The following is a 57,671-nucleotide window of genomic DNA, read 5'->3' as shown; positions in this document are numbered from 1 at the left end:
CTTCGAAACGCGCAACCATTGAGGCAAGGTTATAACGCAGGTGGTCAGCGGTGGAGTCATCCAGCAGCACGTCTGGCAGCACCACCACAAATGGGTTGTCGCCAATCATTGGACGCGCGCACAGCACAGAGTGGCCCAAGCCTAACGGGTTGGCCTGACGCACGTTCATGATGGTCACGCCCGGCGGACAGATTGACTGCACTTCGCTCAGCAGCTGACGTTTAACGCGCGCTTCAAGCAGCGCTTCCAGCTCGTAAGTGGTATCGAAGTGGTTTTCCACTGCATTTTTGGAAGCATGGGTGACCAGCACAATCTCCTTGATGCCAGCCGCGACGCATTCGTCAACAATGTATTGAATCATTGGTTTGTCGACAATTGGCAGCATCTCTTTCGGAATGGCTTTCGTCGCAGGAAGCATATGCATACCGAGACCCGCAACGGGGATTACTGCTTTAAGCTTGGTCATATTTATTCCATTTCATGAAGTGAATACGTGGGGTCGATTATGCAGGATCGGCCGGTCGAGCAAGTATAATCTTTATCTGAAAAACCGGCACTAACTCTCTGTCACACCATCAAAATTCGCCAATTTGGCCGGTAAAAACGCCGAAATGCCAATGAGGAACCGATGCGCTAAACCGCTGAAAAATCGTGAAAGGATTTGAGATGACGAGACCAGAGATTGACTGAAAGCTGAGTTGATAATGCGCCATAAATGGCGCCGCTACGGACCGTGTAAACATTGAGTCATCTGTAGCGGCGCGATTCATCACGCGGGTTGGATGTTGATGTCTACAGCCAGCCCTCAAACCATTCCGGCATCACGAACAGGTTGAAGTGGTTTACCAGCATCATCAGCGCAACAAACACCACCGACACCGAAACCCACTGACGTGCATACGGCATAAAGCGGATGCCAATCACCGGCTTGATGAAGAACGGATGGGCAAAGGCCGAAATCAGCACCTGCGAGATCGACAGCGTCAGCGCCACATACAGCACGTTCGGCCAGATGTAGGTCGTCGCCAGCACCGCAACCACCACCAGGCTCGCCACAATGTTCCAGTAGAACTCAACATTGGTGCGGCCGTTGGCCTGCGAAATCGCGCCGGTTAAGCCGCCCATCGGACGCAGCATGCCAAACAGCAGCATCAGCGGGATCAGATGGTAAACCTGCTCATGCGAAGCGCCGTACAGCACGCGCACAATGACCGGGGAAAGAATGCCAATCGCCAGATACATCGCGCTACTGAACAGCATGATGACGAAGGTGCCTTTCAGGAACAGCTTTTTCAGCTGCTCTGGATCGTGCTGCTTCTCAGCGAAGCGCGGCAATGCCAGGCGGTTAATCACCGGCGAAACCAGCTTCAGCGGTTGCAGAATGAGCTCTTTTGCCAGCGAGTAAATCCCCAGCATCTCCGCACCCATCACTTTACCGACGATCAGCGCATCGGCCTGGGTACGCAGCTGATTGATGGTCTGCGAACCAAGCTGATACACGCCATAACGTACGGCGCTGACGAAGGTTTTGCCGTCGAACTCCCAGGTCGGTCGCCACGATTTCTCGCCGAAGTAGATCATGCAGAGAATGCGCGTGAAGGCGTTGATGAACAGACCAAGAATCGCCGCCGCCACGGTAAGCGAGGTGTAATACAGCATCGCGACGGTACACAGGAACGCAAACAGCTTGGTGGCCATCTCAATCTTCGCCAGCGTTACCATGCGTTTGGTTTTCACATAGTGCGCCTGATACTGCGACAGATGTCCCAGCACCAGGAAGTTGAGGCTGGTGAGCATGATCAGGCTCACCAGCTCCGGCAAGTGATAGAACCATGCCACCGGATAGGCAATCGCCAGCATAATCAAGCCGGTGCAGAAACTGAGCGACACGTTCACCCAGTAAATAGTGCTCTGCTCGCGGCGATTAATATCCTGGCGATGCACGATATAGCTGCTCATGCCCATATCCTGCAGCACGGTCGCCACCGCCAGAATCGCATTGATGATCGCCAGTAAACCCAGCTCGTGCGTTTCCAGTTTGCGCGCCAGAACGGCGAGCTGTAACACCTGAAGCAATGCGGCAAAACAGGTACTACCAAACAGCCAAACGGCCTGTTTTTTTAATCCGCTCACACCATGCGCTCCAGAATTTTCGCCAGCTCACCGTAAGCGATGTGCTGATTGAACTCAGTTTCGACTTTCTGCCGCGCAGCGGCGACCACCGGTGCCACATCCACGTCGCCACGCGACAGGCGCAGCAACGTCGCTGCCAGCTCGTCAGGATCGTTTTCGGCCACCAGCCATCCGCTGACGTTGTTCTCAATCAGTTCAGGAATGCCGCTGTGATAGGTTGACACCACCGGCAAGCCAACCGCCATCGCTTCCATCAGCGCCACCGGAATGCCTTCCATATCGCCATCTGCGGCGGTTTTAGACGGCAGCAGGAAGATGTCCGCCTCGTTCAGCGCCTGACGAATCTCATCCTGCGGCTTGAAGCCCGGCATGGTGACGTAATCCTGCAATCCAGCGCGCGCGATGTGCTCGCGCATCATGCCATCCTGTTCGCCGTTACCAATGATGGTGAACTGGAACTGGCCGCCGTTATTGCGCAGGATTTCGCTGGCTTTCACCGCCACATCCAACCCTTTCTTCTCGGTCAGACGCGCGACTGAGACGATGCGCAACGGTTGATGGAACGCCTCGCGCGGACGGAAGTTAAACTTCTCCGGCTCGATGCCCATACGCGTGACATGCACCTTGGCACGCGGACAACCCATCTCAATCAGCTTGTTCTCCCACAGGTGGCTGATAGGCAGCATCAGTTCGCTCTGTTTGAACAGGTTGACGTAGTCGAGCTTGTGCTCTTCCAGGATGTGACGACGCGAAATATCCGCGCCGTGGAACACCGTCGCCTGCTTGCCTTTCAGCACGCCGAGTTCGCGCAGCTTGTTAGCCAGTGCGCCGGCATAGCCGAAGTGCACCAGAAACACATCGGCGGTGTAAGGCTGCTTAGTGTTGGCGACAATCGCCGGCAGCAGCAGTTTGCTGGCCTGTGCGCCGTAGCGACGCACATTCAGCGACTTCAGCAGTGCACCTTTGGTGATTTTCGGCAGTATCAACCCGATACGCTGCGTCAGCTTATCGAGGTTGGATACTTTCTCTTCCGGCAGTAAATAGTGGGTTTTCGCTGCCAAATTGTAGTCATCGAACGCGGCGTGGCGATTAATCATATCGCCCGGAAACACGGAGATAATCTCCACGTCGTAGCCTGCATCGATGAAATGCGTCACCTGATTGAGCACAAAGGTCTCAGAGGCAACAGGAAAACGCATGGTGAAAAAGGTCAGCTTCATCACTTCACCCCAGGACGTTGAGAATTTCTGCTGTAATGCGGTTACCAATCTCACGCTCCTGCGCCACCGCGGTATCAACTTTGTGTTTCACGTTGTCGTAGTCGGCCAGCACCGTCTGCACTTTATCGATGAGCGAACCGTCCATCAGGCTCTGCACATCGGTGGCCATCTGCGGCAGGCCAAGCTGTTTCATCACGCCGAGCGACTTGTGCTCGTAGTTGATGGCCACGGCTGGCGTACCAAAGTTCATGGAGATGATGGCGGAGTGCAGGCGGGTACCAATGGTCAGATGACAATGGCTGAGGAGGATGCCGAGTTCGAGGTCGTTGAACTCGTCCATGATGACATGGTAATGCTCGGGATGCTCGACATGATCGCGCAACGTCAGCGCCACCATGCGGTCGTCTTTGGCGTAGCTATCAATACCAGTACAGGTAGAGAAGGCAACCACCTGATAACCTTCGGCAATCATCGCGTTGATCACGCGGCCAAAGGCAGCTTCATACTCTTTCTGTGTTACGCCAAGACGTTTGTCGAACGGCGCCAGTTCACGCACGGTAATCGCAATGGTTTTGCGTACGCTGATAATCGCCTGCCAGTGCAGCAGGTTATGGCTAGGATTGGCCACTTCACGCGCTTCAACCAGGAACGCGGTATCAACGCCCTTCTTCACTTTGCTGGTGGTCACGCCATCCTGCTTCAGGCGGTCGTAGCTCACCTCTTCGCGCAGCACCAGGCTGTCAACGCGGTCGAAGACAAAGTTTGCCAGCGCATTAACGCGCGGGTTCTCGAACGGACCGACCGAGTGACCGACCATATGCAGCGGCTTTTTCGCCATCAGCGCACAAAGCGCGTGGTCGAATTGGGTCACGCCGTAGAGATCGACGAAGAACGAGCCGCCAACCTGAATAATCGCGTCGTACTGCGCAAGGCTTTGGGTGAACGCCGCCAGATGCGGTGGCACCGAGAAGGATTTGTACACGCCGCCTTTGCCAAGGTGCGCCATCATGATGTCCGGCATCAAGCGGTTTGCCACCTTGCGTTTCAGGCTGCCCACTAACCCTTTGCCCGACTTGCTGTTGTGCAGGAACAGGGAATCCTGCTGGATATCCTGCTGCAGTAAATAGCCAGAGCTTGTTGGATAACGGCTGATCACATCGATATCCAAATCCGCGCGCGCGGATTTGAGTGAATCAATCAGCCCACGTAAAATCGCGCCATCCCCACGATTTCCACAGGTATGGTTTCCTACCAATAAAATCTTCATAAAAAAACTCCGGAAAAATTTTTGTAATTTTTACAAGCCGCCAATAGCTGCACTGGCAAAGTGAACTCTGATTCAAAGGACTGCAATGGGAGTAAACCCCAAAAAAGTGGTGCTAATTGCATTTCTATTCAGTACTGCTTACAAACTATGCACATTCCGTTGCGGCGCGATTTATCGCGTGTACCTGAAATTGGCATTGCGCAATACATTGCGCCGCTACGATCGGTGTGCGTTATGACTTCACGGCGAAATACGGCATAGCCACCTGCTCGCCATTGATCACCACCGAGATGAAACCTTTGGGTTCGCGCGTATCCACCTGTTCCGGCTTCAGCGCACGCGAGGCCAGTAGCAGATCGCCCTGCTCGTTGCCGCCGATGCCGGCTTTGCCGTTGTGCAGGCTAAAACGCTGCGGGGCCTGTTGCGCTGCGCTGCCCGGCGCGCCTTTGTCCATCACGGCGTCGACGCGCGCGCAGCGACCGGTCAGGAAGCGATCCTTGGCGGTGCTTTTGATCAGCACAGCGGTGGTCGGCGTCCAGCCCGCTAACTTCACGAACACTTTGGTGTCGGTATCGCTGCGTGGTTCGAAACGTACGTCCACTACCGGCGAGCTACCTTCCGCTGACCAGCTGGCTTCCGCTTTGTTTTTCTTGCGCTGCAGATGAATCACCGCGCGACCGCCGGTGCCTTTACCGTCGATAACATCCATCAGCGGCTGATTGGCGGTGCCGTTATTAAACTGTGACTGACCAAATACCTCGATCTCCCAGCTATCGCCCACCGTTGGCGAGTAGAAGTTGCCGAGTTCAAACCAGGTTTGCTGATCGCTGTTGTTGGTCAGGCGGAAGCGCGAGGTGATGTAGTTGTATTTCAGACTGCCATCGATGGCGACGCCGTAAGATTCGACGCGCGTCGAGCCCATTTCCCAGATGTTCAGCCAGCGTTCGCCTTCCAGCGAGTTATCGATCCAGCTGCCCGACTGCAGATTGGTCTGACGCATATTAAGGCGCGAGTTACGCGCATTGAGCGGGTTCTTGCAATCCTCAATGCTCAGCGCATCAACAATCCACTGGCCGTTCGAGATATCGCCAGGGAAATCGCTGTGCTCAATCCAGCCGTTATGGATGATGGATTGGCTGCAGCGCGGCAGATTCAACACCATGCCGCCTTTACAGTGCTGGGCGTTAAAGTTGGAGAGCTCAATCGCGGTGCTGTGATCCCAGGCACCGGCCTTTTGCCCCGACCAGCTGGCCTTAATCACATCGCCGGTACAGGCGTTGGCGTACCACTGATCGATTTTGCAATCCAGCGTATCCAGCAGGCTGAGCGAGACGCCGCCCACCTGATTGAAGCGCAGGCAGGCGCCACGGAAGAACTGGCCGCCCGGACAGGTATTGCGGAACAAACCCTGTTTGTTCGGACGCTTGTCGGTGTTGCCGTTGAAATTCAGGTTGGAGATTTCCGTCCAGCGCGCATTCACCTGGAACAGGAATTCGGAGCGACCGTCGGAAACCAGCGTGGTCGCCGGGAAGTAACCGAAGTTGACCATCGCGCCGGAAATGCGGAAGAAGCGACGTCCTTCGTCACCGAAATCACATTCAGAGACAAAGAAGGTGCCGGCCGGGAATTGCACGCAAATCTGCTGGCTGGCATCAATCGACCATTGATACATGGCTTTGATCGCCGGTGCAGTGTCAGTTTTGCCGTCGGCAATAGCACCGAAATCAAACAGCGTCAGGCGGTTGAAATCTTCCACCACGCGACGCCAGGTGAAACCCTTGCCGCTGAAATTCACGCCGCCATCATCTTTGCCATCACCGAAGGTGCCGACGAACTCGCCGCCGCCCACTTCCAGCCCTTCGTGCCAGCTTTTCAGCTTGATTTTGGCACCGGCAAACAGCGGACGGGTTTTGCGCAGCTCTTCAACCGATGGGATTTCACCAATCAGTTGGTAACCATTCGGCTGCGCCAGACGCTGGCTGAAGTTGCTTTGATTGGGGCGCGAGACATCGCTAATGGAGAACAGCGTGTGGCCCTGATCGTCCTCCACCACCATTGAGTGCGCGGGATTGGCGATCAACGCCGCATTGTCGTGAATGAACTGGGCGAAGTTGCCCTTGTTCAGCGCAATCGGCTGGCTGATTTGTGACACTTTGCCATTGGCATCGCGCAGAAACACCGGGATCTGGTTGCCGGCCTGGCTGGCATCGCTGCCCGCTTTACCGATCCACAGTTTGCCCTCGAAGTTCTGCCAGAACTGCGGCGGCATGGTATAGACGTTTTCTGGCGTCAGAATCGGCACATCGCCTGCCGGTACGCTGGCGGGATCGACGGATTTTAACGTTGGCTGACCACTTTTTGCGGCGTAGCTGGAAAACGCACTCACTGAGAGCGCAGTAACAATCGAGGAGGCTGCGGCCTGCAAGACTTCTCTTCTTTTCATGCTTCAATTCCCGTGGTTGTGCGGCCAAAAAGGATTCCCGAGGCACGATAATTGTCGCTAAACAAGGGCGAGCCAGCTCTGCTTGATCTGATTACCGTCAAACTTGAGCGCGGTTTCTTTGGTTTTTTCACTCATGGCGTAGAACAGGCCATCATCACTGGCGAGCTGCTCCAGCCGCTTGATAAAGGTGGTTTTGTCATTCATCGGCACCAGGAAGCCATCTTCACCGTGGTTGATGATCTCCTGCGGCCCGGTTGGGCAATCGTACGCCACCACCGGCAGCGACCAGGATTTGGCTTCCAGCAGCACCAGCGGCAAGCCTTCATAGCGCGACGTCATCAGCGCCATGTCGCTTTCGCGGTAGTAATCGTTGATGTTGCTGACTTTGCCGACAAAGTTAACGCTATTAGTGATACCTAACGCCGCAGCCTGATCGTGTAGCTGCTGGCGTAGTTCGCCGTCACCGGCAATCACCAGTTTCCACTCGGGATGTTTCTTGCTGAAGTCGGCCCAGATATCCAGCAGCAGGTCGAAGCCTTTCTGGTTATCAAGACGTCCCACCGCCAGCGCCTGACGGCTGCGCGTTTGACGTTGAAACGCTTTGTACACCACCGGATTGGGGATTTGCTGGCTGGCAATATTCCAGCGGTTAAACACCTGATGATCTTTGTCGGTCAGGACGATCACCTGGTCGTAATAGCGCAGCATCAGCCACTTCAGCAGCTTAATCGGCTTGCTGAACGAGTTAATCGCAATGTGTTCGCAGGCATACGCCTTGAAGCGCTTCTTCTTCAGCGCCATCAGATTCCAGAAGGCGAACATCACGCTCAGGCGGCCCATGCTGATCAGGAATACGCTGTCGAAGCCTTCCTGATGAATGCTGCTAACGGCGCTTTTAATTGGGTTGCTGTGGCCTTCAAAGCTGACAATTTTTTTCACCCGTTCGAACGGATAAAAGGTTTTGCCATGGCCTTCCAGCGAGTAAATGGTGACTTCATGCTGCTCGCCGAGGCATTCAGACATAAAGTTGCAGATGTTTTCCGTGCCCGCATACGAGTAGGCATCTTTAATCACCAAAACGATCTTTTTCATACAATCCTTTCCACCTCAAAAATATATAAGCAGCTAAATCACCGTTGCGCTTAGCGGTGTTTTAAGGCAAAAAGAACCCCGTTCACCATGTACCATGTATAATAGTAATATACTTTTAACGGATTGTTTTTATAGATAATTCTTAATAATTCGAGGTGCCACTTCGCCGCTTTATTTTTGTTGCGCGACAGTGAATCGCCCAACTCGTAATAGTTGACCAGGGTTTTCTGGATCACGCGGGCTTGTTTGTAGCGGAGGAACAACTCATAAAGGAACAGGAAGTCTTCATGGCCTTTACGCTGGAAGAAGATGCCCTGTGGAGGACGGCGGAAACACACCGAGGAGAAGCAAACGCGATATTGCTTCTTCACGAAGTTTTCCTGCTGCAGGTAGGGTTTGCTGTAGTTGATATCGTGGTCAGCGGTTTTGGTTTTGTAGTGATAATGCGTGATCACGAAATCGTCGCCGGCGGCGATCGCGGCCGTCTGTTCGGCCAGTTTTTCGCGGTGCCATTCGTCATCGCTGTCGAGAAACGCGATGATCTCTTCTTTCGCCGCGCGCAGCCCCACGTTACGGGTTTCGGCTGCGCCCTGATTGACCTCGTTGTCGAGAATGGTGATACGCGCGTCCTGACAATGTTCACGCACCAAGGCGAGTGAATCATCGGTGGATTTGTCGTTGATCAGGTAAAGATGCCAGTCGCTGTAGGTCTGGTTGATGATCGACTCAACCGCGCGCAGAACGGTATTTCGCGCGTTATACATCGGCATCACAATACCGACGGTGCCAACATGATTTGTCATTTGTCTACCCGGAGTTTCAGGAACCAAAAAATTGCCCCCGTGTAGGGAGCAAGTGAAAGTGTTTAAAAGTGAATCAGGAGACGGCTCTTCTGCCCGAGAAGCGCGACTTCACCTTATCGAGCAGGCGATTCATGAAGTAGGCGCGATTGTCACGGTTGGTGAGGAAGAAGTAGCGTGCAAAGCTGAGGCTGGCCTGCAGCGATTTACCATCCATCTTGTAGCGCAGCGGCAGCTTGAACGCCTTGTAAGTATGGATGTCACGCGTGGTCAGATGCGGCTTCATGGTATCGAGCCAGAAGAACGAGTATTTGACCGATTCGCCTTTGTGCTTGGAACCAAATTTGGTCACCAGATGGTAGGTTGCCAGCGGTTTGTCGATCATCACGAAGGCGTAACCCATGCGATCGGCGCGGATGCAGAAGTCATAATCCTGATGGCGAATATAGCGCGCATCAAACTGGATCTGCGCCGCATCTTCGCGCTTCAGCACAATGGTGCTGGTTTGAATAAAGCCGTAACAGCCAAACAGATACTCGGCCACGGTTTCGTTTTTGCCGGGCGGTTGCATCGGCATCACCTTGAGGAAGCTGCCATCCTGATGGATGTTCACCTGACTAAAGATGACGTAGCGCGATTTGCCCTGCGCTTCCAGTTTGGCGATGGTTTCACTCGCCACCAATAACTTGTCCGGATGCCACTCATCGTCGGCATCGAGGAAGCTGATAAAGTCGCCGGTTGCCAGCTCAATACCTTTGTTACGGGCGCCAGCGCCGTTGAGTTTGACCTCAGACAGCTCCAGTTTGATAGCCAAATCCTGATAACGTTCGCTGCGTACCACCTGCGCCAGTTCAGCCGCATCGGCCGATTTGTCATCAACAATAATGACTTCAAAATTGCGATAGGTTTGCGCTTTGACGCAATCTAGCGTCGTGACAATCGATTTCGACGCGTTATACGCGGGAATAACAATTGAGAAGCGAATCTCCTGCATTGCCAGCACCTCATTAAAAAAGTTACAAAATCAATGATATAACTTGTGGGCTCAAAAGAATAATGGGTGATGTCCTAATTTGTCGGCGAGGTCTTCATCGCCACTTTCTTCTTGTTGCTACTGCCGATAAACGGTTTCTCGACAAACAGATACGTCAATTTCGCCACATAGAAGGAGGCGACAAAGAACAACGTTGAAAGGAAGGTGTAGAACAGGAACGAATGCGGATAGAGCGTTTCCGGGATCTGCTTGATGAAATAGAGCACCACACCGTGAATCAGATACAGGCTGTAACTCACCTCACCAATCGACATCAGGGTTTTGTTTTCCAGAATGCCAAACACGGCGTTGCCGCTGCTGACAATAAAGAAGATTACCGTCAGGCAGCAGAGGAAAATCAGATACCAGAAGGTGTTGCTGGTGAACGACAGCGAGAACAGCGACAGCACAATCACCGCAAAACCGGCCAGGCTGGAGGTTCTGTAGTGCGCAAACATGTCGCGATACTTATACGCCAGATAACCCATGGCGAAGCCCAGCACCGGACGCGGATCGGTATAGGTTTTGCCCCACAGACGCAGGCCAACCGCCACGCAGAAAATCACGCCGATGGAGCCGAGAATCAGCAGCGTTTTGTATTTACCTTTGGTGGCGCGGTTGAGCACGTAAATCAGCGGAATCGACAGGTACAGCAACCATTCGAGGCGCAGCGTCCATTCCACACCGGCGTTGACATCCGCCGTCAGGAAATCACCCATGCGGTAGCTGCCAATAAACAGCAACCACAGCACAGCATCTTTTACTGCCGTGAGGCTATAAGTGAGATCGCCCTGCACCACGCCTACCGCGATGATGACAAAACCGGAGAACCAGAACATCGGGACGATACGGCGGATACGCGACTTCAGCAGCTTGTGCGTCAGCTGCCCTGGCGTCAGGGTTTCATTATCCAGCCAGCGATAGAACAGGAAGGCGGAGATCATGAAGAACAGCAGTACACCGAATTTACCGGAGTTAACGAAGAAGTTGCCTTCGGAGAACCAGGCAAAATAGTCTTTATCGAACACCCACTGACCATCCAGCGAATAGATGTAGTGCGCGAAGTGTGAGAACGCCACGATGCTGGCCAGCAGCGCGCGCATACCAGAGATACTTTTAATACCGCTACTGTTGTACACGCCTTTGTGGAAGGAGAATACTCGCAGAATGATTAGCGCCAGACAAAATGACAGCACCATGATTAATACATACATGTCAGCTCCTGAATCTGAGTTGGGTTAGCTGCTGTGCCGCGACAAAACGCTATCGAAAGTGCTGCTTAAGACGTTGAAGGTTCTTTCTGCTTTCTGCTTATAAAGCATCTCGTTCGGGTGAATGCAATCAGGCGACATCTCAGATTGCCAGTCACGGTTCTGCTTGATGACGCTGTATTGCTTCACAATTGGCACCTGCTGCTCTTTAGCCACTTCATTTAACTGATAAACATACGGCCAGACGTTCCAGCGCTCGGCTTTGCCACAAATGGGATTCGGTTCCTGTAACACCACCAGCTTGTTATTCGCCTTCGCGCCTTTGACCAGCTCGGTGATAATGCGCTTATACTCTTGCGGCGTTTCAATGCGCTCGCCTTTGTCTTTGAAGAAGTTGATGCGCGCATCGTTGATGGCATAGTTAATCAGAATCATGTTGGCATCGGATTTCGCCATGCGTTCTGACCAATCCATCGGCGTATTGTCTTTGTTGTACACCAGCACCGAAACCTGTGCGCCCGGCATGCCGTGGTTCTTCACCTCAATGTTGTTGCCGTATTTCTCACGCAACATCTGCTGCAAAAAACTCACTTCATTATTTTTACTGAGGATATTGCGATTGCCCGACGCGGTAACGCCGGCGGTGGTGGAGTCACCGTAGGCGGCGATGATAAAGGTGCCGGGATGATCCTCTGCCTGCGCCAGTAGCGGCGCAGAGGTGATCAGAACTGCCAGTAAAGTCTTCCGCATATTTCCTCTCATCGGTTAATGAAACAATTTGAATTCACGAGCAACTTCATAGCCCACAACGGCCTGCTTCAGTGAGATCGTGTTGTAGTAGAGGTAATAAACAAGGAAGAAAGCGAACATCGCAAACATCGCGGGTTTCAGTACGCGTTTTGACTGGAAGATTAGCGATGTCAAAATAATCGGTTCGACCTGCAGCAGATAGTTCGACAGGCGCGCACCCGATGAGTAGTTGTAGAAGAAGATCCTGATGCCGCCGCCAATGGCAAAAGTGAGAATCAACAGGTAGTTCAGCTTCCACACGTCGTACTGTTCACGCTTGAGCTGGTTGCTCAGCATGAAGTAGACGAAGATAAACACCAGCATGATGTTTTTCAGGTTGGAGACTGACACCACGCTGCCGTCACCGGCATTCGAGGCTTCGTTACTGTAGCCTGCGGCCCTCTCGCCCATCGATCCCAGATGTCCGGCGATCAAGGCAATAAAGCCGGTCCCGCCCACCACCGAAAGTGGCACACTGAATATAATGATGGCCACCGGCCACCAGCGCGATTCCCGAATAAACAGGAACGGAATGATGGTCACCACCATTACTGCGGTGTTGTGGCTGAGGAAGGACAGAATAAAGAAGGCAAACGCCCACCAGTATTGCTTGAGGTAGATAGTCCAGATCACGCCAAGGAACAGCGCCGAGCTCAGGCCAAAACGAATCTGGTTTACATCTTTGTTGATAAAGATATGCGCCGAATAAAGCGCCAATGCCAACACCGGATACGGTGACATCTTTTTGAAAAAGATGGCGTTGGTTGAAACTGCCAGAATACTGAACACAAACAGGAACACGCTGGCATTGTGTGAAAACAGGCTGGTGATCCACGCGATAGCAAAAATCAGCGGTTCATAACGGAAGAAGGCGACGGTGTTGGCAAAACCGTTGACCTCAATACGGCGGACGAAGTCGGCAAAGAAGCTGCGATATTGATAGTCGTCCATCCCGGTACCGAGACCGCGAATACCGGCGAAAATAATCAGCGTGACCGTGGCGATGCACAGCAGGTAAGTCAGAATATGGGTGGTGCGTTCGTCTTTCTTCAACAGGATTTCGACCAGCGCAAGCAACAGCAAAAACCCTGATAAATACCAATATGGAGCCATGGTGTGATTCCTTAATTCCACAAGTTCTCGTGCCAGCGGTGGCTTTTAATGGCGTTATAGAGAGAATCACCTGTGTAAATCGTTGCGTGTCGTCATTCAAACGGTGCGATCAAAAGGGGCGGTCAACCCGCCCCTTTCTTCACCGGATTACCCTCATCATTAACTGTGAATGACGGGCAAATTAACTTTTGGTCGGTTTGCCATACTCGTAGTCGTAATAGTCGTAACCGTAACCATAAGAGTTGGCGGCTTTACGCACCACGGCGTTAAGGATCACACCTTTAATCTCAATACCGTTCTGGGCAAAGCGCTTGAAGCTGACATCCAGTTCTTTCGGCGTGTTGGTTTCGAAACGCGCCACCATCAGCGACGTACCGGCCAGCTTACCGATGATAGACGCATCGGTGACCGCCAGAATCGGAGGCGTATCAATCAACACCAGGTCGTAGTTCTTGCTCGCCCAATCCAGCAGCTCACCCATGCGACGATGCATCAGCAGTTCAGATGGGTTTGGTGGCACCTGACCGCGTGGCAGGAAGTCAAAACCGTACGGGCCTTTCTGAATCAGCGCCGGGCTGAACTCGGTTTTGCCTGACAACACGTTAGACAGACCGGATTTGTTATCGGCTGACAGCAGTTCGTGGGTGTAACCGCGACGCATATCACCATCGATGAACAGCACACGTTGGCCCGCTTTGGCGACCAGCGTTGCCAGGTTGGCACAGATAAAGGTTTTACCAATACCTGGGCTGGCGCCGGTGATCATCAGGATGTTGTTTTTCGCTTCCATCATCGCGAAGTGTAGGCTGGTACGCAGGCTACGAATCGCTTCGATTGACAGATCAGTTGGATTGCCCAGCGCCAGCAGCGTTTCGTGGGGATCGGTTTTCACCTTGTTGCCACGACGCGCCAGTGCTTCGGTATCTTTCTTACGTTGCCATTCTGACAGCGGTACGCTGGCATAGACGTTCATGCCCAGCTCTTCCAGCTGCTCTGGATTTTCGATGCCGTGATGCAGCAGCGCTTTCAGCAGCACCAGACCAACAGAAACCATCAGACCCAGAATCACGCTCGCCGCGATGATCAGCAGTTTCTTCGGTGCCACCGGGCTGTTGCCGGTTGCTGCGCCATCGATGATGCGTACATCACCCACGGTGCTGGCTTTACTGATACCCAGCTCTTGCTGACGGTTCAGCAACTGCATGTAGATTTCCTGACCAGACTGCACATCACGCGTCAGACGCAAGATCTCTTGCTGCGTTTGTGGCATCTGAGAAATCTTTTTATTCAGCTGCGCCTGCTCACCTTCCAGCGTTTTGCGTTTTTCCAGCAAGGCGCGGTAGGTTGGGTGATCTTTAGTAAACAGCTGAGACACTTCGGCTTCACGGAAGGTCAGTTCGTTCAACTGGCTCTGCACGCTGACAGAAGAATCCAGCGCCGATTTCGCTTCCAGCGACAGGTCAACCGACTCGTTCTGGCGACGGAAGGTATTCAGCTTGTCTTCGGCATCATCCAGTTTGCCACGCACTTGCGGCAGCTGGTTGCGCAGGAATTCCAGGCTCTTTTCCGCTTGCTCAGATTTACGTTCAACGTTCTGCAGCAGGTAGTTATTGACGATTTGGTTCAGCACTTTACTGATCTGCTCTGGATCTTCACCCAGATACTCCAGACCCAGCACGCCCGTGTCTTTGCCTTTATCCGCAACGGTCAGGTTGGCCAGTACGGAGTTAATCGCCTGCAGCTCGTTCAGTTTGGTAACGCTGAAGCTGGTGCCTTCATCGGCATTGATGCCGCTTACCAGCATGGTCACATCACCGTGCGTTTCCAGCTGACCGACTTTACCTTTGAACAGTTCATCACCGTCCGCTGACACGGTATACGAGTCAGGACCGGTCACTTCCAGTTCAACAGTACGCTTATCGATGGTGCGTGGAATTTCCAGGCGTGAGATGGCGACGGTTGATGGCTTGTTACCCATCAAACGCGACAGACCTTTACCAATCACCGGGAAATAGTTCTGGGTGACAACGGTGTCCAGACCCAGATCGTCAACGGTTTTACCGATAACCATGCGCGATTCCAGAATCTGAATCTCGGTATCGGACGCCGGCGTTGGCGGCAGAATGCTGTCTAACTCATTCAGTACTGAGCTGGCATTCTTCTGTTCAACCTGGACTAACGCATCCGCGCTGTAGATTGGTGTAGCAAACAGTGTGTAGAGCGTGGCTACCAGCATGAAGAAGGCGGTAACGGCAACAATGATCCAGCGATGATCAATCAGCTGTCCCACAAGATGCGCCAGATCCCATCCATTCGAATCTTCCTTTGGCGCGGTCATAACCTTGTTTTTGATATTCATGGATATTCCCAACTATCGGCTTAATACGTTGACCCATTTCTGGGTAGCGTTTTCCAGTAACCCGTAGACCTCTTCAAAGGCCTCGCGACTTTTTTTGTACGGATCCGCAATTTCCTGCTGATTGAGCCAGTGGCCAAGCAGCATGGTCTTTCCGCGTGCGGCTGGATCGATGCGATTCACCTGTTCAATATGGCGCTTTTCCATTACCAGAATCAGGTCATAGTCACGGCACATGCTGGCCGTTAACTGCTGAGCCTGATGCCCTTCCAGCGACACGCCGTGTTCGGCGGCCACAGCCAGGGCTTTCTGGTCCGCCGGATAGCCTTGCAGCGCGCTGAGCCCTGCGGAGGCAATCCGGATGTTTGGTAGCGCGCGTTTGAACAGACGCTCCCCGGTGGGGGAGCGGCAGATATTGCCGACGCAGACGACTAACACGGACTTAATCATGGCGAACCCTTAGTTCGACCAGTTGCGGAAACGAAGGGCCGAGGAGCTGGCATCGTCAATACCTACGATGGTCGGCAGCAGGCCCGAAATCACACGGTTCCAACGGGTGATTGGTGTCGCGGTGACATAGACGATGTCGTACGGCTCCAGTTGGAATTCGGTGCCCATCACCATCGATGCCGCATCTTTGGTATTCAACTGATAGATGTTGGCGATCTTGGTGCGGTTGGCGCCGCGAATCGGACGAATCACGAACACGCCGGTGGCATCAGAGGTGGTCTGATCCATACCCTGCGAGTTGCCCAGTGCTTCGGCCAGCGTCATGCCGCTGCGGTCCATCTTCAGCGTTGACTGCTGCTTCACTTCACCCATCACGAAGACTTTGAGATCGTCGTTACGTGGCACGTAAAGGATGTCGCCCGGATAGAGCAGATGGTTTTGGCTCAGGTCGCCGTTTTGCATCAGCGCCTGCAACGAGAGACGTTGTTCTTTGCCGTTGTGCGTCAGCACCACGTTGCGCCAGTCAGCGTCAGCCGCTAAACCGCCGGCGGCGTTGACGGCATCCAGCACGGTCAGCGGCACGTTAGTGATCGCCTGCTGTCCGGAGGTGGTGACCGAACCGGTCACGTACGCTTTCTGCGAACGGAACGAGGCGACGTTAACGTCAACCTGCGGACTTTCGATGTATTGCGCCAGACGACGCGCCACTTCGCTGCGGATCTCGGTAACCGTTCGGCCTGCTACGCGCACTTTACCGATGTACGGGTAGAAAATGGTGCCATCTGCCTGTACCCAGTTACCGGTGTCGCTGGCGCTACGGTACTGACCGGCAGGTGTGGTCAACTCTGGGTGATCCCAGACGGTGACGTTCAGCACGTCGCCGACACCGATACGGTATTCGTAGCTCTGAATTTCATTTTGCAGCATCGGGTTAGCCTGCGCGACTAGCGGCTTCGGACGCATCTGTTCAACCAGACGCGGCGTCAGCGGGAAGACGTTGACATATTTGTCGATGTCATAGTTGCTATCCTGTTGCTCTATGACATCTTTTCCACTGGTGGAAAGGTGAGAACCCGGCTCAATGGTGCATCCGGAGAGAAAAGTCGCGGATACCAGTAAAGGTATCAATTTAATTTTCATTATCATCTGATTCTTCGCTATCAGTTATTGATTGATAGAGGCGAAATCGCCCGCTGTGTAGCGTCTTACAAAAATGGAATGTGACGGGTTAAACACTGAAACTGTGGGTCATTATTATGCGCTCCCTTGGTTTTATGTTGTCACCGAGTCTAAAGACGACATCAATTAAAATGGTTATACAGACTCAATCAGTGCAGCTGTCTAATAACGACACACCCAGCACCCGCAGTTTTCAACCGGGAAGCTTCATGCCCTCCCCGGCTTCGCTGTCTATCAATAGGCGCCGTCGCGTTTCAGCACTACGCCAACCGTCTTAAACAGAATCGCGATGTCATTCCACAGCGACCAGTTCTTGACATACCACGAGTCGAAATAGACGCGTGTTTCATAGTCAACGTCGTTACGACCGCTAACCTGCCACAATCCCGTCATGCCTGGTTTCGCCATCAGGTAATAATCGACATCACCGGCATAACGGCAGAGCTCATCTTCAATCACCGGGCGCGGCCCCACCAGGCTCATATCGCCACGTACCACGTTCCACAGCTGCGGCAGCTCATCCAGACTGGTTTTACGGATGAAATGGCCGACTTTGGTGATGCGCGGATCGTTCTTCAGTTTGAAATCTTTATCCCACTCGGCGCGGGCAACAGGATCGGTACGCAGTACCTCTTCCAGCACCTCTTTCGAGTTGATCACCATTGAGCGGAATTTCAGGCATTTGAACTTACGGCCGCCTAAGCCCACACGTTCATGACCGTAAATCGGTGGTCCGCCATCGCGGCCAACCATAAATCCAAGGACCAGCAACGCCGGGGACAGCGCGAGGATAATGCTCAGCGCGCCGACGATATCGAATGCACGCTTAAGGAAACGTGACGTGCGCTTCGCCAGATTGTTATTCACACGCAGAATCATCACTTCATGGCTAAAGATGTAAGCCATGTCGGTGCCATACAGCGGTACACCGCGCAGTGTTGGAATAACAGAAACCGAGCGGCAATTGTGCATCGCCAGGGTTTTCAGCCAGTGGTCGCGGTGCTGGCTCTGTTCGAACTCCACCGCCACGATGAATTGGGTTTCGCTGTTGGTCAGCTGCCACAACTCTTGTTCATTGTGCAGCACAGGCACGCCTGAGATGCTGGCCTGTGGGCTGCTCTTATCGACATCGAAGAAGGCGATAACATCGAAGCCCATTACTTCTTCGCTCTGCAGCGCCTGCCAGGCTTCCTGGGCATTGCGGCTGCTGCCGATGATGATGGTTTGCTTCTTCCACATGCCGTAATGATTCAGCACACGCTTAGAGATGGCGCGCGCTAAAGGAATCATAATCAACGCCAGAACCCAGGTCGCTACCCAGACAAAGCGCGACATTTGCCACTGTGAAAGGGCTGAAATTGACAAATCGATGACAGAGAAAATAAGAATGGTACGAAAGATCTCTTTGAGCTCGAACCAGAATGGCTTGCGATAGGTATAATGACGCAGGCGAACCCAGAACCAGCCCACGCAAATAACGGAAAGCGCAATGTGCGTAGCAATTTTTAAATGCAGGTATTTTTCAGATATATCTGCCAGTGGAGAATGGGTAAACGAATTAATCAATGCCATCGCAATAAATAATGCTGCGTTGAAACAAATTAAATCCGAGCACGCCAGTAAAATTTTTGTCAGAAGACTTTTATATGTAATTTCGTTATCGCGCATAGTTAACTCTTTTATATTATTTCTTTAATCCCTAATGCCTCAACGCTGTTTGATAAATGAGCGAAATATTCACTGCATTTGTTGAGGCAATCTGCGGTAAATTCTCTGAGGCCAAATCAATTCTCACAATAGTAAGCAAGAGAATTGTGATTAATACCAACAGATTAGTCCGACTTCCCTTACCACAGTGGCAGACCATTAAACCAAGAGAAAGGCGCTTCAGGCACGCTACCGCCCTTGGCTGTCGCTGCCAATACCGCTTTCATCCTAATTACAACTTGTTTTATGCGGCATTTTTGCGCTAATTACTGGCCGTGGTCCGCGTGCGATCACAGTTCGCAACATTAAGAGGCTAAGGAGCACGCTATAAACAACTTTGGCGCAGACATTTACTAACACGTTGCTATACTAGTTATTACTGGCTTGTTTACAAGTAGGCCCCGTGTTCCCTGCACTATTTTAGGAAAAAGACTACCAGCGATAAGTATTGATGCCAGCCCTTTCAGGCCATTCCCCTGCAAAATTCAGATTAATTCGATACTCAACCACGCAATAGACTGCATTAAAAATGCACGTGGTTATCTGCTGAAAAAAAATAATTGTCTCTTTCATTCAGGTGCAATCTTTATCCATACTTTCATCTTATCGGTGCAAATCGGCAATCAGCGATATTCTTCTCTCGTGGCTGACCCGCCAATTGACCGAGTCAGCGGCTATTTACAGTCTTAACGCCGTTTCACTATCATCAGATTAAGCGCATAACACAGACATTAAGGTGATTAACACATGTTGGAGTGGATCATTGATCCGTCGCTGTGGGCAGGATTAGTAACGCTAATCGTTCTGGAGCTGGTGTTGGGCATTGATAACCTGGTTTTCATTGCCATCCTCGTCGAAAAGCTGCCGCCGAAGGAACGCGACCGTGCGCGCATTATCGGCCTGCTTCTCGCGCTGGTGTCGCGTTTAGCGCTGCTCGCCTCACTTTCCTGGCTGGTAACCCTGACACAACCGCTGTTTACTCTGTTGCACCACGACTTCAGCGCCCGCGATCTGCTGCTGCTGTGCGGCGGCTTCTTTCTTCTTTATAAAGCCACCACCGAGTTAAACAGTCGCCTGGAAGGCGCTGACGAGGAAACCGGTCAAAATAAGAACGGTGCTAAATTCTGGCCGGTGGTGGCGCAAATAGTGGTGCTGGATGCCATCTTCTCGCTGGACTCGGTGATTACCGCCGTTGGCATGGTCAACGAGCTGCCGGTGATGATGGCGGCAGTAACGGTGGCGATTCTGCTGATGCTGCTGGCGAGTAAGCCGCTGACGCGTTTCGTTAACGGCCATCCGACCATCGTGATTCTCTGTCTGAGCTTCCTGCTAATGATCGGCTTCAGCCTTGTGGCCGAGGGGTTAGGCTTCATTATTCCAAAAGGGTACCTCTACGCGGCGATTGGTTTCTCTATCGTCATTGAGATACTCAATCAGTTGGCGATGTTCAATCGTCGCCGCTTTCTCACTGCCGGCCGTCCACTGCGTCAGCGTACGTCAGAAGCCGTTTTGCGCATTCTGCGCGGCGAGGCGCAGCGGGCGGAACTGGACGCCGATACCGCGTCACTGGTCAGCGACAGCGAAGAAGGCGCGCTGTTTAACCGTCAGGAACGGCGCATGATTGCGCGCGTGCTGGGGCTGGGTCAGCGCCAGATTAATAGCATCATGACGTCGCGCCACGACGTCGAGCATATCGACCTCACCGAAGATCCGGCGGAGATTATGGCGAAGCTCGATCGCAATCAACACACGCGTATTCTGGTGACCGAACAGGGCCGCGACCCGCTCGGTGTGGTGCACGTGATTGATCTCCTGCATCAATCGTTGCACAGCAAATCACTGGATTTACGCTCGCTGATTCGCCAGCCATTGATCTTTCCTGAGCGCGTTACCTTGTTGCAGGCGCTGGAGCAGTTCCGCAACGCGCGCACCCACTTCGCCTTTGTGGTGGATGAGTTTGGTTCGGTGGAAGGCGTGGTTACGCTGAGCGATCTGATGGAAACCATCGCCGGCAATCTGCCGAATGAAGGGGAAAAAATCGATGCGCGCTACGATATTCAAGTGCTACCCGACGGCGGTTGGGTGGCGAATGGTCATATGCCGTTAGAGGATTTAGCCGTCTACGTGCAGCTGCCACTCGATGAAAAGCGCAATTACCACACGCTGGCGGGATTACTGATGGACAGCCTGCAACATGTGCCGCAGGAAGGCGAAGAGTTGCAGATCGGTGATTATCTGCTGCGAACGTTGCAGGTAGAAAATCACCGCGTGCAGAAAGTGGAAATAGTGCCGATAGCACCGTAATTAACCCGGTCGCCATAAATGGCGTAATGCTCGTCAGTTAAAACATGAAAACCATAATTATTGAGAGCACACATTGTAGCGGCGCAATTCTTTGCGCGATAAATCGCGCCGCTACGGAATGTGCGGTGATTTGAGACGGCGCTTAACTGAGCGGCATTGCGCCATAAATGGCGCCCCTACGGCTGCTTCGCCGGTTGTTGGCGATCCAGCCACTGATTGAGCCGCGACTTCGCTTCGCTTTGCAGTTGCTGACGCACCACATCATCCACCGGCAACGAGTACTGCAGATTATTCCAGCTACCGTACATGCGCAGCGGAATAGTTTGCTGATTCAGCAGCGCAGCTAATTTATCGTCGCCCTGCCAGCCGCGCAGCATCATATTAATGGTGACGTCGAGCTGCTGTTTAACCATATCGACATTGCCTTTGGTTTGCACCGCCAGACGACTATTGCCGCCCTGCAGATCCGGCAAGCTGAAGATGCCTTGCTTGAGACTCACGCGCCCACTCAACTGCTGAATGCCCTGGTCGTCGGGTTGATCGTTGGTGACACGATTACTGACGCGCGCCACCGCACGGCGCACCATCTGCTGCAGATTCAGCTGCGAAAGCTGCAAATTAGTGGCTTCCAGATCCGCACTGCCCTGCCAGTTACGTTTTGCCTCTTCAATGCTCAATCCAGCGCCGCTCACATCGCCTTGCAGTGAAACCGTGCCTTGCAGCGTTTCTGGTAGTTCTAATGCTTTCAGCAGCGGCGCAATGGCGATGTTATCCAGCTCAGGCTGGAATGCCACTTGCGTCACCGGTTTGCGGATATCCACTGAACCGGGAACGGAGAAATGGCCTTCGCCAAATTTGCCTTGTAGCTTACTCAGCGTCATCAAACCTTGCTGATTGCTGGCATCGATCTGCAAGTTGGTCAGCGTCAGGCCGCGCCACACGCTGCTATCGGCGGTGAGATTGAGCGTCAAATCCAGCTGATTCAGCGGCGAGTTGCTGTTATCACGCATTCGCGGTTCAGCAATCACTGGCGTGCTCACCACATTGGCTCGCTGCGGCGCGCTGCTATCCGTCACCGGTGCATTCGCCATCAACGCGTCGATATCTAAACGGGTGGCGTGCAGCGCCAGATTAAGCTGCTGCGGCAGCGCCAGACGCCCCTCGGCGCTGCCATCCAGTGCGCTGTCATTGGCGGTGAGCTGCATCTTCTGTAGGGAGAAACGCTGATTGTCACCGTTCCATTCGCCCTGCCCGCTCAAGGTGCCTTTGATGCCTTGCGTCGGCAGATTGGCGCCGTCGATGGCGTAATTCAACTCATCCAGCTGTCCGACCAGACGATGTGGGTATTGCGCCACATTCATCTGCCCTTTGAGATTGACGCTAACATTGCGCTGATTACGCGAAATCCGGGTAGCCAGATTGATGCTGGCCTGCTTGCTGGCATCCTGATCGAGGTTGAGATTGAGGTCGCGGAAATTATATTCGTCGCCGCCGGGCTGCTGCCAAATCAGCAGGCTGTCGGCAAGACGCAGTTTGCCAATCGTGAATGACCAGCCGTTATCGCTGCTGCTCACTGGCTCGGCATCACCCGGCCCCACTGGCGCGCCGCTCGGCTTTTGTGCAGCGCTGTCTGGCGTGACGCGGATGATGGCGTTTTTCAGCATCACCTGGCTGACGCTAAGCTGATGCGACAACAGCGGCCAGAGATGGACATCCAGGCGCATATTATCGGCGGTGACCATCGGCTGCGTCGCACCCGGCGCGGTCAGACTCATGCGTCCGGCGAGAATGCTAAGCTGCGGCCAGACGTGCCAGCGCAGATCGCCGCCTACCTGAAGCTGATAACCACTGCGCTGTTCTACCTGCTTTACCATGTAGGTACGAAAGTCGTTGGGATTGACCAGCAACACCAATGCCGTCATGCCCGCCACCACCACCACTAACAGGATGGCCAGCGTTGTTATCACTCTTCTCATCACATCCTCATTGCCTTCATACTTCACGTTGCAGCAGCGTTGGCTGCGCTCGCTCACCCCGGCCACTTACTGATAGTCAGTCTTTGTCGATGCGGCTGGCATCCGCGCCCTGCTGACCACGATATTTGGCATCTTCGCGACGGTTATACGGTCGCGCAGCTGGGCCCGACAGCGGCTCAAAGCTCAATGCACCAATCAACATGCCTGGACGCAGCGCCAGCGGCAGTTTGCCTGAATTATAGAACTCCAGCACGATACGGCCTTGCCAGCCCGGATCGATACGGTGCGCCGTGACGTGCACCATTAAACCCAGGCGTGCCAGCGAAGAGCGGCCATCCAGCCAGCCGACCAGATCGTCAGGAATGGTGACCGATTCCAGCGTTACCGCCAGCGCCAGCTCGCCAGGATGCAGGAAAAAGGCTTCGCCTTCCGGCAGCACAATCTCGTCGCTCATCACACGGTCCAGCGCGGCACTGACTTCATGCTTTGGACCACTCAAATCAATAAACGCCGCCGTATGACCGCTAAAAGTGCGGAACTGATTGCCGAGGCGCACATCCACCGTGGCGCCGTTGATGCGTTCCACTGGCGGGCGCGGCTCAATCGCCAACTTTCCGTTGTCCAGCCAGGCTTCAATATCGCGATCGCATAATCTCATCGCAGGTACTCCATGAATTAAGTGTAGCGAATGGCTACGACAGCGCGTCACGCCGGGGCGGACGCCATGTCGTCAAAGATACTGATTAATCTTGGCCTTGAGGATATCAATGGCGATACGGTTTTTTCCGCCGCGCGGCACAATGATGTCAGCGTACTGCTTGGAAGGTTCAATAAATTGCAGGAACATCGGACGCACGGTCTTCTGATACTGGCTCATCACCGAATCCATAGAGCGACCGCGCTCATTCACATCGCGCTTCATGCGGCGCATCAAACAGATATCCAGCGGCGTATCGACGAAGATAGAGAAATTCATCTCCTGACGCAGGCGCGCATCGGTTAACAGCAAGATGCCTTCGAGAATGATGACTTTTTTCGATTTGAGATGAATACAGTCGCTGGTGCGGGTGTGCTCAACATAGCTGTAAACCGGCAACTCAATTTCCTGACCAGCTTTAAGCGCGCGCAGGTGCTGCAACAACAGATCATGATCCATCGCACTCGGATGGTCATAGTTGGTTTTCACCCTCTCTTCCATGGTGAGGTGGCTCTGATCTTTATAGTAGGCATCTTCGGGGATCACACCGATATGCTCGTCACCGACCTGGTCACGGATTTCACGATAGAGCGTGCTGGCGATAAGACTTTTTCCGGATGCGGATGCACCTGCGATGCCAACGATCACGCACTGATGAGACTTGTCAGTCATACTTTTTTAAGACCTGATAACTGGAGCCTGCCTAAGCCGAAGCTGCAACGGGCCGAATGAGAGGGTTAGTTGGCGGCAATTATAGGTATTTCACCGGGTTGATGCCAGAGAAATGGGCCAACGGCTTTTCAGAATATCCCCTTTTGCAGCCAGACGCTTAATCGATACACTGTTCATCTGCCAACACTGCAGCCGGCGTTGGCACTCCGAATATAGCCGCAAGGAAAAGTATGAGCTGGAAAACCCTGACCTATTTTGGCGACAGCATGTTGCTGATCCCGACCGCGGTGATCATCGCGCTGGTCTTGCCATGGAAAAGCGACAACCGCCAAACCGTCTGGTATTGGGTGCTGGCGTTTGGTCTGGCTGGCCTGGTGGTGAGCGTCTCGAAAATCCTGTTTCTCGGCTTTGGCATTGGTAGCGCCCGATTCAACTTTACCGGCTTCAGCGGCCACAGCGCGATGTCGGCCACGCTCTGGCCGGTGATGATGTGGCTGATCTCCGGCCGCTGGTCGCCGCGCTGGCGCCTGTTTACCATTGGCATCGGCTATCTGATCCCGCTGATGGTTGGCCTGTCGCGCCTGGCAATCCACGCGCACTCCAAAAGCGAAGTGCTGGCGGGCCTGATGCTCGGCTTTACGCTTAGCACCGCATTCCTGCTGACGCAGCGCCGCACTTCACTGAAGGGCTTTAGCCTGCCGCAGATTGGCGTCGCGCTGCTGGTGCCGCTGTTGTTGCTGAGCCACGGCCGCGTCGCCACCACGCAACAGTTCCTCGAACGCTTCTCTGCCAATCTTGCCGGCTTAGAAAAGCCGTTTACCCGCGCCGATCTTTTTCGCTAATCCCGTTTGGCCCTTTGCGCGCAAAGGGCCAATCAATTCAGTGAATAACGACTAAAGTCGAATTCCCCGCAGACATCTCAAACAGATGTGCTAGCATGCAAAATAGTGATTGATTGGCGCATTTTCCATCGTGAATCAGGTGCGCGCTGCTGGATTCTTGCATGACCCTCGAGATACTAACTTCACAGGAAAGGACACAGCGAACCTGGCTCAATGCCTTGCTCATTGGCGGGCTCACTTTTCTACTGACGCTATTTTGCCTGGAACTGATTGTTGTCAGTGGCCGTATTTCGCCGCTTTGGTACTCCACCGCGCTGATGACGGTGATCGTGTTTCGCGCCCACTCCAAACACGTTCCCTTGCTGCTGCTTGCCTGCGTACTGGGTACCGCGTTGGCCAATCTGATCATTATTGGTCCCGCACTCAGTAACATTAAGTTCGCCATCTTAAATATGGTACAGGCGATTCTGGGCGGCGTGATGCTGCGCGCGCTGCTCGATCGCCGCGCCCCGCTCAATTCGTTACTCGACTGGGTGCGCTTTGCCCTGTGCGCCGGCCTGATTGCGCCGCTGTTAGGTGGCGTCGTGGCATTGTGGATGCTGCATGTGGGCAGCAATGCGTCACTGCCCTTCTTCTCGACGTGGGTGATTTCTGAGGTGATCGGCGTGCTGGCGTTTGGCCCGGTGTTATTGCTGTGGCCAAATAAACCGCTGCGCCAGATTTTGACGCCAGGCCGTCAGTTGGAAACCGGCCTGACGCTGCTTGTCACGCTGCTCGCCAGCTATTTGTCGCTGCGTTTTCTGCCGTGGCCCTTCACTTTTATTGTGGTGATTCTTTTTTGGTGCTCGGTGCGGCTACCCAAGTTCGAAGCGTTTCTGCTGTTCTTCCTCAACGCCAGTTTCATCTCGATTCTGCTGGCCTTTAACTGGGTCAACCTGGCGCAAAACGGCATGCTGCTCGGCCAGGTCAGCACATGGCTGCCATTTCTGTTGGTGCTGCTGCCGAGCCACGTGATGGCGCTGGTGATGGATGCCTTCCAGCGCGAGAAGCATCATATCAGCGAGAGTGAAACCCGCTTCCGTAACGCTATGGAATACTCCGCGATTGGCATGGCGCTGGTTTCGCCGAATGGCGGTTGGCAGCAGGTCAATCATTCGCTGTGCCAGACGCTGGGTTTCCCGGCCGATGAGCTGAAAAAGCTCACCTTCCAGCAAATCACCCATCCCGACGATCTCAACAGCGATTTACAGCAGCTGGAGCGATTGGTGGCGGGTGAAATCATGACCTACACCATGGAGAAGCGCTATTTTCGCAAGGATGGCGAAATCGTCTGGGCGCGCCTGACGGTATCGATGGTGCGCGACGCCGCGCAACAGCCGCACTACTTCATCGCGCAGATTATCGATATCTCCGAATTGAAGCAGAGTGAGCAGATTAATCGACGCTTGATGGAGCGCATCACGCTGGCCAATGAAGCTGGCGGCATTGGCGTGTGGGAGTGGAATCTGCTGACCGGCGAGATGTTGTGGGACAAGCGCATGTATGAGCTGTTTGGCTTAAGTCCGCACCAGACGCCCACCTACGATCTGTGGGTGCATCTGCTTGATCCGGCCGAGCGGGAAACCGCCACGCTTGTGGTGCAGCAGGCCATCGAACGCCGCAGCGCTTTCCAGCTGGAATACCGGATTAATTTACCGGAAGGCCCGCGCTACGTGCGCTCTGAGGCCAACCGCATTCTGAGTCAGGATGGTCAGATTGAACGTATGCTCGGCATCTGTCAGGACATCACGCCGCTGCGCGCGCTGAATGAAGCGCTGTTCCAGGAAAAAGAGCGCATGGCGATCACCCTCGATTCCATCGGTGAAGCGGTGATCAGTACCGATGATGAAATGCGCGTCACCTTTATGAATCCGGTTGCCGAAACGCTGAGCGGCTGGCCACAGGAAAAAGCCGCAGGCGTACCCATTACCGAACTGCTTAACATCACGCGCGGCGCGAGCGGCCCGCGCGTCGATAATTTGCTGTTGTGCCAGCTGCCGGACGAAAAAATCTCTCCCGAACTCGATGAAGAGCTGGTGCTGCATACACCAGACGGCACGCGCGTGGAGATCCACTACAGCATCACGCCGCTGAAAACCCTGACTGGCGCCAGCATCGGCGCGGTGATGGTTATTCAGGACGTCAGTGAATCGCGCAAGGTGATGAAGCGCCTGAGCTACAGCGCTTCACACGATATGCTGACGCGCCTGCCAAATCGCCACAGCTTCGAGCAGCGTTTGAAGCAGTTGGTGAACGATGCGGCGGCCAACCACACCCATCACGTCTTGGTATTTATCGATCTGGATAAATTCAAGGCGGTGAACGATACCGCCGGGCATGCCGCCGGGGATGCGCTGCTGCGCGAACTGGCAGAGCTGATGCCGCATCATCTGCGCAGCAGCGATATGCTGGCGCGTTTGGGCGGCGACGAATTTGGCGTGCTAATGCCGAATTGCGAAGTGGATCAGGTGCGCGACGTGGTGCAGCGTATCGTCACCGCCGTGAGCGAATATCGCTTTATGTGGCAGGAGCAGACTTATCACGTCGGCGCGAGTGCCGGCATCACGCAAATTGATCAACGTAACTGCATCAGCAATGTGGTGATGTCACAGGCCGATGTCGCCTGTTACAGCGCAAAACACGCGGGCCGTGGTCAGTATCACGTTTATCAGGAAGTGCAGATGTAATCTGCCACGTCTGCCCATTGCCAGCCCGCGCTGGCTGCGCTAAAGTCGCCCCCTTTTTTCCGGCATGGGGGATAAATATGTTTATCGGATTCGATTACGGCACAGCAAACTGCTCAATTGCGGTCAGCGATAATGGCACGCCGCGCCTGCTGACACTGGAGAATGGTCAGCGCCTGCTTCCCTCCATGATTTGCGCGCCAACGCGTGAAGCGATCAGCGAATGGCTGCATCGCCAACATCAAGTCCCAACGCCGGACAGCGAAGGCATCGCCTTATTGCAGCGTGCGCTGCGCTATAACCGCGAAGAAGATATCGACGTCACGCCAGGCAGCGTGCAGTTCGGTTTGACCGCGCTGCAGCAATATATGGTCGATCCCGAAGAAGTGTGGTTCGTGAAGTCACCGAAATCCTTCCTCGGCGCTAACGGCCTGAAACCGCAGCAGATCGCCTTCTTTGAAGATTTGGTGTGCGCGATGATGCTGCACATTCGTCAGCAAGGCGAAACCCAGCTCGATCGCCCGATTGAGCAAGCGGTGATTGGCCGCCCGATTAACTTCCAGGGTTTAGGCGGCGAAGAGGCTAACCAGCAGGCGCAGGGCATTCTGCTGCGTGCGGCACAGCGCGCCGGTTTTCGTGATGTGGAGTTCCAGTTTGAGCCGGTGGCGGCGGGCCTCGATTTCGAAGCCACGCTGCAGAAAGAGACGCGAGTATTAGTCGTCGATATCGGCGGTGGTACCACCGACTGCTCGATGCTGCTGATGGGGCCGGAATGGCGTCATAAAACCGATCGCCGCGAAAGTTTACTTGGCCACAGCGGATGCCGCGTGGGCGGAAACGATCTCGACATTATGCTGGCGTTTAAAACCCTGATGCCGCTGCTGGGGCTCGGTGGCAATACGCAGAAAGGCACCGCGCTGCCCGCGCTGCCGTGGTGGAATGCGGTGGCGATCAACGACGTTCCGGCACAAAGCGACTTCTATTCCGCGGCCAGCGGCAAACTGCTGCGCGATTTGATTCGCGATGCTGAACACAGCGACAAAGTGGCGCACCTGCTGAAAGTGTGGCAGCAGAAGCTGAGCTATCGTCTGGTGCGTGCGGCGGAAGAGAGCAAGATTGCGCTGTCGGAGGTGAAAGAGACCGATGCCTCGCTGGCGTTTATCGCCGCGCAATTGCAGGCGCAAATTAGTGCTGCGCAGCTGGAAGAAGCGATTAATCAACCGCTGGAACGCATTCTGGAGCAAGTGCATCTGGCGCTCGCCACCTGCGAAACCAAGCCGGAAGTGATTTATCTCACCGGCGGTAGCGCACGTTCTCCGGTGTTGCGCGCGGCGTTACAGCAGGCGCTGCCCGATACGCCTATCGCCAGCGGCGATGACTTCGCCTCGGTGACCGCCGGTCTCGCCCGCTGGGCCGAAGTGATGTTCAGATAATCCCCTCTCCCTGCCCTCTCCCAAAGGGAGAGGGCAAAGCCACAGATTCTGCCAGATTAGAAATTCACGTTCGCACTGATCCCACCCACAAACGCATCTTTCACTTCACTTACCGCCCCCGGCGCCACCACATATTGCAGGTTCGGACGCAATTGCAGCCATTTGGTCAGCTGCGCGTTGTAGTAGATCTCATAGTTGTACTCTGAGCCATCCTGAATCGGCAGATAGGTTGGGCTATTGAAGTCAGTCTCACCGTTCGCGTTGTTCTGCTCACGCTGCGAACGCGTGTAAGCGCTGTTAACGTGAATACGTGCCGCACCCACACCAATCTCATCCTGTGGACGCGCATCAAACGGCCCTTTCCAGGTGAAGCTCACCGACTGATAATTATCCGTTTTCGAGGTTTTGTGGTCGTTCATCACCGCTTGAACGGTGACGCCCAAACCACGGCTGGCATCGCCGCCCTGCGCGGTCAGCTGCTGTTGCAACAGCACGTAGCCGCCGTAAGCGTGATCCTGGCTTTGATAAGCCCCATCGCGCCAGCTGCCGTAGTTGTCACCGTTAGCCGAAGAGTAGTAATAGCCGATACGGTAATTACCCGGCAGCTTGTCGGCGCCTAACGTCGGTTTCCAGCCCAACTCTACCGGCACCAGATTGCCTTCGGAGTTGCTGGTATCAAGACGGAAGCCGTCGCCGCGATCGTAGTTGGCGCGGTTCTGGTTATAGAAGCCCACCTGGAAGAACACTTCAGGTGTGATATTCACCTTCACGCGGCCGCCCCATTGGGACACCGGCCAGTTGAACCAGCGATCGCCACGCCAGTTACCGGCCTGGCCGCTACCGAACGCCAGGTTCTGGAACTTACTGTCAAAGTTATCGAAATCTTCACCGACGGTAACGCGACCGGCTTTCAGGTTCACGGTGTTATCGAACAGACCTTTGCTTAACCAGAACTGGGTTAAACGCCAGGTTTGGCCGCGTCCGTACACTTCCTGAGTGGAGGACAACATGCCGGTACGACGATCGGCGACCTGGTCGGAAATGTTCTGACCATTACGATCGGTAATCGTCATCTGGAATTGCGCATCCTGCCAGTTGAGCAGTTTTTCCAGGTCGAAGTTAGCGCCAAACGCCCACTGATCGCTGTAGCGCATTGAGGTGTTGGTATCGGCGCCGCCCGCCAGATTGGAGCCGCTTTCCATGGTGTAGTTGACGTCGAATTTTATGCCGTCATTTTCCAGCTGCGTTCGGTAACCGCCCCAATCACCAAACATATAGGGAGAGTCGTAACTGAAAGCATCAGCGGCCAGCGCAGATGCACTCAGCATCGCAAACATCAGAGTTCCCGCTGCCAGGCGGGGTAAATGCTGCACTGCTTCTTTTCTGTTCATGATGGTTATTCTTATATGAAGTTACTGGAAAGGATCGAACAGAGGATAGTGCTGAGGATTTGTCAGTTTTTGCAAATATGTGCGCAGTTTACTGCAGGATGATAGTGCGTTAGCGCAATTGTGACGTCTGTCGATGATTGAAAATCTTTTGTGGGAAATGGCATTTTTTGTGAGGCAGAGCTGGAAAATAGCGGGACGCCGTAGCGTCCCTGAAAACCTTACAGTTTGCTGGCGCTCGCCAGCTCTTCGATCTCTTGCTTGCTGAGCTCGAGCTGGGTAGCTTTCACTAACTCATCCAACTGCTCCAGCGACGTAGCGCTGACAATCGGGGCGGTAATGCTCGGACGGGCAATCTGCCACGCCAGCGCCACCTGCGTTGCCGATACATCGTGCGAGGCAGCGACATCTTCCAGTGCTTCAACAATGCGCTTGCCGCGTTCATTCAGGTACTTGTCGACGATGCCCTGCCCGCGCTGACTTTTGCTGGCATCTTCTGGCTTTTTGTACTTACCGCTGAGGAAGCCGCTGGCCAGCGAATAGTAGTTAATCACGCCGAGGCCATTTTTCACCGCAACCTGCTCCAGACCGCTTTCATACTCCTGGCGATCGTAGAGATTGTATTCCGGCTGCAGGGTTTCATAGCGCGCCAGGCCATGTTGCTTGCTCACGTCCAGCGCTTCCTGCAGACGTTTAGCGTTATAGTTAGACGCGCCAATGGCACGCACTTTGCCCTCTTTGATCAGCGAATCGAAGGCTTTCAGCGTGTCCAGCAGCGGCGTCGCGTCATCATCGCGGTGCGCCTGATAAAGATCGATGACGTCGGTTTGCAGGCGGCGCAGCGAATCTTCTACCGCCTGACGAATGTAAGCCGGCTTGAGGCCGGTTTTCTCCGGCGACAGCTCCATGCCGACTTTGGTGGCCAGCACGATGCTGTCGCGCTTGCCGCTTTTCTTCAGCCATTTACCGATGATGGTTTCCGATTCGCCACCTTCGTTACCCGGCGCCCAGCGCGAATAAACGTCGGCGGTATCGATGAAGAACAAGCCCTTCTCCACCAGCGCATCAAGCAGGGAAAATGAGGTTTTCTCATCCACCGTCCAGCCAAACACATTGCCGCCAAAGGTGAGACGGGGAACTTCAATACCGCTGTCGCCGAGCTGGCGGAGTTTCTGTTGACTCATTTTGTTCTCCTTATTCAAACGAGACAGGTCTGTATTGAGCTTAGCAAAGGAAATTGCCGCGCTTATGCCTATTGCTGGCAGAATATTTACAGAATATGAATACTTACCTTTAATGGGGCGATATTCTTATTTCCTTCAATTTTTGCCCGGTCCGGGCGACTACAATCATTCGTTTGCGAAATGGCTATTTTTATATTTCGCATTGGGGAAAACGAAAAATGCTGGAGAGCACACGCCTTGATGAACCGTCGAATTAAAACAAGCTTACTGGCCGTAGCCGTGATTGCCGTGCTGGCGGGCGGCTATTATTGGTGGCAGCATCCAGCAGAACCGAATAAACAGCCGCAGGTCGAAGGTCAGCAGCAGCGTGGTCGCGGCGCAGGTGGCAAACGCCCCTTAGCGCCAGTGCAAGCCGCCGCTGCCACCACCCAAAGCGTGCCGTATTTCCTCAGTGGCCTTGGTACCGTGACCGCCGCCAACACCGTTACGGTGCGCAGCCGCGTTGACGGCCAATTGATGGCGCTGCACTTTCAGGAAGGAGAGCAAGTGGCCGCTGGCGCGCTGCTGGCGGAAATCGATCCGCGCCCTTATCAGGTGGCATTAACTCAGGCGCAGGGCCAACTGGCAAAAGACCAGGCTACGCTCGCCAACGCGCGCCGCGATCTCAGTCGCTATGAAAAACTGGCGAAAACCTCGCTGGTGTCGCAGCAGGAACTCGATACGCAACGTTCGCTGGTGAGCGAAACGCTCGGCACCCTTAAAGCTGATGAAGGCAACGTCGCCAGCGCCCAGCTTAATCTCACCTACAGCCGCATTACTGCGCCGATTGGTGGACGGGTCGGCTTGAAGCAGGTGGATGTCGGCAACTACATCACCTCCGGCGATACCACCGGATTGGTGGTGATCACCGAAACGCACCCCATTGACGTGGTGTTCAGCGTCGCCGAGAACAACATCAGCCAAATCCTCAAGGCGCAGAAAAGCGGACAGCCGCTGATCGTCGAAGCCTGGGATCGCAGCAACAAAACGCTGCTGACCAGCGGCACGCTGTTGAGCCTCGATAACCAGATCGATGCCACCACCGGCACCATCAAACTCAAAGCACGCTTCAGCAACGAAGATGACACGCTGTTCCCGAATCAGTTTGTCAATGCGCGTCTGAAAGTGGACACCTTGCAGGATGCGGTGGTGATCCCCACCGCCGCATTGCAGATGAGCAACGACGGTCACTTTGTCTGGGTGGTCAACAGCGACAACAAAGTGAGCAAAAAACGCGTTACCGCCGGTTTGCAGGATAGCCAGAAAGTGGTGATCAGCGCGGGCCTCGAAGCAGGCGAACGCGTGGTGACCGACGGGCTCGATCGCCTGACGGAAGGTGCCACCGTTGAAGTGGTGGCACCGCAAAGCGTCGCGACCCACAGCACGCGCGCTGCGCAGCCCGCACGCGGAGAGCGTCAATAATGCAGGTGATGCCTCCTGACAGCAGCGGTGGACCTTCGCGCCTGTTTATTCTGCGCCCGGTCGCCACCACGCTACTGATGATCGCCATTCTGTTAGCCGGCGTGCTCGGCTACCGTTTTCTGCCGGTTTCCGCGTTACCTGAAGTCGATTATCCGACCATTCAGGTGGTTACGCTCTATCCCGGCGCTTCTCCCGATGTGGTGACCTCTTCCATTACCGCGCCGCTGGAACGCCAGTTTGGCCAGATGTCCGGCCTGAAGCAGATGGCGTCGCAGAGTTCGGGCGGCGCGTCGGTTGTCACATTGCAGTTTCAGCTGACGCTGCCACTGGATGTTGCCGAGCAGGAAGTACAGGCAGCGATCAACTCCGCCACCAATCTGCTGCCGAGCGATCTGCCAAATCCACCGGTCTACAGCAAAGTGAATCCGGCCGACCCGCCGATCATGACGCTCGCCGTCACCACCACCAGCATGCCGCTCACGCAGGTGCAGGATATGGTGGAAACGCGCGTGGCGCAGAAGATTTCTCAGGTTTCGGGCGTAGGTTTAGTCACCCTGTCGGGCGGGCAACGTCCCGCGGTCCGCGTGAAGATGAACACCCAGGCGCTGGCCGCGCTCGGCCTGACCAGCGAATCGGTGCGCACCGCCATTACTAACGCTAACGTCAATTCGGCGAAAGGCAGCCTCGACGGCCCAACGCGTTCAATTACGCTGTCCGCTAACGATCAGATGACCTCGGCGGAAGATTATCGCAAGCTGATCATCAGCTATAACAACGGCGCGCCGGTGCGACTGGGCGATGTGGCGACCGTCGAACAAGGTGCCGAAAACAGCTGGCTGGGCGCATGGGCGAACCGTCAGCAGGCGATTGTGCTCAACGTGCAGCGCCAGCCCGGCGCTAACATCATCGCCACCGCCGATAATATTCGCGCCATGCTGCCCGGATTAACCGCCACGCTGCCGAAATCGGTGGAGGTGAAACTGCTTACCGACCGCACCACTAACATCCGCGCGTCGGTCAGCGATACCCAGCACGAACTGATGCTGGCGATGGGTTTGGTGGTGATGATCATCTACCTGTTCCTGCGTAACGTTCCGGCGACCCTCATTCCCGCCGTCGCCGTGCCGCTGTCGCTGGTCGGCACCTTTGCCGCGATGTATTTCCTGGGCTTCTCGATCAACAACCTGACGCTGATGGCGCTGACCATTGCCACCGGTTTTGTGGTTGATGACGCCATCGTGGTGATCGAGAACATCTCGCGCTATATCGAAAAAGGCGAAAAGCCGCTGACGGCGGCGCTGAAAGGCGCGGGCGAGATTGGCTTTACCATTATCTCCCTCACCTTCTCGCTGATTGCGGTGCTCATTCCGCTGCTGTTTATGGGCGATGTGATTGGCCGCCTGTTCCGCGAATTCGCCGTGACGCTGGCGGTGGCGATTTTGATCTCCGCCGTGGTGTCGCTGACGCTGACGCCGATGATGTGCGCCCGCATGTTAAGCGCTGAATCGCTGCGCAAGCAGAACCGCTTCTCGCGGGCCAGCGAAGCGATGTTTGACCGCATTATTGCCCGTTACGGACGCGGCTTAACGCGCGTGCTGCTGCATCCGTGGATCACCTTATCGGTAGCGCTCGGCACCTTGCTGATCACCGTGTTGCTGTGGATCATGATCCCCAAAGGCTTCTTCCCGCAGCAGGATAACAGCATTATTCAGGGCACCTTGCAGGCGCCGCAGTCGGTCTCTTACGCCAACATGGCAGAGCGCACGCGCGATGTCGCCTCGATCATCATGAAAGATCCGGCGGTGCAGAGCATGACCTCGTTTGTCGGCGTCGATGGCACCAATGCCGCGCTCAACAGCGCGCGCCTGCAAATCAACCTGAAGCCGCTGGATGAGCGTGACGATCGCATTCCGGCCGTGCAGCAGCGTCTGCAACAGGCGTTAGCCAAAGTGCCCGGCATTTCGCTGTGGCTGCAGCCGGTGCAGGATTTGACCATTGATACCCAGGCGAGCCGTACGCCGTACCAGTTCACGCTGCAATCGGGTTCGCTGGAGTCGCTGAGTTTGTGGGTGCCGAAACTGCTGGAGCAACTTAACACGCTGCCACAACTGCGCGACGTCAGCAGCGACTGGCAGGATCAAGGTCTGGAAGCTTTTGTAAGAGTCGATCGTGACAGCGCCAGCCGCCTCGGCATCAGCATGGCCGACGTGGATAACGCGCTGTATAACGCCTTTGGCCAGCGCCTGATCTCCACCATTTACACCCAGGCTAATCAGTATCGCGTGGTGCTGGAGCAGAACAGCGACGCCACGCCAGGACTGGCGAGCCTCGACGGCATTCGCCTGACCAGCAGCGACGGCGGCAGCGTGCCGCTCAACGCCATCGCTCAGATTGAGCAGCGCCACGCCGCGCTCAGCATCAACCATCTCGACCAGTTCCCGTCGGCGACCTTCTCGTTTGATGTCGCAGAAGGGTATTCGTTGGGCGATGCGGTGAAAGCGGTGAGCGCAGCGGAAGATCAGGTGGGCATGCCCGCCGAAATGATGACGCAGTTCCAGGGCAGCACGCTGGCCTTTGAAGCGGCGCTGTCCAGCACCGTGTGGCTGATCGTGGCGGCGGTGGTGGCGATGTATATCGTGCTCGGCGTGTTGTATGAGAGCTTTATCCATCCCATCACCATTCTCTCGACGCTGCCCACCGCCGGTGTCGGCGCGCTGCTGGCGCTGATGCTGAGCGGTAATGAGCTGGATATCATCGCCATTATCGGCATTATTTTGCTGATCGGTATCGTGAAGAAAAACGCCATCATGATGATCGACTTCGCGCTGGCAGCGGAACGTGAGCAAGGCATGCCGCCGCGCGAGGCGATTTATCAGGCGTGCTTGCTGCGTTTCCGCCCGATTCTGATGACCACATTGGCGGCGCTGCTCGGTGCACTGCCGCTGATGCTGAGCACCGGCGTTGGCGCGGAGTTGCGTCGTCCGCTGGGCATCGCCATGGTGGGCGGTTTGGTGGTGAGCCAGGTGCTGACGCTGTTCACCACGCCGGTGATCTATCTGCTGTTTGATCGCCTGTCGCACGCAACGCGCCGTCGCTTTAAGCGCCCGGAGGCGCAGTCGTGAAGTTTTTCGCGCTGTTTATCCATCGTCCGGTCGCCACCACTTTGCTGACGCTGGCGATTGCGCTGGCCGGTATTCTCGGCTTCCGTCTGCTGCCGGTGGCGCCGCTGCCACAGCTGGATTTCCCGGTGATTTTGATTTCGGCTTCGCTGCCCGGTGCGTCGCCGGAAACCATGGCGGCATCGGTGGCAACGCCGCTGGAGCGCTCGCTGGGGCGCATCGCGGGCGTCAGCGAAATGACCTCCACCAGCTCGCTGGGCAGCACGCGCATCATTCTGGTGTTCGATTTTGATCGCGACATCAACGGTGCGGCGCGCGATGTGCAGGCGGCGATCAACGCCGCGCAAAGCCTGCTGCCAACCGGCATGCCGAGCCGTCCCAGCTATCGCAAAGCCAACCCTTCCGATGCGCCGATCATGATCCTGACGTTGACCTCGGACATTTATAATCCCGGTCAGCTGTATGATTACGCCTCAACGCAACTGGCGCAGAAACTGTCGCAGATTGAAGGCGTGGGCGATGTGACGGTCGGCGGCAGTTCACTGCCGGCGGTGCGCGTTGAACTCAATCCGCAGGCGCTGTTCAACCAGGGCGTATCACTGGATGCGGTGCGCACCGCCATCAGTAACGCCAACCAGCGCCGTCCGCAGGGCGCGATTGATGACGTGCAGCAGCGCTGGCAGTTACGTACTAACGGAGAATTGCAAACCGCCAGCGAATATCAGCCGCTGGTGGTGCACTACAACAACGGTGCGGCAGTGCGCCTCAGCGATGTCGCTAACGTGCAGGATTCGGTGCAGGATGTACGCAACGCCGGGATGACCAACGGTAAAGCGGCGGTGCTGCTGGTGGTGCGTAAATCGCCGGAAGCCAACATCATCGATACCGTCGATCGCATTCGTGGCGAATTGCCGGAACTGCACGACGTGATCCCCGCCGCCATCGATCTGCAAATTGCGCAGGACCGCTCGCCAACGATTCGCGCCTCGCTGCATGAAGTGGAGCAGTCGCTGATCATCGCCGTCGCGCTGGTGATTCTGGTGGTGTTTGCCTTCCTGCGTGACTGGCGCGCCACGCTGATCCCCGCCGCTGCGGTGCCGGTTTCATTGATTGGCACCTTCGCCGCCATGTATCTGTGTGGCTTCAGCCTGAATAACCTGTCGCTGATGGCGTTGACCATCGCCACCGGATTTGTCGTCGATGACGCCATTGTGGTGCTGGAGAACATTGCGCGCCACGTCGAAGCGGGCATGAAGCCGCTGCAGGCGGCGCTGACCGGCGTGCGCGAGGTCGGTTTTACCGTGCTGTCGATGAGCCTGTCGCTGATTGCCGTGTTTCTGCCGCTGCTGATGATTGGCGGCATTATTGGTCGCTTCTTCTCGGAGTTCGCCATTACGCTGTCGGTGGCGATTCTGATCTCGCTGTTTATCTCGGTCACGCTGACGCCGATGATGTGCGCTTATCTGCTGAAACCGCAGGTCAAACGTAGCCAGCCACGCATCCGCGGTTTCGGCAAGCTGCTGATGAAGGTGCAAAACGGCTACGCGCGCTCATTGGGTTGGGTGCTGAATCACGCCATTTGGGTGCTGATGTTGCTGCTCGGCACCGTGGCGCTCACCGTGTGGCTGTTCATCTCGATCCCGAAAACCTTTATGCCGGAGCAGGATACCGGCCGCTTACAAGGTTTTATCTCGGCGGATCAGAGCATTTCGTTCCAGGCGATGCGCGGCAAGCTGCAGGATTTCATGAACATCATCAAAGCCGATCCGGCAGTGGATAACGTCACCGGCTTTACCGGCGGTTCGCGCACCAACAGTGGCTCGATGTTCGTCTCGCTCAAGCCGCTCTCCGAGCGCAGCGAAAGCGCGCAGGAAGTGATTGCCCGGCTGCGTATCAAGCTGGCGAAAGAGCCCGGTGCCAATCTCTATCTCAACGCGGTGCAGGACATTCGCATTGGCGGACGTGAGTCCAACGCCAGCTATCAGTACAGTTTGCTGTCGGATAACCTGAATGATTTGCGCGAATGGGAGCCGAAAATCCGTCAGGCGTTCGCCGCCCTGCCCGAGCTGGCGGACGTCAACTCGGATCAGCAGGACAACGGCAGTGAAATGAACCTGACTTACGACCGTGAAAGCATGGCGCGGCTCGGCATTGATGTCTCGGCCGCTAATGCCCTGCTGAATAACGCCTTTGGTCAGCGCCAGATCTCCACCATTTATCAACCGCTCAACCAGTACAAAGTGGTGATGGAAGTTGATCCGCGCTACACCCAGGACATCAGTTCACTCGATCAGATGTTTGTGATTAATAGCGACGGCAAAGCGATTCCGCTGAGCTGGTTTGCCAAGTGGCAACCGGCCAACGCGCCGCTATCGGTGAACCACGAAGGCTTGTCGGCGGCGTCCACCGTTTCCTTCAACCTGCCGGAAGGCGTATCGCTGTCGCAGGCGTCTGAAGCTATTGACCGCACCATCACCGCGCTTGGCGTGCCTTCCAGCGTGCGCGGCAGCTTTGCCGGCACCGCGCAGGTGTTCCAGCAGTCGCAATCCAATCAGCTCTACCTGATGCTGGCGGCGATTGCGGCGGTGTATATCGTGCTGGGCATTCTGTATGAGAGCTACGTGCATCCGCTGACCATTCTCTCCACGCTGCCGTCGGCGGGCGTCGGCGCGCTGCTGGCGCTGGAGCTGTTCAACACGCCGTTCAGCCTGATTGCGCTGATCGGCATTTTGCTGCTGATCGGTATCGTGAAGAAGAACGCCATCATGATGGTCGACTTTGCGCTGGATGCCGAGCGCAACGGCAATCTGTCGCCGCGCGACGCGATTTTCCAGGCGTGCCAGCTGCGTTTCCGCCCGATTCTGATGACCACGCTCGCCGCGCTGTTTGGCGCACTGCCGCTGGTGCTGACCAGCGGTGACGGCGCGGAGCTGCGTCAGCCACTCGGCATCACCATCGCCGGGGGTTTGGTAATGAGCCAACTGCTGACGCTCTACACCACGCCGGTGGTCTATTTGATGATGGATAAGCTGCGGCGGCGTAAGAAAAAGGTATTGGTGACGGGTTAGGCAGGTCGCCATTTATGGTGACCGTATAGCAGAGGAGATTGAGTGGACACGAAAAACGCCACCGTGCGCTGGCAGCTGTGGATCGTCGCGTTTGGCTTCTTTATGCAGGCGCTGGATACCACCATCGTCAACACCGCGATCCCATCGATGGCGCGCGATCTCAACGTCAGCCCGCTGAATATGCACTCGGTGATTGTCTCCTATGTGCTGACCGTGGCGATTACGCTGCCGATCAGCGGCTGGCTGGCGGACCGCTTTGGCGTGCGCAATATCTTCTTCTGCGCCATTGTGCTGTTCAGCATCGGCTCGCTGTTGTGCGCCTTCTCCGCCACGCTTGATGAGCTGATTATGGCGCGCGTGGTGCAAGGCATTGGTGGCGCGATGATGGTGCCGGTTGGCCGCTTAACGGTGATGAAAATTGTGCCGCGCGAGCAATATATGTCGGCGATGACCTTCGTCACCACGCCGGGACAAATTGGTCCGCTGCTCGGACCGGCGCTGGGCGGGATTCTGGTGCAATACGCCAGCTGGCACTGGATTTTTTTGATCAATATTCCGGTTGGCATTATTGGCGCGATTGCCACGCTGACGCTGATGCCGAATTACACCATGCAGACGCGGCGCTTCGATTTTCTCGGCTTTGTGCTGCTGGCCGTCGGCATGGCGACCTTAACGCTGGCGCTGGATGGCCAGCGCAGCTCCGGCGGATCGCCGCTGTTGCTCGGCTTACTGATTCTGGTTGGGGTGTTTTCGCTGCTGTTCTACCTGATGCACGGCCGCAACAACGATAATGAGCTGTTCAGCCTGAAACTGTTTGATAACCGCATCTATTCAATTGGCCTGATCGGCAGTTTTACCGGCCGCATCGGTAGCGGCATGCTGCCGTTTATGACGCCCATTTTCCTGCAGGTCGGCCTCGGCTACAGCCCATTCCACGCCGGATTGATGATGATTCCAATGGTGCTCGGCAATATGGGGACTAAGCGCGTGGTGGTGCGCATCGTCAACCTGTTCGGCTATCGCAATGCGCTGGTCGGCGCGACCCTGGCGCTGGCGTTGGTGGTGCTGCTGTTCCCGCTGGTGGCGCTGCTGGGATGGATTTGGCTACTGCCGATGGTGTTATTACTGCAGGGCATGGTCAACGCCATCCGCTTCTCTTCGATGAACACGCTGACGCTGAAAGAGCTGCCGGACGATCTGGCTTCCAGCGGCAACTCGTTGTTATCGATGATCATGCAGCTGTCGATGAGTATTGGCGTCACCGTGGCCGGTTTGCTGCTGGGCGCATTTGGCCACGGCGTGGTAACCGACAGCGCGGCGGCGCATCAAACCTTCATTTATACCTATCTGTGCATGGCGCTGGTGATTGCGCTGCCGGCGCTGGTGTTCTGGCGCGTACCGAAGGATGTCAGTAAAAACGTTGACCTTAGAGGCAGGAGCAAAGGATGAAGCGGCCGGTAAAATGGGGCATTGGTGCCAAGCTGTTTGCGGCGATTTTTTCCACCTGCATGCTGGTGATCATCACCATGCATTGGGGCGTGCGGCTCAGCTTTGAGCACGGCTTTGTGGATTACATCAAAAAAGGCAACGAGCAGCGCTTAACCCTGCTGAGCGATGCGCTGGCCGATCAGTATGAACAGCACGGTAGCTGGGATTTTCTGCGCAGCAATGACAAGCTGATTTTTTCTATTTTGCGCTCGCTGGAGCAGAATCCGGGCAGCGTGAATCAGTTACCGCCGCACGGCTGGCGCACGCAGTTCTGGATTATCGATCAGCAATACAAAGTGCTGTCAGGGCCGCGCCAGCCGGTGCCGCCGGAAGGCACAAGGCGCAATATCACCACCAGCAACGGCAAAATTGTTGGCTGGGTGATTGCCTCACCGGCTGAACGTCTGACGCGCAGCACCGACATCAACTTTGATCAGCAACAGCGGCGCACCAGCTGGATGATTGTGGCGCTGACCGGGTTACTCGCCGCGCTGGTCACCTGGCTGCTGGCGCGCGGTTTACTGGCACCGGTAAAACGGCTGGTGGATGGCACGCACCATTTGGCGGCGGGCAATTTCGCTACCCGCGTGGAAGTCGGCAGCAGCGATGAACTCGGCCAACTGGGCCGCGACTTCAACCAGCTTGCCAGCTCGCTGGAAAAGAACGAAAGCAACCGCCGCGCCTTTATGGCCGACATCTCCCATGAACTGCGCACGCCGCTGGCGATTCTGCGCGGTGAGCTGGAAGCGATGCAGGATGGCGTGCGCAAGCTGACGCCGGAAGCCATCAGTTCATTGCAAAGTGAAGTGGTGGTGCTGACCAAACTGGTGGAGGATCTGCATCAGCTGTCATTATCTGACGCGGGCGCCCTCGCCTATCGCAAGCAGCCGGTTGATCTGGTCACTCTGCTGGAAGTGGTGGCCGGCAGCTTCGGCGAACGCTATCGCAGCCGCGGCTTAGCTCTTAATCTGGCGTTACCCGCGCAGGCGGAGAGCTTTGGCGATCCCGATCGCCTGATGCAGCTGTTCACCAATTTGCTGGAAAACAGCCTGCGTTACACCGACAGCGGCGGCGCGGTGCAGCTCTCGATGCAGCTGGCGGGCGAAAACTGGCAGCTGCGGTTTGCGGATAGCGCGCCGGGCGTTGATCCGGCCCATCAGGCACAATTATTTGAACGATTTTTCCGCGCGGAAAGTTCACGCAATCGCGCCAGCGGCGGCTCTGGGCTTGGCCTGGCGATCTGTAAAAACATCGTGGAAGCGCATGACGGCAGCATCAGTGCGGATCACTCTGATTTAGGTGGACTGCAAATCACGCTAAACTTGCCGTATGTTCCTCACTAGACGCCACTTATGAGCCCGGAAAATAGCGATCCTCTGATCCTTGTTGTAGAAGATGAACCCAAACTGGCGCAGCTGATGATTGATTATCTGCAGGCGTCCAACTATCGCACGCACCACATTGCCGACGGTAACGCGGTGTTGAGCTATGTTCAGCACACGCCGCCGGACCTGATGCTGCTGGATTTGATGCTGCCCGGCCGCGACGGCTTAACGCTGTGCCGCGAAATTCGCCGTTTCTCGGAACTGCCGATCATCATGGTGACCGCGCGCACCGAGGAGATTGATCGCCTGCTGGGGCTGGAAATCGGCGCGGATGACTATATCTGCAAGCCGTTCAGCCCGCGTGAAGTGGTGGCGCGCGTCAAAACCATTTTGCGCCGCGTCAAACGTTCGCCGGAAGAGGCGCAGCAGGAATCGCCTTTGCATATTGATGAGAGCCGCTTTCAGGCCAGCTGGCGTGAACAGCAGCTGGAGCTGACGCCCGCCGAATTTCGTCTGCTGAAAACGCTGGCGCTGGAGCCGGGAAAAGTGTTCTCGCGCGAGCAGTTGCTCAATCATCTCTACGACGATTACCGCGTAGTCACCGATCGCACCATCGACAGTCACATCAAAAACCTGCGCCGCAAGCTGGAAAGCCTCGATGCGGAACAGCCGTTTATCCGCGCGGTGTACGGCATGGGTTATCGCTGGGAAGCCGACGTCTGCCGCTTGCTGTAGCCTGCAACGGCTTACATTGATCCAGGTCAATTTACATCGGGTGCGGGCCTGCCTACAATTCCCCACCTTTTGCAGGGCCGTATAATGTGGCCGCTGCACCTGCCATCCACGATGGCATGCTGACCTGACATCAGTGAGAAAATCCATGTTAAAACCTGAACTGCTTTCTCCAGCGGGATCGCTGAAGAATATGCGCTATGCCTTTGCCTACGGCGCTGATGCCGTCTACGCTGGCCAACCGCGCTACAGCCTGCGCGTGCGCAACAACGAATTCACCCACGAGATTCTGGCGCAGGGCATCAATGAAGCCCATGCGCTCGGTAAGAAATTCTACGTGGTGGTCAACATCGCCCCGCACAACGCCAAACTGAAAACCTTTATCCGCGATCTGACGCCGGTCATTGCCATGCAGCCGGACGCGCTGATCATGTCCGATCCCGGCCTGATTATGCTGGTGCGTGAAGCCTTTCCGCAGATGCCGATTCATCTGTCGGTGCAGGCCAACGCGGTCAACTGGGCCACGGTGAAATTCTGGCAGCAGATGGGGCTGACGCGCGTGATTCTTTCACGCGAGCTATCGCTGGATGAGATTGCAGAAATCCGTCAGCAGGTGCCGGAAATGGAGATTGAGATCTTCGTGCACGGCGCGCTGTGCATGGCTTACTCCGGCCGCTGCCTGCTCTCGGGCTACCTCAACAAACGCGATCCTAATCAAGGGACCTGCACCAATGCCTGCCGCTGGGAATACAAAGTGGAAGAAGGCAAGCAGGATGAGATGGGCAATATCGTCGGTTTCCATGAGCCGGTTAAGGTGCAGGAGCCGACTTTGGGCGTCGGCGCCACCACCGACCGGGTGTTCCTGCTGGAAGAGAAGATGAAGCCGGGTGAGGTGATGAGCGCCTTCGAGGATGAACACGGCACCTACATCATGAACTCTAAAGATCTGCGCGCGGTGGCGCACGTTGAACGCCTAAGCCAAATGGGTGTGCACTCGCTGAAAATCGAAGGCCGCACCAAATCCTTCTACTACTGCGCGCGCACCGCGCAGGTTTATCGCCGTGCCATTGACGATGCCGCTGCGGGTAAACCCTTCGATCCAGCGCTGCTGGAGACGCTGGAAGGTTTGGCGCATCGCGGTTACACCGAAGGCTTTCTGCGTCGTCATACCCATGACAGCTATCAGAACTACCAGCAAGGTTTCTCTATCTCCGAGCGCCAGCAGTTTGTCGGCGAATTCACCGGCGAACGTCGCGGTGACTGGGCGCAGATTGCGGTAAAGAATAAGTTTATGCTCGGGGATTCTGTCGAGATCATGACGCCCGAAGGCAACCTTAATTGCACGCTGGAAACCATGCAGAACGATAAAGGATCGGCGGTGGACGTGGCGCCAGGCGATGGACACCGCGTGTGGATCCCGGTCCCGGAATCGGTCAACCTCGCCTTTGCCCTGCTGTTGCGTAATTTCACCGATGGCCACAGCACCTACGATCCACACGGGAAAAATCGCACATAAAGAAAAGAAAATGGCGAAGTTAGAGTAGGATCACAGACCCTTTCTTCGCCTCGCTTTAGAATCTCGCCTGCTGCTAACGAGTAAGAATAAAAGCAGGTAGTACCAGGAACCACCTCATTCACCCGCCCGGCTCCCCCGTGCGGGTTTTCTTTTTTGATCGCCCACCGATTTTTTCGTCGCCCGCCGATAAAGTTCTCTCTCCAGCTATGCTATAACCAGTGCTCTGTCTCTCGCATCAAGGAACTGATAATGCAAAACAAACCGCTGACGCTGCTGATCCTCAACGGGAAAGGCGCAGGTAATGAAGATTTGCGCGCTGCGGTGAATACGCTGCGTGATGAAGGCTTTAATCTGGCGGTGCGCGTCACCTGGGAAAAAGGTGATGGCGATCGTTATGTACAAGAAGCGGTCGCTTTGCAGGCAGAAACCGTGGTGGCTGGCGGCGGTGATGGCACCATCAATGAGATCGCCACCGCGCTGGCGGGATTACCCGAGCAGCAGCGTCCGGCGCTGGGCATTTTACCGCTCGGCACCGCCAATGATTTCGCCACCAGCGTCGGTATTCCCGAAGGGATGGAACCGGCTTTACGTCTCGCGCTGGTGGGAAAAGCCACGGCTATCGATTTGGCGCGCGTGAACGGCGATCGCTACTTTATCAATATGGCGACCGGCGGATTTGGCACGCGCATCACCACCGAAACGCCTGAAAAGCTGAAATCGGCGCTGGGTGGTGTGTCGTACTTTATTCATGGTTTGATGCGCGTCGATGCGCTGAAACCGGATCGCTGTGAAATCAGCGGCCCCGGCTTTAACTGGCAAGGCGATGCGCTGGTAATTGGCATCGGCAATGGACGTCAGGCCGGCGGCGGACAAAAGCTCTGCCCGGATGCCTTAATCAATGACGGACAGCTCAACCTCAGCATCGTCACCGCGCAAGAGCTGCTGCCAACGTTGCTGCATTCGCTGACGCGTGATGATGAAAATCCGAATATCGTCACGGCGCAGCTGCAGTCGCTCACCATCCGTTCACCCCATGAGATGACGTTTAATCTGGATGGCGAACCGCTGACGGGAAGTGAGTTTGAGATTGAAGTGATGGCGGGCGCACTGAGCTGCCGTTTGCCGCCGCAATGCCCGTTACTTGCTTAATGCACATTACCGTAGCGGCGCGCTTTCAACGGCGCGCAATACATTGCGCCGCTACGATATTATTCAGTTAACTGTGATTACACTTTCATCCAGCGGCGTTCCAGTGCGGAAACCGCAACCGCTTCCAGCACCTTCTGCACCTGCAATCCTTCGGCGAAATCTGGCCACATGCGATCGCCAGCGGCAATGCCATTGATTAAATCGCGAATCTCGACGGTTTTCTGATCGTTGAAACCGATGCCGTGCCCGGCAGAGACGCAGAAGTTAGCGTAATCCGGATGCGCCGGACCGGTCAAAATGGTTTTGAAACCCTGGCGGCCTGCCGGTTCATCGTGAATATACAGCTCCAGCTCGGCCATACGTTCCTGGGTATAACGCAGCGTGCCTTTGGTACCGGTGACCACATAGGTCAGGCCCATTTTGCTGCCGCAGGCGATACGCGAGGTTTCAAACACTCCGTGCGCACCGTTTTTAAAGCGCAGCAAGGCGCTGGCCTGATCTTCGTTTTCCACCGGCAGCAGGCGCGAAGTATCCTTCGGATCCGGACGCTCTTTAATCACCGTCATCATATCGCCGCTGACTTCTTCAATATCACCGACCAGATAGTGCGCCATATTCACAATATGCGCAGCGAGGTCGCCAAGCGCGCCTAATCCGGCCAACGCTTTCTGGCAGTGCCAATCGAGCGACGTTTCCGGCCGTGCCAGATAATCTTCATTGTGCGTGCCGTAGAAGTGCACCACATCGCCGATTTCACCACGCGCGATAATCTCGCGCGCCAGTTGGCTGGTGGGATTTTTCATGTAGTTAAAGCCGACCAGCGTTTTAACGCCCGCCTGCTGCGCCGCTTGTACCATCTCTTCCGCATCGGCCACTGATAGCGATAACGGTTTCTCGGAGTAAACGTGTTTGCCATTGCGAATCGCTTCCAGCGCCATCTCTTTATGCAGGAAGTTTGGCGCGCAGATATCAACCACATCGATGTTCGGATCGCGCACCAGCTCGTGCCAGTCGCCAGTAGAACGGGCAAAGCCAAAAGTTGCCGCCTGTTTTGCTGCCAGCTCTGAGTTCACTTCCGCCAGCATTTCACGCACGATCTCACCTTTCAGGGCAAAAACTGTAGGTGCCTGAGCGTAAGCAATCGCGTGACAACGACCGATGTAACCACTGCCAATCATTCCAATTCTGACTTTATTCATGACTATTCCCGCGTTCGCTTAAGAGTTGATCTGGAATATATGTTTCGCTTTTGGCCCCGACAACGGCGAAATGAAATATCTGTGATCATGCATGCGAGGTATCTGACAAAATCGACAAATCAGAATGTAATTTTGCATAGAGATGGTGATCATCGTCACAAAAGAGGTTGTATCAGTTGTGATTTTGCCGCGCTGAGTCCGCTCATGGCGCGCAATTGACGCTTTATTCAGCAGTCAGAACGAATTGTGAAAAAGAGTTTTGACAAGGCGAGGGCCGCTCGATAATATGCGCCCCGTTCAAACGATTCCTCTGTAGTTCAGTCGGTAGAACGGCGGACTGTTAATCCGTATGTCACTGGTTCGAGTCCAGTCAGAGGAGCCAAATTTAAAAAACCCGCTCAGGGAAACCTGAGCGGGTTTTTGTCATTTCAGCATCGCCATTTAGGGTGGCCGTGATTCCCTGGTCGCCATGAATGGCGCCCCTACGTAACTGTTCCTCTGTGATTCTCTTCACAACTCTTTAACGCCGACTTGTATGGTAGTATTAGTGCGCGTATTTTTTCATCATTGCATTCCCGTTGGAGTAGATGATGAAAAGTGTAGTGATTGAGCAACCGGGTGAACTGGTATTGGCAGAACGTCCGCTGCCGCAACCCGCTGCAGGTGAAGTACGCGTGAAGGTGCAATTTGCCAGCATCTGCGGTTCCGACGTGCATATCTGGCACGGTCACAATCCTTTCGCTAAATATCCGCGCGTGATTGGTCACGAATTCTTCGGCCTGATTGATGCGGTCGGCGATGACGTTGCCGCCAGCCGCATTGGCGAACGTGTGGCGGTCGATCCGGTGGTCAGCTGCGGTCACTGCTATCCCTGCTCGATTGGTCGCCCGAACGTCTGCACAACGTTGCAGGTGATTGGCGTGCACCGCGACGGTGGCTTTAGCGAATATGCCGTGGCGCCAGCAAAAAACGCCTTCCGCCTGCCGGATAGCGTTCCCGACAAACTCGCCAGCATGGTCGAACCTTTCACCATCGCGGCCAATATCACCGCCTTCCTCAAACCACAACCAAACGATGTGGCACTGATTTACGGTGCGGGGCCAATGGGCCTTACCGCCATTCAGGTGCTGAAAGGCGTGTATGGCGTTGAACAGGTATTGGTGGTTGATCGTCTGCCAGAACGGCTGGCGCTGGCGCAGGAAAACGGTGCCGATCAGGTGTTCAACAACAGCGAAATTCCGCTCGCCGCGCAGCTGGAAGGATTGCAACCAACGCTGATTATCGACGCCGCCTGTCACCCTTCGATCCTGGCAGAAGCCGCCGCCCTCGCTTCACCAGCGGCGCGTATCGGCCTGCTGGGTTTTTCTGGCGAGCCGTGCAGCATCACGCAGCAAAGTCTCACCAGCAAAGAGCTGTCGCTGTTCACCTCGCGTCTCAACAGCAATCGCTTCCCGCAGGTGATTGAGTGGATTGAGCAAGGCCAGATCCAGCCGGAGAAACTGGTGACGCACTATTTCCCGCTGGCAGACGTTGAGCAAGCCATGACGCTGTTCGAAAAAGATCCCCGCACCTGCTGCAAAGTGATCCTACAAATGGGTTAAGTTAACCCGCACACCAGGTGTCCCCATGCCGGTCCCTTACCCGCCGGCATTATTACTATAAAAAATGACGATGACGGAGTTTCTATGTTTAAGAACCTGCGCTGGACCCTCGTACTGCTGTTATTCCTGGTGTTTATGATCAACTACCTTGATCGTATCGCCCTCTCTCTGACGGTACCGCTGGTGGAAAAAGACCTGATGATCAACGCCGAGCAGTTCGGCATGATTTTCGGCAGCTTCTTCTTCGGTTATGCCCTGTTTAACTTCATCGGCGGGCTGGCGACGGATAAATTTGGCCCGACCATCGTGCTCGGCACCGCCGTTGGCATGTGGTCGCTGTTCTGCGGCCTAACCGCGATGGCGACTGGCTTCTGGTCGATGATGATTCTGCGCGTGCTGTTTGGCATGGCGGAAGGCCCCATCTCTGCCTCAGCGAACAAAGCCATTAACGGCTGGTTCCCGAAAAAACAGGCCGCCACCGCAATGGGCTTACTCAGCTCGGGTTCACCGCTGGGTGGCGCGGTTGCCGGTCCGATTGTTGGCTATCTGGCGCTGTCATTCGGCTGGCGTCCGGCGTTTGTGGTGATCGCCGCGATTGGCTTCGTCTGGCTGGCGCTGTGGTTCTTCTTCGCGTCAGATAATCCGGCGAAAAGTAAGCGCGTCTCGGCAGAAGAGCGTGCCTTAGTAGAAAAACTGAAAGCCGAAGAACCGGCCGACGTGATCGACTCAAGCGGCGCCGCGCACGGTTTAGGCTTTTATCTGCGCCAGCCGATCATTCTGGTTACCGCCTTTGCCTTCTTCTGCTACAACTACATTCTGTTCTTCTTCCTGAGCTGGTTCCCGGCGTATCTGGTGCAGGCGCACGGCCTCGATATCAAAGCGATGAGCATCACCACCATGATCCCGTGGATTGTTGGCTTCGTGGGCCTGGCGCTGGGTGGCTGGATCTCCGATAAGATTTTCAACATCACCGGCAAGCTGCTGCTTTCACGAAAAATTGTGCTGGTGGTTTCACTTACCGCCGCGGCGATTTGCGTGGCGCTGGCAGGTACGATAAAAGAGGTCAACTCGGCGGTGATCATGATGTCGATCTCGATCTTCTTCCTCTACATCACCGGCGCAATTTACTGGGCGATTGTGCAGGACGTGGTGCACAAAAGCCGTGTCGGCAGCATCAGTGGCTTTATCCATCTGATTGGTAGCTTGTCCGGTGTGATCGGCCCGGTGGTGACTGGCTTCATCGTGCAGCACTCCGGTAAGTTTGACAGCGCCTTTATCCTCGCAGGTGCGGTGGCTGGCGTCGGCGCGCTGCTGGTACTGCTGGTGATTCGTGAACCTAAAGCCACCAATAAACCGGTTTCAGTGTAAATCTCATGGGGCGCTGAGCGCCCCATTTGCTAAAAGGAATGACTATGTTAGAGCTTGAACGCCTCCCCGCTGATGTCCAACGCCCCGCTTACGATCGTAGCCAACTCAAGACCCGCATGGTGCACATCGGCTTTGGCGCCTTCCACCGCGCGCATCAGGCGCTGGCGACCGATAAGCTGGCCGCTCAGGGCAGCGACTGGGGTTATTGCGAAGTGAATCTCAACAGCGGCACGCTGATTCAGGCGCTGCGTCAGCAGGATCTGCTCTACACGCTAACCGAAATGGCGGATGAGAGTTTATACACGCGGGTGATTGGCGTGGTGACGCAAGCGCTGCATGGCAAAGGCGACGGCATTGAGGCGGTGATTGAGGCGATGAGCCAGCCAGACGTGGCGATTGTCTCGATGACCGTAACCGAGAAAGGTTATTGCTACATGCCGTCGAGCGGCAAGCTCAATCCCGATCATCCCGATATTGTGCACGACCTCGCTCATCCTGGTGAGCCACGTTCGCTGCCCGGCTTGATTCTGGCGGCCATTATCCGCCGCCGCGAACGCAATTTGCCGCCGTTTAGCGTGATGTCCTGCGACAATATGCCGGAAAACGGCCATGTCACGCGCAACGTGATCACCCAGTTGGCCGAGCGCCACAACCCCGCTTTGGCGGAGTATATCCAGGCGCACATCACCTTCCCTTCGACCATGGTTGATCGCATCGTCCCGGCCATGACCGATGCGGCGTTCGACACGCTGGCGGAACGTTTGGGCAGCCGCGATCCGGTGGCGGTTGAAGCCGAACCGTTTTTCCAGTGGGTCATCGAAGACAACTTCGTTAACGGACGTCCGGCGTGGGAAAACGCGGGCGCTGAGCTGGTCAGCGATGTGCTGCCGTTCGAAGAGATGAAGCTGCGGATGCTCAACGGCAGCCACTCGTTCCTCGCGTATCTCGGTTTTCTCGCCGGTTATGAACACATCAGCGATTGCATGGCCGATGCCAGCTATCGTGCGGCGGCGCGCGCGTTGATGTTGCAGGATCAGGCGCCGACGCTGCGCACGCAAGGCGTCGATCTCGAAGCCTACGCTGATTCCCTGATTGCGCGTTACGAGAATCGCGCCATCAAACATCGTACCTATCAAATCGCCACCGATGGCACGCAAAAACTGCCGCAGCGCCTGCTGGATAGCGCGCGCTGGCATCTGCGCAATGGCACCTCGTGCGATTTCGTGTTGCTGGGTGTGGCGGGCTGGATGCGCTATGTCAGCGGTGTGGATGAGCAAGGTCAGGCCATTGAGATTCGCGATCCGCTGAAAGATCAGCTGGCGGACATTGTGGCCAACAGTGAGGACGGTGCGCCACGTGTTAAGGCGTTGCTCAGCCTCAACGCCGTGTTCGGTGACGATCTGCAGCAGCAGCCCGCCTTTGTCTCACGCGTGACTGAACTCTATCAGCAACTGGTTAAACAGGGCGCGCGCGCCACCGTTCAAAGCCTCGTCACACAAGGCTAAGCGCCTGCACAAATGTGTAGCGCAGACGCAGCGTGCTGATTAGACTGAACCTTTCTTAACGGGCTGGCAGATGCCAGCCGTAATACGGATATTGCTGTATGTCGACTGCCCATACCATAACCACCAGCGAACCGGTAAATCAGCAGATCTATCGTTATCTGCGCAAAGATATTGTGACCTGCGTTATTCATCCGGGCTCGCTGCTGTCGGAGAAGGAAGTGTCGGCGCGTTTCAACGTGTCACGTCAGCCGGTACGTGAAGCCTTTATCAAGCTGGCGGAAGCCGGACTGGTGCAGGTGCTACCGCAGCGCGGCACCTTCGTGCGCAAAATCTCCGCTCAGCGCGTGGCCGACGGTCGCTTTATCCGTGAAGCGGTAGAGATCGCCGTGGTTCGCCGCGCCGCGCAGGAGATGGGTGCGACCGGATTGATGGCGCTGGAGCATAACCTGCAGCTGCAGCGTCTCGCCGCTGAACGTCATGACAGCCAGGCTTTCCTGGGGCTGGACGATGAGTTTCACCGCTTGATTGCTGAAGGGATTAATTGCCTGCTGGCGTGGGAAACGGTGGAGAACATCAAAGCTACCATGGACCGCGTGCGCTTTCTGACCTTGAGCGAAGTGTCACCGCCGGAGCGTTTGATTCAGCAGCATGAAGATATCTATAACGCCTTGAAAACGCATGATGTTGAGGCAGCTGAAAGCGCGATGCGCCGTCATCTGCAGGAGATGATTTTGACCATTACGCCGATTGCCGAGCGTAATAGTGAGTGGTTTGAGGCGCCTTGATTTAGTGCTCGCTGTCCCCCTCCTCGGTCCTCCCCCATTAATGGGGGAGGAAGATGCTGCAAAATGTAAATGTTGAAGCAGCATGTGGCAGCATCTCCTTCCCCCGCTTGCGGGGGAAGGCCGGGATGGGGGACAGCGAGCACAGCCCCCACTCAATCAAGCAATCGTCACATCCTTCGACAAATACACATCCTGCACCGCATTAATCAGCTGCACGCCCTCTTTCAACGTCTTCTTAAACGCCTTGCGCCCCAGAATCAGCCCCATGCCGCCGGCACGCTTATTGATCACCGCCGTACGCACCGACTCCGCGATATCCGTTTCGCCCGCAGAAGCGCCGCCGGAATTGATCAAACCTGCGCGTCCCATATAGCAGTTCGCCAGCTGGTAACGCACCAAATCTATCGGGTTTTCCGTAGTCAGCTTGCTGTAAACGCGCTCATCGGTGTGACCAAACTTCACCGCGTTATAGCCGCCGTTATTCTCCGCCATCTTCTGCTTGACGATATCCGCACCGATGGTCGCCGCCAGATGGTTGGCCTGGCCAGTTAAATCGGCGCTGGCGTGATAATCGACGCCCTCTTTCTTGAACGCATCATTACGCAGATAGGCCCACAGCACCGTCACCATGCCCAGCTCGTGCGCACGTTCAAAGGCCGCCGAGATCTCTTCAATCTGGCGACGTGATTGTTCAGAACCGAAGTAGATGGTGGCGCCAACCGCCACCGCGCCCAGATTAAAGGCCTGTTCCACGCTGGCGTACAACGTCTGATCGTATTGCGTCGGATAGCTCAGCGTTTCGTTGTGGTTCAGCTTCACCATAAACGGAATGCGGTGCGCGTAGCGACGAGAAACCGAAGCCAGCACGCCGTAGGTAGAGGCGACGCAGTTACAGCCGGCTTCAATCGCCAGCTCAACAATGTTTTTTGGATCAAAATAAGCTGGATTGGCCGCAAAGGATGCGCCCGCCGAGTGCTCAACGCCCTGATCGACCGGCAAAATCGACAAATAGCCGGTGCCGGCTAAACGTCCGGTGTTGTACAGCGTTTGCATGTTGCGCAGTACGGCAGGAGAACGATTGTTGTCGATCATTACGCGATCAACATAATCCGCGCCGGGTAAATAGAGGCTATCCGCTGGAATGGTCATGCAGCGATGTTGAAGAAGGCTATCCGCCTCTTTGCCCAATAACTGTACGATGTCCGTCATGTTCGCTCCTGATAAATGGCTGGATTGGAACCGGCCGTTGCCGATTCGCCCCCAACAGCCTGGACCGGAAAGCGCCAGGCTGGCAAATTGCTGACTCCATTTTTCAGACGGATGCGCAGTGAAAAAGCGGCAATCTGGCGTTACGCCCTACCACCATTGATGGAAATGGTGCACCGGCCCAATGCCTTTACCGACCTCCAGCGAATCGGCGTGCAGCAGCGCCTGTTGCAGCCACGCCTTGGCTTCAGCGACCGTCGCTGCCCAGCTATCATGGCGCGGACGCAACGCCGCCAGCGCGGCTGAAAGCGAGCATCCGGTGCCGTGCGTGTGGCGCGTATTGACGCGCGGCGCGGTAAAGCGCTGACGTCCGTCGCGGGTAATCAGCCAGTCCGGGCTTTCGGCATCGCTAAGATGTCCGCCCTTCATCAGCACCGCTTCGCAGCCAAGATCGAGCAGCGCATCGCCCTGCTGCAACATGGTTTTCTCATCCTGCGCCATCGCGCGCCCCAGCAGCGCGGCGGCTTCCGGCAGGTTTGGTGTGATCAGCGATACCTGCGGCAGCAGCAATTCGCGCACGCTCGCCACCGCATCCGGCGACAGCAGCGCATCGCCGCTTTTGGCAATCATCACCGTATCCAGCACCACAAACGGCAGGCTGGCCCGTTTCAGCCGCTCGGCGACCACCTCGACAATAGCGGTTTCGGACAGCATGCCTATCTTCGCAGCATCAATGCGCACATCATTCAGCACCGAATCGAGCTGTGCGCCAACAAAATCAGGTTCGATGCGATACACCGACTGCACGCCGCAGGTGTTCTGCGCCACCAGCGCGGTGATGACGCTGGTGCCATACGCGCCCAGCGCGGAGAAAGCTTTGAGGTCGGCCTGAATACCTGCGCCGCCGCTCGGATCGGTGCCAGCAATGGTCAATGCATTGATGCGTTTCATGCCTCGACCTCCAGCGTCCACAGCGTATCGAGGAAAGCAGCGGCAAAGCTGCCTGGCCCGGCGACCTGGCGCGCTGTCTGCTCACCCGCCAGCGACATCACGCGGCAGGCCGCAGCGACATGCTGCAGGCGATCGCCCGGCAAGCTGGTGCAGGCGGCAACCACCGCCGTCAACGCGCAGCCGGTGCCAACCACGCGCGTCATCAGCGGGCTGCCGCCGGGGATGGCGAATGTCTGCACGCCGTCAGTGACATAATCCACTTCACCGGTCACCGCCACAACGGTGTGGTAATCACGCGCCAGCTGCTGGGCAGCGCTTAACGCGATATCGGCCTGATGCAGACTGTCGACACCGCGTCCGCCGCTAGCCTGTTGCGCCAGTGCGAGAATTTCTGAAGCGTTACCGCGAATCGCCGCCGGTTGCAGGCTCAGCAACTGTTGGCAGAATGCGGTGCGCAGCGTTAGTGCGCCAACCGCCACCGGATCCAAGGTCCACGGCGTGCCTGCGGTTTGCGCCGCTTGCACCGCCGCCCACATCGCATCACGACGGTCGCGCGTCAGCGTACCTACGTTTATCAACAACGCATCGGCAAAACCGGCAAACTGCGCCGCTTCTTCAGGATCGATCACCATCGCGGGCGAAGCTTGCAGTGCCAGCAGCACGTTGGCAGTAAAGGTTTGCACCACGTCATTGGTCATGCAGTGCACCAGCGGCGCTTGCTGACGCAGCAGTTGCAGAGAGTGCGCGAGTTGCGCGGGGGAAAGAAGGTCAGGCTGTTTCATAAGGCTCCCAACCGGCGATCAAGAAGGCGAATGCGGTCAGGCATCTGACTTCCCTACGCTGGCATTATCCAGATCAGGTCGGCGGGTGTATCTCAGCCCTGTATTAAAGGGGCACCCCGAGTCAAAACTACGTTGGCGAGCATAGGGAACAAGTTGGGGTAAAGCAAGTAAACGCCGCTTTCCTGGAATCTGGCTCACAAAGCAACAAATTACACATTCATGTAACTTATTGATAAAACGCCTTAAAACGACGCTTTTTTGCGTGCTGCGTCATACTTTGTAATAAATCCCATTGATAATTCGCGTCGCGAAAAATAGCATCCCCGGCAACTTGTTTCATGACGAAACAATACGGATTTGTTAATTGTTTATGGAAGCATCACGGAGGATTTGCTATGCGTCGGATTCCACGCGCGCCGCTCTCTGCGGCCATTGTCTCTGCCCTGTTTGCCGGCACTTTTGTGCCGGTTCCCTCCGCCCACGCCGTGGGTTTTGTCGAAGACGCCACTCTCTCTGGCAATCTGTTTTACTGGCAACGCCAGCGCGATCGCAAAGAGATGGATCCGCAAAAAGGCTCGTACGGTCAGTATGATGCCAATCTGCATCACGCCTCTGCGAATGCCAATCTCGACTTCTCATCCGGTTACGCCGGTGAGGTGATCGGCCTCGATCTGGCAGCGTTTGGCGCGCTGGAGTTAAGCAACGGCGGCCCGGCGGCACCGAATGAAATTGGTTTCAGCAATGCCCGTACGCGCTGGGATGAGGACTGGAGCGGAGATAAGAGCGGCTTAAGTCTCTATAAAGCCGCCATCAAGGCAAAATGGCAGGATAACTGGCTGCGCGCAGGCTATCTGCAGCCCACCGGGCAGACGCTGCTGGCACCGCACTGGAGCTTCCTGCCCGGCACCTATCGCGGTGTTGAGGCCGGCACCACCTTTGATTTTAGCGACGCCGGCGCCCTTTCCGTCTCCTGGATGTGGACTGACGAATACAAAGCGCCGTGGTATCGCGACATGTACAACTTCCGTAAAGCCGATGGCGTGACGGAGATTCCGTGGCTGCAATCCTTTGGTGCCAAATACGATTTTAAAAACGCGCTGGTGCTGGAAGGCGCCTACGGCCAGGCGGCAAATTACATGGATCAGTATTTTGCCAAAGCCTCTTATCAGCTGCCGCTGGCCGATGCACCGCTGCGCACCAGTTATCAATTTTATGGCGCGAAGGATCGTGACAACAGCGGCGTTGGCCAGGTGAACGATGTTTACGATGGCCTCGCGTGGCTGCAGGCGCTGACGTTCGGCTACACGCTCGGCGCGTTCGATTTCCGCCTCGAAGGCACATGGGTAAAAGCCGAGGGTAATCAGGGCTTCTTCCTGCAACGTATGACGCCGTCTTACGCCAGCTCGAATGGCCGCATGGACGTGTGGTGGGATTCTCGCTCAGACTGGAACGCCAACGGTGAGAAAGCGCTCTTCGCCGGTGTGATGGTGGATCTGGGACACTGGCAATTACCTGGCTGGCAAGTCGGTACATCGTACGCCTACGGTTGGGACGCGAAGCCTTCCACCAATCCCCTCTACGACCAAAATCAGCGCCTGAAAGAGTCCGCGTGGAGCCTCGACCTGGTTTACACCATCCAGCAAGGCCGCGCCAAAGACACCCAATTCAAACTGCACTACACCCGCTACGACAATCACAGCGATCTTCCCAGCTATAGCGGCGGCTACGGCAACATCTTCCAGGACGAGAAAGACATCAAATTTATGGTCGTCGCGCCATTCACCCTGTTTTGACCCCGATCTGGCAGGAGCCAGAGACTTACCTCCGTGGAGAAGGATAACAACATGAAAAAGTTAAAAATCAGTTTACTGGCGCTGAGCGTGATGAGCCTTGCCGCCTGCAGTTCATCCCCGCGCAGTAATCAGCAGGTCGTCGATCAAATCAGTCAGTTCGGCGTGCAGTATCAGGTCACTGACAACCAGGCGGCCGATCACGGCGTGAACTGCGCGAAACTCGGTGCCGATTGGGCATCCTGCAACACCGCCACCATCACGCTGACCAACAACGGTCCGGCGCTCACCAGTAAAAACTGGGCAATCTACATGAGCAACGTGCACGAAACGCTGCGGGTGGATAACGATCAGTTCAAAATGACCCATATCGTCGGCGATTTAACCCGTCTGGAACCGACGGAGAAATTCAAAGGTATCGCGGCGGGTGAGTCGATTGAGATCCCTATCGTCAATGAATACTGGCAGCTGTTTATCACCGACGTGATGCCGCGCTGGTATGTCACCGCCGCCAATGCCACGCCAAAAATTATCACCAGCACCGATACCGAAAACCTCAGCGACTTTGTTAAGCCGTTTGGCGGCCAATGGAAGCGCATTGCCGACGATAAAAA

The 57,671-nt window shown here is 55.6% G+C and carries 42 protein-coding genes, 1 tRNA gene and 1 riboswitch (2 of these 44 only partly in view); of the genes, 19 read left to right on the top strand and 24 right to left on the bottom strand.

What is annotated here, in order from left to right:
* The 15 genes from galF to wbaP all read right to left on the bottom strand — a co-directional run.
* A protein-coding gene (gene galF, locus IB226_RS02470; protein ID WP_101763372.1) for a UTP--glucose-1-phosphate uridylyltransferase GalF crosses the window boundary here: on the bottom strand, positions 1–466 show its 5' portion. The gene continues 428 nt to the left of window position 1, outside the view; the window shows 466 of its 894 coding nt (coding positions 1–466); its start codon is at positions 464–466; the stop codon falls past the left edge of the window.
* A gap of 326 nt (positions 467–792) precedes the next feature.
* Positions 793–2,133: an MOP flippase family protein gene (locus IB226_RS02465; RefSeq protein ID WP_192233389.1), complete on the bottom strand. Its 1,341-nt coding sequence runs from the start codon at positions 2,131–2,133 to the stop codon at positions 793–795.
* Positions 2,130–3,353, bottom strand: a complete 1,224-nt coding sequence (locus IB226_RS02460) for a glycosyltransferase (RefSeq protein WP_192234494.1) — start codon at positions 3,351–3,353, stop codon at positions 2,130–2,132. Before IB226_RS02460 ends, IB226_RS02465 begins: the two co-directional genes overlap by 4 nt.
* A gap of 4 nt (positions 3,354–3,357) precedes the next feature.
* Positions 3,358–4,620: a colanic acid biosynthesis pyruvyl transferase WcaK gene (gene wcaK / locus IB226_RS02455; protein WP_192233387.1), complete on the bottom strand. Its 1,263-nt coding sequence runs from the start codon at positions 4,618–4,620 to the stop codon at positions 3,358–3,360.
* Positions 4,621–4,852: 232 nt separating this feature from the next.
* Positions 4,853–7,063: a phage tailspike protein gene (locus IB226_RS02450; protein WP_192233385.1), complete on the bottom strand. Its 2,211-nt coding sequence runs from the start codon at positions 7,061–7,063 to the stop codon at positions 4,853–4,855.
* Between the two features lie 57 nt (positions 7,064–7,120).
* Positions 7,121–8,155: a glycosyltransferase gene (locus IB226_RS02445; protein ID WP_192233383.1), complete on the bottom strand. Its 1,035-nt coding sequence runs from the start codon at positions 8,153–8,155 to the stop codon at positions 7,121–7,123.
* A gap of 50 nt (positions 8,156–8,205) precedes the next feature.
* On the bottom strand, positions 8,206–8,958 hold the full coding sequence (locus tag IB226_RS02440) for a glycosyltransferase family 2 protein (protein WP_137386117.1): 753 nt from the start codon (positions 8,956–8,958) through the stop codon (positions 8,206–8,208).
* 73 nt (positions 8,959–9,031) lie between these two features.
* Positions 9,032–9,949, bottom strand: coding sequence for a glycosyltransferase family 2 protein (locus IB226_RS02435; RefSeq protein WP_101763367.1), 918 nt, complete (start codon positions 9,947–9,949; stop codon positions 9,032–9,034).
* Between the two features lie 74 nt (positions 9,950–10,023).
* Positions 10,024–11,202: an acyltransferase gene (locus IB226_RS02430; RefSeq protein ID WP_192233381.1), complete on the bottom strand. Its 1,179-nt coding sequence runs from the start codon at positions 11,200–11,202 to the stop codon at positions 10,024–10,026.
* 24 nt (positions 11,203–11,226) lie between these two features.
* Complete coding sequence (locus IB226_RS02425; protein ID WP_101763365.1) at positions 11,227–11,949, bottom strand: SGNH/GDSL hydrolase family protein; 723 nt, start codon at positions 11,947–11,949, stop codon at positions 11,227–11,229.
* Between the two features lie 15 nt (positions 11,950–11,964).
* Positions 11,965–13,101, bottom strand: coding sequence for an EpsG family protein (locus IB226_RS02420; RefSeq protein ID WP_137386120.1), 1,137 nt, complete (start codon positions 13,099–13,101; stop codon positions 11,965–11,967).
* A 181-nt stretch (positions 13,102–13,282) separates the two neighbouring features.
* Positions 13,283–15,460, bottom strand: coding sequence for a tyrosine-protein kinase Wzc (wzc, locus tag IB226_RS02415; RefSeq protein WP_137386121.1), 2,178 nt, complete (start codon positions 15,458–15,460; stop codon positions 13,283–13,285).
* 12 nt (positions 15,461–15,472) lie between these two features.
* Positions 15,473–15,907, bottom strand: coding sequence for a protein tyrosine phosphatase (locus tag IB226_RS02410; RefSeq protein ID WP_101763362.1), 435 nt, complete (start codon positions 15,905–15,907; stop codon positions 15,473–15,475).
* 9 nt (positions 15,908–15,916) lie between these two features.
* Positions 15,917–17,047: a polysaccharide export protein gene (locus tag IB226_RS02405; RefSeq protein ID WP_101763361.1), complete on the bottom strand. Its 1,131-nt coding sequence runs from the start codon at positions 17,045–17,047 to the stop codon at positions 15,917–15,919.
* Positions 17,048–17,320: 273 nt separating this feature from the next.
* Positions 17,321–18,754, bottom strand: a complete 1,434-nt coding sequence (gene wbaP, locus IB226_RS02400) for an undecaprenyl-phosphate galactose phosphotransferase WbaP (RefSeq protein WP_101763360.1) — start codon at positions 18,752–18,754, stop codon at positions 17,321–17,323.
* Positions 18,755–19,540: 786 nt separating this feature from the next.
* Between wbaP and IB226_RS02395 the strand changes: the two genes are divergently transcribed.
* The gene (locus tag IB226_RS02395; RefSeq protein WP_101763359.1) at positions 19,541–21,097 is read left to right on the top strand and encodes a TerC family protein; all 1,557 of its coding nucleotides are present in this window, start codon (positions 19,541–19,543) and stop codon (positions 21,095–21,097) included.
* Between the two features lie 176 nt (positions 21,098–21,273).
* On the opposite strand, the gene asmA is transcribed toward IB226_RS02395, so the two are convergent.
* From asmA to udk, 3 genes are all read right to left on the bottom strand, one after another.
* Positions 21,274–23,073 carry an outer membrane assembly protein AsmA gene (gene asmA, locus IB226_RS02390; protein ID WP_192233379.1) on the bottom strand — a complete coding sequence of 600 codons (1,800 nt, stop codon included), beginning with the start codon at positions 23,071–23,073 and terminating at the stop codon, positions 21,274–21,276.
* A gap of 76 nt (positions 23,074–23,149) precedes the next feature.
* Positions 23,150–23,731 (bottom strand): dCTP deaminase, encoded by a 582-nt coding sequence (dcd, locus tag IB226_RS02385; protein WP_007888946.1) that lies wholly within the window; start codon positions 23,729–23,731, stop codon positions 23,150–23,152.
* Positions 23,732–23,803: 72 nt separating this feature from the next.
* Positions 23,804–24,442, bottom strand: coding sequence for a uridine kinase (gene udk / locus IB226_RS02380; RefSeq protein WP_008104883.1), 639 nt, complete (start codon positions 24,440–24,442; stop codon positions 23,804–23,806).
* 230 nt (positions 24,443–24,672) lie between these two features.
* Between udk and IB226_RS02375 the strand changes: the two genes are divergently transcribed.
* The 3 genes from IB226_RS02375 (at position 24,673) to yegD (ending at position 29,440) form a co-directional block, all read left to right on the top strand.
* Positions 24,673–25,284 (top strand): phosphatase PAP2 family protein, encoded by a 612-nt coding sequence (locus IB226_RS02375; protein WP_192233377.1) that lies wholly within the window; start codon positions 24,673–24,675, stop codon positions 25,282–25,284.
* 161 nt (positions 25,285–25,445) lie between these two features.
* Positions 25,446–28,010: a diguanylate cyclase gene (locus IB226_RS02370; RefSeq protein WP_192233375.1), complete on the top strand. Its 2,565-nt coding sequence runs from the start codon at positions 25,446–25,448 to the stop codon at positions 28,008–28,010.
* Between the two features lie 77 nt (positions 28,011–28,087).
* Positions 28,088–29,440, top strand: coding sequence for a molecular chaperone (gene yegD, locus IB226_RS02365; protein WP_192233373.1), 1,353 nt, complete (start codon positions 28,088–28,090; stop codon positions 29,438–29,440).
* 56 nt (positions 29,441–29,496) lie between these two features.
* On the opposite strand, the gene IB226_RS02360 is transcribed toward yegD, so the two are convergent.
* Positions 29,497–30,831, bottom strand: coding sequence for a carbohydrate porin (locus IB226_RS02360; protein ID WP_167391199.1), 1,335 nt, complete (start codon positions 30,829–30,831; stop codon positions 29,497–29,499).
* 218 nt (positions 30,832–31,049) lie between these two features.
* Complete coding sequence (locus tag IB226_RS02355; RefSeq protein ID WP_110866641.1) at positions 31,050–32,012, bottom strand: aldo/keto reductase; 963 nt, start codon at positions 32,010–32,012, stop codon at positions 31,050–31,052.
* A gap of 240 nt (positions 32,013–32,252) precedes the next feature.
* Here IB226_RS02355 and IB226_RS02350 point away from each other — a divergent pair, with 240 nt between their 5' ends.
* The 8 genes from IB226_RS02350 to yegS all read left to right on the top strand — a co-directional run bounded on the left by IB226_RS02350 (position 32,253) and on the right by yegS (position 45,870).
* Positions 32,253–33,473: an MdtA/MuxA family multidrug efflux RND transporter periplasmic adaptor subunit gene (locus IB226_RS02350; RefSeq protein WP_101763352.1), complete on the top strand. Its 1,221-nt coding sequence runs from the start codon at positions 32,253–32,255 to the stop codon at positions 33,471–33,473.
* Entirely contained in the window at positions 33,473–36,595 is a 3,123-nt protein-coding gene (locus IB226_RS02345; RefSeq protein WP_192233371.1) for an MdtB/MuxB family multidrug efflux RND transporter permease subunit, read from the top strand. The genes IB226_RS02350 and IB226_RS02345 overlap by 1 nt, the downstream gene beginning before the upstream one ends.
* Complete coding sequence (gene mdtC, locus IB226_RS02340) at positions 36,592–39,660, top strand: multidrug efflux RND transporter permease subunit MdtC (protein ID WP_192233369.1); 3,069 nt, start codon at positions 36,592–36,594, stop codon at positions 39,658–39,660. Before IB226_RS02345 ends, mdtC begins: the two co-directional genes overlap by 4 nt.
* Positions 39,661–39,702: 42 nt before the next feature.
* On the top strand, positions 39,703–41,109 hold the full coding sequence (gene mdtD / locus IB226_RS02335; protein ID WP_192233367.1) for a multidrug transporter subunit MdtD: 1,407 nt from the start codon (positions 39,703–39,705) through the stop codon (positions 41,107–41,109).
* Positions 41,106–42,491: a two-component system sensor histidine kinase BaeS gene (gene baeS, locus IB226_RS02330; RefSeq protein WP_101763347.1), complete on the top strand. Its 1,386-nt coding sequence runs from the start codon at positions 41,106–41,108 to the stop codon at positions 42,489–42,491. Before mdtD ends, baeS begins: the two co-directional genes overlap by 4 nt.
* A 9-nt stretch (positions 42,492–42,500) precedes the next feature.
* Positions 42,501–43,208: a two-component system response regulator BaeR gene (baeR, locus tag IB226_RS02325; protein ID WP_101763346.1), complete on the top strand. Its 708-nt coding sequence runs from the start codon at positions 42,501–42,503 to the stop codon at positions 43,206–43,208.
* A gap of 145 nt (positions 43,209–43,353) precedes the next feature.
* On the top strand, positions 43,354–44,721 hold the full coding sequence (gene yegQ, locus IB226_RS02320) for a tRNA 5-hydroxyuridine modification protein YegQ (protein ID WP_101763345.1): 1,368 nt from the start codon (positions 43,354–43,356) through the stop codon (positions 44,719–44,721).
* A 249-nt stretch (positions 44,722–44,970) separates the two neighbouring features.
* Positions 44,971–45,870 (top strand): lipid kinase YegS, encoded by a 900-nt coding sequence (gene yegS / locus IB226_RS02315; protein ID WP_110866633.1) that lies wholly within the window; start codon positions 44,971–44,973, stop codon positions 45,868–45,870.
* Positions 45,871–45,947: 77 nt separating this feature from the next.
* Here the strand turns inward: yegS and IB226_RS02310 are convergent, their stop codons facing one another.
* Complete coding sequence (locus IB226_RS02310) at positions 45,948–47,069, bottom strand: Gfo/Idh/MocA family protein (RefSeq protein WP_192233365.1); 1,122 nt, start codon at positions 47,067–47,069, stop codon at positions 45,948–45,950.
* A gap of 306 nt (positions 47,070–47,375) precedes the next feature.
* Here IB226_RS02310 and IB226_RS02305 point away from each other — a divergent pair.
* The 5 genes from IB226_RS02305 to IB226_RS02285 all read left to right on the top strand — a co-directional run bounded on the left by IB226_RS02305 (position 47,376) and on the right by IB226_RS02285 (position 52,328).
* A tRNA-Asn gene (locus IB226_RS02305) sits at positions 47,376–47,451 on the top strand.
* A gap of 208 nt (positions 47,452–47,659) precedes the next feature.
* Entirely contained in the window at positions 47,660–48,670 is a 1,011-nt protein-coding gene (locus IB226_RS02300; protein WP_101763342.1) for a Zn-dependent oxidoreductase, read from the top strand.
* 84 nt (positions 48,671–48,754) lie between these two features.
* Positions 48,755–50,038 carry an MFS transporter gene (locus IB226_RS02295; protein WP_101763341.1) on the top strand — a complete coding sequence of 428 codons (1,284 nt, stop codon included), beginning with the start codon at positions 48,755–48,757 and terminating at the stop codon, positions 50,036–50,038.
* 44 nt (positions 50,039–50,082) lie between these two features.
* A complete protein-coding gene (locus IB226_RS02290; protein ID WP_192233363.1) occupies positions 50,083–51,543 on the top strand; it encodes a mannitol dehydrogenase family protein in 1,461 nt (486 codons plus the stop codon).
* Between the two features lie 98 nt (positions 51,544–51,641).
* Entirely contained in the window at positions 51,642–52,328 is a 687-nt protein-coding gene (locus IB226_RS02285) for a GntR family transcriptional regulator (protein ID WP_192233360.1), read from the top strand.
* 156 nt (positions 52,329–52,484) lie between these two features.
* Here IB226_RS02285 and fbaB read toward each other — a convergent pair whose 3' ends face one another.
* From fbaB to thiM, 3 genes are all read right to left on the bottom strand, one after another.
* Positions 52,485–53,537, bottom strand: a complete 1,053-nt coding sequence (gene fbaB, locus IB226_RS02280; protein WP_192233358.1) for a class I fructose-bisphosphate aldolase — start codon at positions 53,535–53,537, stop codon at positions 52,485–52,487.
* Between the two features lie 147 nt (positions 53,538–53,684).
* A complete protein-coding gene (gene thiD, locus IB226_RS02275) occupies positions 53,685–54,485 on the bottom strand; it encodes a bifunctional hydroxymethylpyrimidine kinase/phosphomethylpyrimidine kinase (RefSeq protein ID WP_137386135.1) in 801 nt (266 codons plus the stop codon).
* Positions 54,482–55,267, bottom strand: a complete 786-nt coding sequence (thiM, locus tag IB226_RS02270; protein ID WP_192233356.1) for a hydroxyethylthiazole kinase — start codon at positions 55,265–55,267, stop codon at positions 54,482–54,484. The genes thiD and thiM overlap by 4 nt, the downstream gene beginning before the upstream one ends.
* 33 nt (positions 55,268–55,300) lie before the next feature.
* Positions 55,301–55,396, bottom strand: a riboswitch (TPP riboswitch).
* Positions 55,397–55,662: 266 nt separating this feature from the next.
* Here thiM and IB226_RS02265 point away from each other — a divergent pair.
* Positions 55,663–57,060: an OprD family outer membrane porin gene (locus IB226_RS02265; protein WP_192233354.1), complete on the top strand. Its 1,398-nt coding sequence runs from the start codon at positions 55,663–55,665 to the stop codon at positions 57,058–57,060.
* 51 nt (positions 57,061–57,111) lie between these two features.
* Positions 57,112–57,671 carry the 5' portion of a beta-N-acetylhexosaminidase gene (locus tag IB226_RS02260; protein ID WP_192233352.1) on the top strand. Its footprint extends 2,104 nt past the window's final position, so the window shows 560 of its 2,664 coding nt (coding positions 1–560); the start codon lies at positions 57,112–57,114; its stop codon lies beyond the right edge, outside the window.

Source organism: Pantoea sp. PNT03 (genome assembly GCF_014852515.1).
Taxonomy (GTDB): domain Bacteria; phylum Pseudomonadota; class Gammaproteobacteria; order Enterobacterales; family Enterobacteriaceae; genus Pantoea; species Pantoea leporis.
This window is presented reverse-complemented; position numbering and strand designations above follow the sequence as displayed.

What these genes read in the sequence shown, in the direction of transcription:
- yegS (WP_110866633.1), top strand. Translation starts at nt 44,971, where the DNA reads ATGCAAAACAAACCGCTGACGCTGCTGATCCTCAACGGGAAAGGCGCA.
- baeR (WP_101763346.1), top strand. Translation starts at nt 42,501, where the DNA reads ATGAGCCCGGAAAATAGCGATCCTCTGATCCTTGTTGTAGAAGATGAA.
- IB226_RS02430 (WP_192233381.1), bottom strand. Translation starts at nt 11,202, where the DNA reads ATGTATGTATTAATCATGGTGCTGTCATTTTGTCTGGCGCTAATCATT.
- IB226_RS02410 (WP_101763362.1), bottom strand. Translation starts at nt 15,907, where the DNA reads ATGATTAAGTCCGTGTTAGTCGTCTGCGTCGGCAATATCTGCCGCTCC.
- IB226_RS02445 (WP_192233383.1), bottom strand. Translation starts at nt 8,155, where the DNA reads ATGAAAAAGATCGTTTTGGTGATTAAAGATGCCTACTCGTATGCGGGC.
- thiD (WP_137386135.1), bottom strand. Translation starts at nt 54,485, where the DNA reads ATGAAACGCATCAATGCATTGACCATTGCTGGCACCGATCCGAGCGGC.
- IB226_RS02290 (WP_192233363.1), top strand. Translation starts at nt 50,083, where the DNA reads ATGTTAGAGCTTGAACGCCTCCCCGCTGATGTCCAACGCCCCGCTTAC.
- IB226_RS02425 (WP_101763365.1), bottom strand. Translation starts at nt 11,949, where the DNA reads ATGCGGAAGACTTTACTGGCAGTTCTGATCACCTCTGCGCCGCTACTG.
- IB226_RS02265 (WP_192233354.1), top strand. Translation starts at nt 55,663, where the DNA reads ATGCGTCGGATTCCACGCGCGCCGCTCTCTGCGGCCATTGTCTCTGCC.
- IB226_RS02395 (WP_101763359.1), top strand. Translation starts at nt 19,541, where the DNA reads ATGTTGGAGTGGATCATTGATCCGTCGCTGTGGGCAGGATTAGTAACG.
- IB226_RS02420 (WP_137386120.1), bottom strand. Translation starts at nt 13,101, where the DNA reads ATGGCTCCATATTGGTATTTATCAGGGTTTTTGCTGTTGCTTGCGCTG.
- IB226_RS02355 (WP_110866641.1), bottom strand. Translation starts at nt 32,012, where the DNA reads ATGAGTCAACAGAAACTCCGCCAGCTCGGCGACAGCGGTATTGAAGTT.
- IB226_RS02360 (WP_167391199.1), bottom strand. Translation starts at nt 30,831, where the DNA reads ATGAACAGAAAAGAAGCAGTGCAGCATTTACCCCGCCTGGCAGCGGGA.
- thiM (WP_192233356.1), bottom strand. Translation starts at nt 55,267, where the DNA reads ATGAAACAGCCTGACCTTCTTTCCCCCGCGCAACTCGCGCACTCTCTG.
- IB226_RS02285 (WP_192233360.1), top strand. Translation starts at nt 51,642, where the DNA reads ATGTCGACTGCCCATACCATAACCACCAGCGAACCGGTAAATCAGCAG.
- IB226_RS02435 (WP_101763367.1), bottom strand. Translation starts at nt 9,949, where the DNA reads ATGCAGGAGATTCGCTTCTCAATTGTTATTCCCGCGTATAACGCGTCG.
- dcd (WP_007888946.1), bottom strand. Translation starts at nt 23,731, where the DNA reads ATGAGATTATGCGATCGCGATATTGAAGCCTGGCTGGACAACGGAAAG.
- IB226_RS02310 (WP_192233365.1), bottom strand. Translation starts at nt 47,069, where the DNA reads ATGAATAAAGTCAGAATTGGAATGATTGGCAGTGGTTACATCGGTCGT.
- udk (WP_008104883.1), bottom strand. Translation starts at nt 24,442, where the DNA reads ATGACTGACAAGTCTCATCAGTGCGTGATCGTTGGCATCGCAGGTGCA.
- IB226_RS02295 (WP_101763341.1), top strand. Translation starts at nt 48,755, where the DNA reads ATGTTTAAGAACCTGCGCTGGACCCTCGTACTGCTGTTATTCCTGGTG.
- IB226_RS02460 (WP_192234494.1), bottom strand. Translation starts at nt 3,353, where the DNA reads ATGAAGCTGACCTTTTTCACCATGCGTTTTCCTGTTGCCTCTGAGACC.
- baeS (WP_101763347.1), top strand. Translation starts at nt 41,106, where the DNA reads ATGAAGCGGCCGGTAAAATGGGGCATTGGTGCCAAGCTGTTTGCGGCG.
- IB226_RS02405 (WP_101763361.1), bottom strand. Translation starts at nt 17,047, where the DNA reads ATGAAAATTAAATTGATACCTTTACTGGTATCCGCGACTTTTCTCTCC.
- wcaK (WP_192233387.1), bottom strand. Translation starts at nt 4,620, where the DNA reads ATGAAGATTTTATTGGTAGGAAACCATACCTGTGGAAATCGTGGGGAT.
- IB226_RS02345 (WP_192233371.1), top strand. Translation starts at nt 33,473, where the DNA reads ATGCAGGTGATGCCTCCTGACAGCAGCGGTGGACCTTCGCGCCTGTTT.
- yegD (WP_192233373.1), top strand. Translation starts at nt 28,088, where the DNA reads ATGTTTATCGGATTCGATTACGGCACAGCAAACTGCTCAATTGCGGTC.
- fbaB (WP_192233358.1), bottom strand. Translation starts at nt 53,537, where the DNA reads ATGACGGACATCGTACAGTTATTGGGCAAAGAGGCGGATAGCCTTCTT.
- IB226_RS02300 (WP_101763342.1), top strand. Translation starts at nt 47,660, where the DNA reads ATGAAAAGTGTAGTGATTGAGCAACCGGGTGAACTGGTATTGGCAGAA.
- asmA (WP_192233379.1), bottom strand. Translation starts at nt 23,073, where the DNA reads ATGAGAAGAGTGATAACAACGCTGGCCATCCTGTTAGTGGTGGTGGTG.
- IB226_RS02375 (WP_192233377.1), top strand. Translation starts at nt 24,673, where the DNA reads ATGAGCTGGAAAACCCTGACCTATTTTGGCGACAGCATGTTGCTGATC.
- wbaP (WP_101763360.1), bottom strand. Translation starts at nt 18,754, where the DNA reads ATGCGCGATAACGAAATTACATATAAAAGTCTTCTGACAAAAATTTTA.
- IB226_RS02440 (WP_137386117.1), bottom strand. Translation starts at nt 8,958, where the DNA reads ATGACAAATCATGTTGGCACCGTCGGTATTGTGATGCCGATGTATAAC.
- IB226_RS02450 (WP_192233385.1), bottom strand. Translation starts at nt 7,063, where the DNA reads ATGAAAAGAAGAGAAGTCTTGCAGGCCGCAGCCTCCTCGATTGTTACT.
- wzc (WP_137386121.1), bottom strand. Translation starts at nt 15,460, where the DNA reads ATGAATATCAAAAACAAGGTTATGACCGCGCCAAAGGAAGATTCGAAT.
- yegQ (WP_101763345.1), top strand. Translation starts at nt 43,354, where the DNA reads ATGTTAAAACCTGAACTGCTTTCTCCAGCGGGATCGCTGAAGAATATG.
- IB226_RS02350 (WP_101763352.1), top strand. Translation starts at nt 32,253, where the DNA reads ATGAACCGTCGAATTAAAACAAGCTTACTGGCCGTAGCCGTGATTGCC.
- IB226_RS02370 (WP_192233375.1), top strand. Translation starts at nt 25,446, where the DNA reads ATGACCCTCGAGATACTAACTTCACAGGAAAGGACACAGCGAACCTGG.